We start from the raw sequence: 57,303 nt of genomic DNA, 5'->3' as shown, positions 1-57,303 counted from the left end.
TGAAGCCGGCGATTTCGCCCGCGATGGCTTGCGCCAGCTGGTGGATGTGAAAACCGTCGACGAAGCCGTGGTGGGCTTGCACCGAGAACGGCACCTCCAAGCGGCCATGGGGACCGTCACGGAATTTGCCCCAGGCGAACGAAGGAATGTCCGGCTGCGCCAGCGAGGCGCTGGGATGCTGGATCGAGGTGAAGGCCAGCCAGGGAATGCAGGTGATGAAGACCTGTTCCTTCGCTTCGCGCGGCGACAGCGTCGCATAGCTGGCGTTCAGTTGGGTCATCCGGCTGGCCTGCTCGCGCGCGGCGACGCCGCGGGCGACGAATTCGCGCAGGTCGTCGGCCCAGGCGAACATGGCGAAATTCAGGTCATTGTGCTGGTTGACGACGGTAAAGGACGGGATCAGGCGGTCGATGCGGATCACTTCGCCTTCTAACAGGCGGTAGCGGAAGTTTTCGACCTGTAACGTCGCGCGCAGCACGGCGCACAGCAGCACGTGGAAGGGCGCCAGGCCCTGTTCCTTGCACCAGGGCCGGAAATCCGGCAGCTCGAGCGGGAAACACAGGTTGACCGCGCTACTGTCCATGCTGTTGAACAGGTTGAAGCGGTCGCGCCGCCGTTCGAATTTCTCCAACACCTTGCAGCCCTCGACTTCGTATCCCGGATCAGTTCGTCTTGTTCAGGCGGCTGTGGCGCACGCTGTACAGGAAATAAGTCGCCACCGCCACCCCGATCCAGATGAAGAAGACGCGGAAGGTGGCCGGCGACAGGTCCTTCATGATGTACAGGCAGGCCAGCACCGACAGGCCCGGGATCAGGTAGGGGCCGAACGGCACGCGGAAGGCGCCTGGCTCGCCCGGGCCCTGCTTGGCGCGGATCACCGGCACCGCGATCGAGACCACCATGAAGGCGGTCAGGGTACCCATGCTCACCATGTCCCACAGGAAGGTCGCGTCGACCAGGCCGGCGACGGTGCCGACCACGATGCAGACGATGACGGTATTGCTGACCGGGGCCAGGGTGCGCTTGTTCACCTTCTGGAAGGTCTTCGGGATCAGGCCGTCGCGGCTGATGGCATACAGGATGCGCGTCTGGCCGTAGATCGTCACCAGGGTTACCGAGAACACCGAGACCACGGCGCCGGCCGACAGCACCAGCGCCGGCCAGGTCTGGCCGGTGACGTTTTGCAGGATCACCGACAGGCCGGCTTCCTGTCCTGCGAACATGTGGGCCGGCTGCGCGCCCATCGCGGCAAAGGCCACCATCAGGTAGAACACGGTGACGATCAGGAGCGCGGTCAGGATCCCGATCGGCACGTTGCGGCGCGGGTTGTTGACTTCCTCGCCGGCGGTGGCGATGGTGTCAAGGCCGATGAACGAGAAGAACACGGTGCCGGCGGCCGCGGTCACGCCGGCCATGCCCGCGTAGCCGGTGGTGGTGTCGGTATTGAAGAAGGGCGTGAAGTTGTCGGCGTCGAAACCGGTGAAGGCGATCACCGCGAAGAACACCAGGATCGCCAGCTTGACCAGCACCATGACGGCATTGGCGGTCGCCGATTCCTTGGTGCCGCGCACCAGCAGGATGCAGCACATGGCCACCAGCAGCATCGGCGGCAGGTTGAAGTTGCCCGGGTTGAAGTGGACATTATGGTGGTCCGACACGAACATCGGCGAGCGCAGGTGCGCCGGGATTTCCCAGCCGAAGGCATTCACCAGGAAGTTGTTCAGGTAGTCGGACCAGCCGATCGCCACCGCACTGCCCGCCAGGCCGTATTCCAGCAGCAGGCAGGCGGCCACGATGAAGGCGGCGAACTCGCCGACGGTCGCATAGGCGAACGAATACGAGGAGCCCGCGGCCGGCACCCTGCCCGCCAGCTCGGCGTAGCACAGCGCGGTCAGGCCGGCGGTGAGGGCGGCCAGCAGGAAGGACAGGATCACGGCCGGACCGGCCTTCGGCACCGCCTCGACCATCGTGAAGAAGATGCCGGTGCCGATCGTGGCGCCGACGCCGATCATCGTCAGCGGGAACAGGCCCAGCGAGCGTTGCAGGCCGCCACCGGAAGCTTCGCCATCGTGATGGCGTTCTGCCGTTTTGGTACGGATCAGCTTTTGGCCCAGGGTCAGATTCACGGCATGTCCTTTGGTGACGCGGCCTGTCGCGGCGCGGGGTCTCGAGGGTGGCGGCTTGATAAACCGCTCATCAAAACCTGCGATTATAGGGGTTTTGTGTACGACCAATAAAATTGTTTACTTAAAGATTCATTTGAACAGCATCTTTTGCTAGAATGGTCCGGCCCGCACTGCTTTGCCATGCCAGTCCGGACACTTTTTTGGCGCTAAACATGCATCAATTTTGCATCAATTGATGCATCAACAAGGAAACCATCATGATCTCGACCGCCTCCCGCCCGTATATCGACGCATCCGTTCCCGTGCTGCGCGAGCATGGCCTGGCCATCACCACCACCTTCTACCGCAGCATGCTCGATGCACACCCGGAGTTGAAGAACCTGTTCAACATGGGCAACCAAGCCAGCGGCGCGCAGCAGCAATCGCTGGCCTCGGCGGTGTTCGCGTACGCCGCCAACATCGGCAATGCGGCGGCGCTCGGCCCGGTCGTGAGCCGCATCGTGCACAAGCACGCCTCGGTCGGCATCCGTGCCGACCACTACCCGATCGTCGGCCACCACCTGCTGGCTGCAATCAAGACGGTGTTGGGCGACGCGGCCACCGAGCCGCTGCTCAAGGCCTGGGAAGAGGCCTACACCTCGCTGGCGCGCCTGTTGATCGATGCGGAAGCGAAGATGTACGAGGAAGCCGGCGTGCAGCCGGGCGAAACCCGGGCGATGCGCGTGACGGAGGTGGTGCGCGAGAGCGACAACGTGATCTCGATCCGGCTCATTCCGCTCGATGGCGGCCCGCTGCCGCCGTTCAGGGCCGGCCAGTATGTCAGCGTGGCGCTGGCGTTCGTGGACGGCCGCCGCCAACTTCGCCAGTACAGCCTGTCGGACGCGAACGGCAAAGGCAGCATGCGCATCTCGGTCAAGCGCGAGGACGGCAAGAGCCCGCTGCCGGCAGGCGAGGTGTCGACCTGGCTGCACAACAACGTGAATGTCGACGACATCCTGCAGGTGAGCCACCCGTTCGGCGACTTCCTGCCCGATACCGAGTCGGATGCGCCGGTGGTGCTGCTGTCGGCCGGCATCGGTATCACGCCGATGATTGCGGCGCTGAACCGCATCGCGCAGGTCAACCCGGAGCGCCGCGTGATTTTCGCCCATGCGGCGCGCGATGCGGCGCACTACGCCCACCAGGCCGACATCGCGGCGGCAAAGGCCTGCATGCCGCACCTGCACTTGGTGACCTTTTATGAAAATGGTGACGCGCAGGACGCCCTGCCGGGCAGGATGGACCTGGCGCGCCTGCCGTCGTGGCCGCGCGGCGAGACCGACGTCTACCTGTGCGGACCGCTGCCCTTCATGCAGGCGCAGTGGAACGCCCTGCTCGCAGCGGGCGTGCCGCGCGAGCGCCTGCACCGCGAAGTGTTCGGCCCGGACCTGCTGGACAACCTGCTGTAAGCCCCGCCCACCCTACGAATCAATCCAGCAGATGCACGCCGTTGCCGCTGATGCTGCGCTGGGCCGGGTGCCCATACACCCGGATCCCGCCCGAGCCGCCGCCGTGCGCCACCAGCGACTGCTTCACGGTCGCGCGGATGCCGCCCGAGCCCGTCGAGGCCAGGTCGGCGTCCTGCGTCGACAGGCTGGCCAGGTCGACGCTGCCGGAACCGGCCACGCGGGCATTGAGCGAACGCACCTTGCCTCCCGCCTGCAGCACGCCCGATCCATTCACCTCCACGCGCGCGTAGTCGCCCTGGATCTCGCCGACGTTCATGCGTCCCGAGCCGCTCAGGCTCAGGTCCGCGCTGGCGCTGCGCAGCTCGCCGGCATCGACGATCCCGGAGCCGCTGACGCGGGCGTTCAGGCTGTCGACCTTGCCGGCCAGGCGCACCTGCCCTGAACCGCTCTTGCGCACGTCGAGCGGCGCGCCGTTCAGGCCGTGCACGATGACCTGGCCGGAACCGGAGGCGCGCACTTCGGACAGGCGCGGCACCGTGTAGATGACCCGCATCGGCGTCTTGCTGCGCAGGTGGCGATCGAGGGAAACCTGCAGCGTGTTGCCGCGGCCTTCGGTCCGGACCAGCGGCAGCAGATTGCTGTCGGCTTCGACCACCAGCGACGGCGATTGGCCCACGCGCACCTCGACCAGCATCGAACCGCCCACCTCCAGCGCGTTGTAGGCGGCAACCGTGCGCTGGTCGCGCGCGGCCACGCCGTTGCCGTCCACCGCGCTGTCGCTGAACACCGTGCGCATGCGCACGTCGCCGTCGTTCGGCGACACGATGATGGCGCAGCCGCCGAGGGTGGCGATGGCGGCGAGGGCAAGCAGGGTAACTGGGAGGCGCATGACGGGCATTCCTTTGCATGGTTATTAACTTCTGCCACTCTAACAACCAGCTCGCCCTGCCGCACGCCGCATGCGACAGGTTGCAGAAATCAGGGCCTGAACCGCCTCAACCGGCGCGCATGCTGCCGAACAGCTCCTTGTATTGGCGCGGCTGCGAACGCCAGTACTGCGGCGGCGCGAACACCTGGTCGCCCAGCTCCGCCGCCGCGTGCCAGGGCCAGCGCGGGTCGTACAGCATGGCGCGCGCCAGCCCGATCATGTCGGCCTGGCCCTGCTGCAGGATGGATTCTGCCTGCTTCGCTTCGGTGATCAGGCCCACGCCGATGGTCGGCATGGCGGTCTCGCGTTTGATGCGTTCCGCAAAATCGATCTGGTAGCCCGGCCCCACCGGAATCGTTTGCAGCGGCGACAGGCCGCCGGTGGAAACGTGGATGAAGTCGCACCCGCGTTCTTTCAGTGCATGGGCCAAGCGCACGCTCTGTTCGAGGTCCCAGCCGCCTTCGACCCAGTCGGTGGCCGAGATGCGCATGCCGACCGCCATTTCTTGCGGCACCGAGGCGCGCACGGCCTCGAAAATCTCGAGCGGAAAGCGCATGCGGTTCTCGAGCGAGCCGCCATAATCGTCGTCGCGCGTGTTCGACAGCGGCGACAGGAACTGGTGCATCAGGTAGCCGTGGGCGCCGTGCAGCTCGATGGCGTCCAGCCCGAGCGCATGGGCGCGGCGGGCGGCATCCACGAACCCGCCGCGGATACGCGCCAGTCCTTCGGTATCGAGCGCCAGCGGCGGCGCCTCGCCCTCGGCGTGCGCCAGGGCGGACGGTGCGACGGTCTGCCAGCCGCATGGCTGACCCGGTGCGATCTGGGCCCCGCCGTCCCACGGCACGTCGGTCGAGGCCTTGCGGCCGGCGTGGGCCAGCTGCACGGCGATCTTGATGGGCGAGTAGCGGCGCATGGCGCGGATGACCGGTTGCAGGGCGTCCGCATGGTCGTCGCTCCACAGGCCCAGGTCGGCGTAGGAAATGCGGCCTTCGGGCGTGACCGCCGTGGCCTCGATGATGAGCAGGCCGGCGCCGGACAGGGCCAGGTTGCCGAGGTGAATCGTGTGCCAGTCGGTGGGCAGGCCGTCGACGGCCGAATACTGGCACATCGGGGCGATGGCGATACGGTTGGAGAGTTGCAAGGGTCCCAGTGTGACTGGGGAAAAAAGCATGCTGTTCATGCGGCCTCCGCTTCAAAGCAAAGGCGTCAGTCTAGCTCGGTGAGATTTTTGGTGCTGCGACGTTGCTTGGATGCCTTGGATTCCCGCCTTCGCGGGAATGACGGTCTTAAGCTTGGTGGCAAAGTGTTGACTTTGTCAGTTTGGAACCGTCGCTCCCGCGAAGGCGGGAGCCTCATCTTGCCTGGTCAGCCGATCCGCACAACCATCAAGCCCGCGCGCAAGCCAACCCGCACATCCGGATTCGGAAACACCACCATCTCTTCCTCATGCTCCACGGTATACACCGTGTCGCCATCGGTCGCGATGATGTCGCCCTTCTTCATGGGCGTGAAGTTCCAGGTCTCGCGCCCCACCGACATGGTAAAGGCATCCGACAGCTTGATCACCTGCCTGGCGGTCGCGAACACGTGCGGCGCCGTCCTGGCCGGCACGTCCGGCTGGCCGCGCAGCAGGCGGTCCAGCGCGGCGGAGGCATCGGCGAACTGCGACAGGTCGTTCCGCCCCAGCGTCCCCACCCGCCCCAGCTCCACGGTGCTTCCCGCGGCGCCATGGTGCTCGCTCGAATAGTAGCTGTAGGTGCCGACCGATTTCGGGTTCATGATGACGGCCCCGATGGCCGCCTGTCCCAGCCAGTCGATCAGCTTCCTGCGTGGCTCGTCCGCGATCAGTTCCGGCACGATCGCGAACATCGGGTAGTGGGAGGGACGGATCGCGGTATGCAGGTCCAGGTGCCAGCGCACCGGCCCCGCATCCTTGAAGAAGTCCACCGTGGCGGCGATGAGGGCATCGGCGCGCGCCGCTTCCGCGGTGCCGGCCAGCGCACCGCGCTCTGGACGGAACATGCGGTTCAGATCGGCGTCGATGAAACGCTTGCCCGCCGCAATCGCGTCGATGTTCCCGACGCAGACCATCAAGTCCACCGCCAGCTCGCGCGGCGTGCGCGACAGGGCCTCGATGACCCAGGCCAGCATTTCGATCGGCCCGGTCTCGTCGCCGTGCACGCCCACCGATACCAGCACGGCAGGCCGCGCGGCATCGGCGCCGGCCGACTTCACGGTCAGGATGCCGGGAGCCGGCAGCGCGACGTCGAAGCCGGCGCTCGAAAAGCGCTGCGCGACCGTGCCGAAATCCGCTTCGGCCAGGGCGCGCACCGCTTCCGGCAGCGCAGGATTGACGTTCTCGTCCATCGGGGCTGCGCTCATGCCTTACGCAGCCAGGCGGTCCGGGTTCGAACCTTCCGACAGCGACCAGACGTCCAGCATTGCCTGTTCGAGGTCGGTGGCTTGCGTGAAGCCGCTCAGGCCGCGCTCGCGGGTGACGGCATCGACGGCAGCCAGCGGGTCGCCACCCTGGCCGGCACGCTCGATCACCTGCAGCAGCAGGCGCTGCTGGGTGCGGCGCAATGCCTGCATCGCGTAGTTGCGCAGCTGTTCCTGCGACTTGCTCTGCGCCGGCAGCTTCAGGCCGCGTTCGAGCGTGTCGATGCCGGACTGCTGGCGCAGCGCCATGCCGACCTGCAGGAACTGGGCCAGGCTCATGCCACCCGGACGCTGCACCGAGACCGCCGCGAACAGGAAGGTGGCCAGCGACTCGAGGGTCTCGACCGCCTTCCAGGCCGCGGTGAACGATGCCGGCAGGCCGCTGTGGCCATCCGCTTCCATACGGGCCGGGCTCAAGCCGCGCAGCTGGTCGGCCTGGCCGAACAGCGAGGACAGCTCGGCCATGCCGTCGGCGCCGCTTGGCAGCGACAGCACGCCTTCGATCACGGCGCGCATCAGGCCGCGGGTGCGGGCGTCGACCGCCATCGAGACGTCACGCGGCACCTTCAATGCATCGGCGTCGAGCGCGTCGAACACCGGCGCCAGGTGCAGCGCCGACCAGGCGCGTGCCCATGCCTTGACCACTTCGGTTTCGTCGACGCGGTGTTCGGCAGCCAGGTCGCGCAACATCAGCGGGCCGCAGCGGTTGACCGCTTCATTGGCCAGCACGGTCGCCAGGATGGCATTGGCCAGCGGGTGGTTCAGCGGGTTGCGGGTGGCCACCAGCTGCGCCGGGAAATACGGGCGCAGCAGCGACTCGGCCCACGATTCCTCGACCAGCGGCAATGCCAGCAGGGTGCGCTTGAAACGGTTCTTGACGTTGGCGACGACCACCGCCAGTTCCGGTGCGGTCAAGCCCAGACCCAGCGCCTTGCGGCGGGCCAGCTCGGCATCGGTCGGCAGCTGTTCCAGTTCGCGCGAGACGGCGCCTTCCGACTCCAGGTTCGTGATCAATGCGGCGTAGCCGTCCACGCTAGATGCGGTGGCCTGGGCCTGCGCTTCGCGGGTCAGCAGGTGGGTCTGCTGCATGTTGTCGCGCAGGACCAGCTTCTCGACGTCGCCGGTCATCTCGAACAGGATGCGGTTACGGTCGGCTTCCGACAGCTGGCCGGCGCTGACTTCGGTATCGAGCCAGATCTTGATGTTGACTTCGTGGTCCGAGCAGTCCACGCCGGCCGAGTTGTCGATCGCATCGGTGAAGATGCGGCCGCCATTCAGGGCGAACTCGATACGGCCGGCCTGGGTCGCGCCCAGGTTGCCGCCTTCGGCCACCACCTTGCAGCGCATTTCGTTGCCGTTGACGCGGATGCGGTCGTTGGCGCGATCCTTCACCTGGGCGTGGGTTTCGTTCGACGACTTGATGTAGGTACCGATGCCGCCGTTGTAGAACAGGTCCACCGGCGCCAGCAGGATGCGGTGCATCAGCTCTTCGGGCGCCAGCGAGGTCTCTTCGATGTCCAGCACGGCGCGCACCTGCGGGGTCAGCTCGATCGAGCGCGCGGTACGCGGGTACACGCCGCCGCCGGCCGAGATCAGGTTCTTGTCGTAGTCCTCCCACGACGAGCGCGGCAGCGCGAACATGCGCTGGCGTTCCTTGAACGAGACTTCGACGTCCGGCGCCGGGTCGAGGAAGATGTGGCGGTGGTCGAATGCGGCCACCAGCTTCAGTTGGCGCGACAGCAGCACGCCGTTGCCGAACACGTCACCCGACATGTCGCCCACGCCGACCATGGTCACCGGGGTGGTGTTCATGTCGTGGCCCAGTTCGTAGAAGTGGCGCTTGACGGCCTCGAAGGCGCCCTTGGCGGTGATGCCCATCTTCTTGTGGTCATAGCCGTTCGAGCCGCCCGAGGCGAACGCGTCGCCCAGCCAGAAGCCGCGCTGGACGGCGATGCTGTTGGCGATGTCCGAGAAGGTCGCGGTGCCCTTGTCGGCGGCCACCACCAGGTACGGGTCGTCGTGGTCGTGGCGCACGGTGTTCTCCGGCGGGACGATGGCGCCCTGCACGCGGTTGTCGGTCACTTCCAGCAGGCTGGAGATGAACATGCGGTAGCATGCCTCGCCTTCGGCCGCCATCACGTCACGCGGCGCGTCCTTCGGCATCTGCTTGCACACGAAGCCGCCCTTCGAGCCGGCCGGCACGATGACGGCGTTCTTGACCATCTGCGCCTTCACCAGGCCCAGCACTTCGGTGCGGTAGTCTTCCATGCGGTCCGACCAGCGCAGGCCGCCGCGGGCGACCGGGCCGCCGCGCAGGTGCACGCCTTCGAAGCGGCGCGAGAACACGTAGATCTCGCGGTACGGACGCGGCTCCGGAGCCAGCGCCAGGTTGCTGGTGTCGACCTTGAAGATGATCTTCTCGCCGCTGTTCTGGAAGTAGTTGGTGCGCACGGTGGCCAGGGTCAGGTCCACCAGGGCGGCCATGATCTCTTCGGTGTCGGCGTGGTTCACGCTTGACAAGCCGGCTTTCAGGGCGGCCAGCTTGGCGGTGCCGGCGGCACGCTCGGACTCGCCCAGCTTCGGATCGAAGCGCATCAGGAAGCCGGTGACGAACTCCTTCACCAGGGCCGGCTGGGTGCGCAGGGTTTCGGCCATGTAGCGCACCGAGAACTTGGAGCCGAGCTGGCGCCAGTAGCTGATGTAGGCGCGCACCAGCTGCACTTCGCGCAGCGACAGGCCGCCTTCGATGGTCAGGCCGTTCATGCGGCCGTCTTCGGCTTCGTTGTTGAACAGCGCGGTGAACAGCTCTTCGGCCACCGGGATGATGCCCGGCTTGACCAGCTTGGCGCCGCTCTCGTCGTCCACCGCCAGCGCGGTGACGTTGTGGCGCACGCCGTCGGCGGTCGTGATCGACCAGGTCTGCTCGCGGTCGACCGCGATGCCGGCATTCTGCAGGGCCGGCAGGATGCGCGACAGCGACGGCACGGTCTCGCCCGAGTACAGGCGGATCGAGGCGTCGATGCCGTTGGCATCGTCGCCCGGCTCGACGCGTACGCTGACGTGGCCGGTCTGGCCGTTCTTCAGCACGGCCTGCAGGTCGCGGAAGGCGGTTTCCGGCGCGGTATTGGTGACAAAACCGACCGGCAGGTTCGCGCCCAGCTTGCGCAGGGCGCTGCGCAGGGCGTGGTCCTCGATCGTGTTGGTCGCGGCGGCGAAGCGGTCATGCCAGCCGTCCAGCACCGCCAGCAGCGGCTGCTGGATGTCGGTCTCCAAGTCGAGCGGGTAGCGGGCGGCGTGGGCGATCAGGTACACGCGGGCCAGCGGGCCGTCGGCCACCAGCGTGTGCACGCGCACGTCGCGCGCGCCCGAGCTGTCCTTCAGGGCCGATGCCAGGCTGGCGGCCACGGCGGCGCTGTAGCGCTCGCGCGGCAGGTAGACCAGCACGTTCAGGTGGCGCGCATACACGTCGCGGCGCGCGAAGACCTTCGGGCGCGGCTGCTTGTACAGCGACACGACCGAGCTGCACACCTGGGCCAGCCATTCCGGATCGGCTTCCAGCGCTTCGGTGCGCGGGAGCGACTCCAGGATCTCGACGAACTTCTCGGCGCGGAAGCCTTCCTGGCGCACGCCGGCGATCGACAGCACCTTGGCGACGCGGCCGCGCGCGAACGGCAGGCGCGCCAGCGGGGTCGCGGTGGCGGCGCGGGTGAACAGGCCGACGAAGCAGTGCTCGCCGAGGATCTTGCCTTGGGCATCGGTGTTGCGCACGCCGATGAAGTCGAGCGGCTGGTCGCGGTGCAGGGTGCCCTCGACGTCGGCCTTCACGATCGACAGGGTGTCGGCGCGGCGCGACAGGGTTTCGAAGTCGCCCGGGATGTTGGCCAGGCAGGTGCCGTAGACCGGATGCGCGGTGTCGGCAAGCACGCCGATGCGGCTCGGGATGTCGCGTTCGAGTTCACGCACGCCTTCCTTCACCACGTAATAGGCATAGCCGAAGGGCTCGAAGCCTTCGTTCTTGGCCCAGTCGAGGAAGGCGGCCACTTCCTGGCCTTCGGCGGTGCCGGCGTTCGAAGCGGCTGCCGCGACTTCGGTCATGCGGTCGGCCATCCTGACGGCGTCGCGCTTGACGACGGCGGCGTCGTTGGCGACCATGCGGATGCGCGCGGTCAGCGCGTCGAGTTCGCCGAATTCGAGCTCGTCGCTCATCAGGATGAGCACGATCGATTCCAGCGGGGCGCCGGTTTCGCCGACGGCGGTGGCCAGGCCATTGGCATCACGGCGCACGGCCAGCACGGCGTTCATCACGCCGGAGGCGGTCTGGCGCTCCTTGCGCAGGGCCATGACGAAGGAATCGACCAGGTAAGGCATGTCGTCGTTCAGGATCAGCAGTGCGGTCGCCATGCCGCCGCGGCCGTCGGAATACTTCATCTGCGCGATCTGGCAGCCGGGGCCGGAGCGCTGGACCAGCTGCGAGAAGCCTTCCCACAGCACCGGCGCCAGGCTCTCGGGCGCGGTGCCGGCCAGGTCTTCGTCATCGAGCGATCCGAGCCACGCGCTGATCAGCGCGCCCACCTGGGCGTTGGCGCCGGCGGCGGCGTGGTTTGCGTTGACCAGCGCGAGCGTCTGGTTGCGCAAATCGTGAGGCATGTCTTTCATGTTGCTTCTCCAAAGTTTGTGTGCGGGGCGCGCTGCGGCTTGTGGCTTCGCGCCGCCCTGCTCTTATATGGATGGGGGTGTCCCATCCGAATTCCTTACGCGCGTTTTGCAAAGTGCCGCGGGCGCGTCGATCCGCTATTAGAACATGCCGCACAGGCCCGGTCACGCCGTCGCGTGCGGCCTTGCGGCGCGTGTTTTACGACAGGTCGTACAGCCCGGGCAGGCCGAGGATGCGTTCCAGTTCCTCGAGGCTGGCTGCGCACTCGATCGCCAGCTGCGGGTCGGCCAGGTCCTTCGGCTCGACGCGGTCGCGGTAGTATTTTTCGACCCAGGCGACCAGCTGCGCATACAGGGTTTCGGTCATGATCACGCCCTGGTGCATGTCGCGCGCTTCGTCGTCGGTCAGGGCCACGCGCAGGCGCAGGCAGGCCGGTCCGCCGCCGTTGCGCATGCTCTGGCGCAGGTCGAATTCGATCAGTTCGTCGATCGGGCCGCCGCCTTCGACCAGGCCGGCGAGATAGCGCGACACCGCCTCGTTCTCGCGGCATTCGTGCGGCACCACCAGCGCCATGCGGCCGTCCGGCTTGGTGAGCAGCTGGCTGTTGAACAGGTAGCTGGCCACGGCGTCGCCGACCGGCACCTGCCTGGTATCCACGCGCACCGGCACCAGGTCGGTGTCGGCGTTGCCCAGCGCGCTGCGCAGCGCGCCGAGGGTGGCGGCTTCGTCGAAGAAGGCCTGCTCGTGGTAGAACAGCACGTTACCGTTGCCGACCGCGATCACGTCGTTGTGGAACACGCCCTGGTCGATCACGTCCGGATTCTGCGCGGCGAACACGGTGCGCGCCGGGTCCAGCCCGTGCAGGCGTGCGACCGCCTGCGAGGCTTCCAGGGTCTGGCGCGCCGGGTACTTCTTCGGGCACGGCGCGGATGGGTCGAACTCGACACGGCCGTACACGAAGAACTCCACGCCCGCGGCGCCGTGGGCGCTGGCAAGACGCGTGTGGTTGGCGGCGCCCTCGTCGCCGAAGGCCGGCACCGGCGGCAGCGCGTCATGCACGACGAAGCGGTTGCTGTCCTTGAAGATTGCGCGCAGCGTGCGCGTGGCCTGCACGTGCTCTTCCGAACGGTGCAGCTTGTTGTTCAGGTTGGCGGCCGTGAAGTGCACGCGGCCGTCCTGCGTGTCGCTCGATGGGCTGACGGTGGCGGCGTTGGCGGTCCACATCGGCGCCGCCGAATAGGCGCAGGCCAGGATCACCGGCGCTTCGCGCCAGGCGCGGGCCAGGACGTCGGCGTCGGTGCCGGAAAAGCCGATGCGGCGCAGCAGGCGGAAGTTCGGGCGCGCCTGCGGCGGCATCACGGCCTGGGCGAAGCCGCGCGCGGCCAGCGCGCGCATCTTGGCCAGGCCCTGCAGGGCAGCCTGGCGCGGATTGGAGGCGCTCCGCACGTTGCTGAACGAGGCGACGTTGCCGAACGAGAGGCCGGCATAGTTGTGCGACGGGCCGACCAGGCCGTCGAAGTTGAATTCGCGAGCTGTACGCATAGTTTAAAAAGTCAAGCTAGAAGGAAAGGCCGGGCGACAGCTTGGCCGGCATTTCGAGTTCGGCCGTCTCGATCGAGGCGACCGGGTAGGCGCAGTAGTCCGCCGCGTAGTAGGCGCTCGGGCGGTGGTTGCCCGATTTGCCGACGCCGCCGAACGGGGCCGAGCTGGCCGCGCCGGTGGTCGGGCGGTTCCAGTTCACGATGCCGGCACGGGCGCGCACCGCGAAGCGCTTCCACAGCTCCTCGGACGGCGACAGCAGCGCGGCGGCCAGGCCGAATTCGGTACCGTTGGCAACGCGCAGGGCTTCATCGAAATCCTTGACGCGGATTACCTGCAGCAGCGGGCCGAACCACTCTTCGTCCGGGATGCCTTGCGCATCGGTGGTGTCGACGATGCCGGCGGTGACGAAACCGGCGTCAGGATCGGGCTGGGTCATCTGCAGCAGCACCTTGCCGCCCTTGGCGGCCATGTCGGCCTGCGCCTGCACCAGGCGTGCGGCCACCGCGCTCGATACCACCGGCCCCATGAAGGGCTGCGGCTCGGCGTTCGACGGACCCACCTGCAGGGTCGAGGCGATTTTTACCAGCCGGTCAAGAAATGCCTGGCCTTGCGCGTTGTCCTGGATGATCAGGCGGCGCGCACAGGTGCAGCGCTGGCCGGCCGAAATGAAGGCCGACATCACGGTGTGGTGCACGGCCGCGTCGATGTCCTTCGGATCGTCGCTCAGGTCCCACACCACGAGCGGGTTGTTGCCGCCCATTTCCAGCGCCAGCATCTTGCCCGGCTGGCCGCCGAACTGCCTGTGCAGGGCGGCGCCGGTCTGGCTGCTGCCGGTGAACAGGATGCCGTCGATGTCCGGCTGCTGGCCCAGCGCCACGCCGGTATCGCGGCCGCCGTTGACCAGGTTCAGCACGCCCTTCGGCAGGCCGGCCTGCTCCCACAACTGCACGGTCTTGACCGCGGTGCGCGGCGCGTACTCGCTCGGCTTGAAGACCACGGTGTTGCCCGCGATCAGGGCCGGCACGATGTGACCGTTCGGCAGGTGGCCCGGGAAGTTGTAGGGACCGTAGACGGCGAACACGCCGTGCGGACGGTGGCGCAGCACGGCGTTGCCGTCGGCCACTTTGCTTCCGGTCTCGCCGGTGCGTGCGTTGTAGGCCTGGACCGAGATGTCGATCTTGTTGGCCATCGTTGTCACTTCCGTGCGCGCTTCCCACAGCGGCTTGCCGACTTCCTCGGCGATGATGGAGGCCAGTTCTTCGGCATGCTCCTTGAGCAGGTCGCGAAAACGCGTGCAGATGGCGATGCGCTCGGCGAGCGGCGTGAGCGCCCAGGCTTCGAATTGCGCGCGTGCGGCGCGGACTGCGCGCTGCACATCATCAAGGGTGGAAGCGTTGCTGGTCCAGGTCTGGCGGCCGGTCGACGGGTCGATGGTGACCAGTTCCGGGCCGCTGCCGGCGAGCCACTCGCCGTTGATGTAATTCGAGAGATTAGGCATGCGCGTTCTTCCTTACATTGAGTGGCAGCGTGCGCACCTCGTCGCCGGCCTGCACGTGCAGTTGCGACAGCTCCTGGGCGCTGAGTGCGACGCGGTTGGCGCCGGGGACGGCGCGGGTGAGGATCATGCGGAAATCGGCCAGCCTGGTGTTCGACACCAGCAGGTGATCGGTCTCGCCTTCGGGCACGCTCCCGGACGCACGTTCTTCGGCGACCGCCAGCACGCTGTCGCGCACGGCGCGCAGCTCGGACACGCGGCCCTGCAGCACCGGGCCGGCGTCGAAGATGTCGACGTAGCCTTCGTAGTGCATGCCTTCGTTTTCCAGCAGCTTGCGCGCCGGCAGGGTCGAAGTGTGGACCTTGCCGATGACCTCGCGCGCCGATTCCGGCAGGTAGTCCACGTACAGCGGCTGGCGCGGCATCAGTTCGGCGATGAAGGATTTCTTGCCGATCGCGGTCAGGCCGTCGACGTGGTCGAAGTCCATCTTGAAGAAGTGGCGGCCCAGGCCCTCATAGAAAGGCGAGACGCCGTTCTCGTCCTGGAAGCCGCGCATCTCGGCGATGATCTTCTCGGTGAACAGGTGCTGGAACTGGGCGATGAACAGGAAGCGGCTTTTCGAGAGCCACTTGCCGTTGAAGCCGGCGCGGTACTGCGGCAGCAGGAACAGCGAGCACAGTTCGGACGAGCCGGTGAGGTCGTTCGACAGGTACAGCGTATCCATCCGCGTGAACACGTTCAGTTCGCGGCTGCTGTGCACCAGGGTGCCGATGCGGTAGTTGTAGAAGGGCTCGGTGAGGCCGACCGCGCCCTTGATGGCGCATACGCCGGCGATGCTTCCGTCCTGGGTGTGCTCGAGCACGAACATGTAGTCGCGCTCCTCGGGCGGGATGGTCTCGTTGAACGAGGCGACCGCCGTGGCGACGCGGTCGCCCAGCATCTTGCGGTCCGGCTTGAGGGTGGTCATGCCGCTGCCGGCCTGGCGCGCCATCTCGATCAGGGCGTCCAGGTCGGTGGTTTGTACTGCACGGATAACGAGCATGGAGTCCTCTCTCAGATGCGCACGCAGGTGACGCTGTCACCCGGGGATACGCCCAGCGCCTGCTGGGCCTCGCGCGGCAGGCAGATCACCTGGCTGGCGTCGGCCGGCGGGCAGGCCGCGATCACGGCGCGGAAATTCTGTTCGGCGCTGGCCACCATGTAGTTGACCGGTTCATCTGCGCCCGGGCTGCCGGCGGCGCGGCCGGCGCTCTCCACCTGGCGCACATGTGAGCCGCAGAACGAACGCAGCGAATTCTTGTGCGCCTGCAGGATCGGGCCGCCGTCGAAGATGTCGATGTACTCGTCGGCCTCGAAGCCCTCCTGCGTGAGCAGGTTGAACGCGAGCTGGCCGCTCGGGTGGATCTGGCCGAGGGCGGCCTGGGCGTCGCCCGGCAGGAGCGGCACGTAGACCGGATAGTGCGGCATCAGCTCGACGATCAGGGTGCGGTTGCGGGCGCCGTCGATGACGCGCTCGGCGTCGAGGAAGTCCATCTTGAAGAACTTGCGGCCCAGCGCATTCCAGAACGGCGACTGGCCGTCGCTGTCCGTGACGCCGGCCAGCGGCACGAAGAAGCGGTCGCCGAAGCGGTGCGGCGCCTGCACGGCGTACAGCAGGCGCGCGCGCGACAGCAGCGCGGCCTCGACGCCGGCGCTGTCGCGGTTGCGGATGTAGAAGCCCGACAGGTGCGAATACGCCGTCAGTTCGGAGCACAGCGTCAGCGCGTGCACGCTGTGGCTGATATTCAGGTCGCGCGAGACCTGCTGGATCACGTCGTTGCGAAACGCGAAATAGGTGCCGTTCGAGCCGGCCGACGCGTGGATGGCCGAGGTGCCGACCACCTCGCGCGTGCGCAGGTCTTCCAGCACGAACTGGTACGACTCCTCGCTCGGGATATCGACGTGGGCCGCGAACGAGGCGATGGAGCGCTCCACCGCCGCGACGATGGTTTCGCGCGTGCGCGGCAGCGTGTGCACGCCGGGAATCGTCACCGCGGCCATGGCCTCGAGGGCGCCGATGTCCGCGCGTTCTACCGGACGAACTACATACATGCGAACTCCTGGTAAGAGATCAACTCAAAGTGATCAGCTTCGGCAGCGCGGACAACCGCACCCGCAAAAAGGTGGGCCGTCCGGATGCAAGCCTTGGATCAGCCGGCGATGAAGGCCTCGACGGCGTCGCGCATCAGGCGGTCCGCTTCCGCGATGTGCTCGTCCGACACCACCAGGGCCGGCGCCAGGCGCACCACGTCCGGGCCGGCGATCAGCAGCATCAGGCCCAGCTTCTCGGCGGCCTTGGTGTAGTCCTTGGCGCGGCCCTTGAAGTCGCCCGTCATCGGCAGGCCGATGAGCAGGCCCATGCCGCGCGGCTTGCCGAACACCTGCGGGTAGTCGTCCGACAGCTTCTCGAGGTTGGCGAAAATCCTGGCGCTGGCTTGCTTGACGCGCGCCAGGAAGGCCGGGTCGTTGATGGTCTCGACGACTTTCAGGCCGACGGTGCCGGCCAGCGGGTTGCCGCCGTAGGTGGTGCCGTGCGAGCCGACGCCGAAGTGCTCGGCGATGGCGTGGGTGGTCAGCATGGCGCCGATCGGATAGCCGTTGCCCAGCGCCTTGGCCGAGGTCAGGATGTCCGGGGTCACCCCCATCTGCTCGTAGGCGTAGAAGGTGCCGGTGCGGCCCACGCCCGACTGCACTTCGTCGAACACCAGCAGCGCGCCGGTCTGGTCGCACAGTTCACGCAGCGCGGCGAGGAAGTCCGGGTTGCCCGGGATGACGCCGCCCTCGCCCTGGATAGGTTCGACGATCACGGCGGCGACATCGTCGGTGATCGCGGCGCGCGCGGCCTCGATGTCGTTGTACGGGATGTGGCTCAGTTCCTGCGGCAGCGGCTCGAAGCCTTCGGTGTACTTCGGCTGGCCGCCGACCGACACGGTGAACAGGGTGCGGCCATGGAAGGACGACAGGCAGGACACGATGCGCGACTTGTGCGGGCCGAACTTGGTATGCGCGTATTTACGGGCGAGCTTCAGGGCCGCCTCGTTGGCTTCGGCGCCCGAGTTGCAGAAGAAGGCACGGTCGGCGAAGGTGGCCTCGGTCAGGGCCATGCCCAGGCGCAGCACCGGCTCGTTGGTGTAGCCGTTGCCGAGGTGCCAGAGGGTGTTGATCTGCTGCGTCAGGGCCTCGACCAGGGCCGGGTTGGCGTGGCCGAGGCTCGAGACGGCGATGCCCGAGGTGAAGTCGAGGTAACGCTTGCCTTCCTGGTCCCACACTTCCAGGCCCGCCGCGCGCACCGGCACCATCGCGGCCGGGGCATAGGTCGGGACGAGGACTTCGTCGAAGGTCTGCCGAGTGACAGGCCGCGTGGTGACACCCGAATCAAGCTTTGCGTTCATGGCTTCTTCCTCATCATTCAAAGACGGTTTGCGTACGGACGGATTGCCGCACTGGACCAAGCCATTATAGAAACGCTGTGTGACAAGTTCTTGCAGAACTGCGACAGGGATTTTCGTTTTTAGTCGGAGAAATATTGCGGGAAAGCCAACAACCTCCGCGACGTCGTTCCGGCAAAGACCGGAACCCCATTTTCTGTGCTTACAGGTACTGCTTGCTTCTCACTGTGCGCTGGAATGGGATCCCGGCCTGCGCCGGGATGAGGACTCAACGGTTGGCAGGGAAAGCCCGAGACAGTGGTGTGCCGGCAGAAAATACGACACGGTGGCCGCGCCTCACTGCCCCAGCTTCCTCTGCCTTTCCTCCCGTGGCGTGTTTCCGAACAGTGCCCCGAACGCCGTCGAAAAGTGCGAGCCCGACGAGAACCCGCACATCAGTCCCACCTGCACGATCGAATAATTAGTTTCCAACAACAGTTTGCGGGCGCGCTGCAGGCGCAGTTCGAGGTAGTAGCGCGACGGCAGGCTGCCGAGGTACTGCTTGAACAGGCGCTCGAGCTGGCGGCGCGAGATGCCGGCCAGCTGCGCGATCTCGTCGGTCGAGAGCGGCTCTTCGATATTCGCTTCCATCAGCGCCACCGCCTCGGTCAGTTTCGGCTGCAGGGTGCCGAACCTGGCCTGCAGCGCCACCCGCTGGCGCTCGTCCTTGCCGCGCACCCGGTCCACGCACAGGATTTCCTTGACCTGGGCCTGCACCGCCGCGCCGAACAGCATCTCGACCAGGGTCAGGGCGAAATCGATGCTGGCCGCGCCGCCGCAGCAGGTCAGGCGGTTGCCGTCGACCTCGTACAGGTTGGGCGTGAACAGGGCCTGCTCCGCCAGCGCATTCGTGTCGGGATAAAGCGCCCAGGGCAGCGCCGTGCGCACGCCGTGCAGCGCGCCGGCGTCGGCCAGCCACAGCACCCCGGCGCCGACCCCGCCCCAGAACGGCGCGGCGCGGCAGCGCTCGACCAGGGCGCGGCAGTTGGCGGGCTTCAGGGCCGCTTCGGCCTCGTCGGCCACCAGCAGCACTAGGTGCCAGTGGCGGGCGGCATCGGCTGCGAACTTGTCGGGACTACGCACGTCCACGTGCAGCAATTCGGGGCCCACGAGCTTGGCCGCCAGGCGCAGCGGCTGGGCCAGGCCGGACCAGGTCAGCATGTCCGGTGCGCCCGCGTTCACCAGCAGCACGCGCAGCGGGCGTTCCTGTGCCAGCAGGGACAGGTCAGCAGGCTGCATCGGGAAGGATCGGCAGGATCATCGGGGACGGGCGGGGCGGCCGGTGGTCAACATCGTCCGCTATCATACAAGAGTTCAACAGTAACGGAGCCGATGTGCCGGGACCGCCGCCGGGATCGGGCAAAGTGCCGGCAGCGGCTATAATCTCGCCCCATGGGGGAACGATATTTAAAGAGCGTCCGGCTGCTGGCCGAGTGCATGCAGGGATTCGAGCGTTTTTCCGGCGAATCGGTGCGCCAGCACGGGCTGACGCATGCGCAGTTCGATATCATTGCCACGCTGGGCAATACGTCCGGCATGAGCTACAAGGAACTGGGCGAGCGCACCCTGATCACCAAGGGCACGCTCACCGGCGTCATCGAACGGTTGGAACAGAAGGGCCTCGTGGTGCGCGAACGCAGTAGCGACGACAAACGCTCGTTCTTCGTGCGGCTCACTGCCGCCGGCGAAGGCGTGTTCGAAGATGTGTTCCCGAAGGTCGTGGCGCATGGCAAGCAGCTGTTTGCCGGCTACAGCAACGCCGACTTCGAGGCCCTCGATGGCGCCCTGCGCCTGCTGCGCGACCGCATCGCCGCCGGCGGACTCCCCCCTCACCCTCCACAGACAAAGGAATTGCCTTGAAAACATCCCTGATCGAAGGCAAAAAGCCTGCCCATTTCGACAAGCACATCATCGGTAACCTGCTGCTCGACGTGGCCCCCCTGGCCGAAGTCCAGGAAGAGCCGATGCTGATCGGCGTACGCAACGACGCGGGCGAGATCTACCGCATGATCGGGGCCAGCACGCTCAACAGCTTCATGAACGCCGTCGAGGAACTCTACGACCTGGGCCTGGAAGACGAATTGCAGGACACCGAAGAGCAGAAGGAAGGTTGCGACGCCATCTTCAGCGAACCCTGAGCAGCACCGGCCGGGCGCGTGATCGAATAATACCCTGGAGCAATTCTTACCAGCCCGGCCGGGCAATGGGGGTATAATTTTTCGATGGACCGACTCTCCGCCCTCAAGAGCATCGCCGCCCAGGCCGGCCGCGGCGAACTCAGTTTCCCCACGAACGTCGATGCGACGCTCAAGCTGCAGCGCGCACTGAACGAACCCGACTGCCACACCGACATGGCGGCGCGCCTGGTGCAGGCCGAACCGCTGCTGGCCGCGCGCACGGTGGCGATCGCCAACTCGGTCGCCTACAACCGCGCCGGCCATGACGTCACCAACGTGCGCGCCGCCGTCCAGCGCGTGGGCTTTCGCACGCTCGGCGCCCTGGCCGCGTCCGTGATCGTGCGCCAGCTGGCGAGCGAAATCACCGACCCCGGCCTGCGCGCCAAGGCCGACCAGCTGTGGATCCACTCGGCCCACGTGGCGGCGCTGGCCCAGGTGATCGCGCGCCGTGTCTCTTTCGTCGATCCGGAAACCGCACTGTTCGCCGGCATCGTGCACGAAGTGGGCGGCTTCTACCTGCTGTCGCGCGCCGAGGAATTCCCCGGCCTGGTGGACGACTGCGCCGACGAATGGATCGAGCACGGCGAAGTGGCGATCGGCCGCGGCGTGCTGCTCAAGCTCGGCGTGCCGGTGCCCGTGATGGGGGCGATCGAAGCGCTGTGGAACGGCATGCGCGCGCTGCCGCCGGAAACCCTGGGCGACACCCTGCTGCTGGCCAAGGACCTGGCGCCCTTCCCGTCGCCGCTGCATGCGCGCCCGGGCGCCACCACGCCGGAGAGTGCGGCCACCATCGACTTCACGGTGGGCCAGGGCACGCTGGCGCAGGTCCTCGCCGAATCGGGCGAGGAAGTGAAGAGCCTGACCGCGGCGCTTCTGTAGCAGCCAAAAAAATGCCCGCTCGGGGAGCGGGCAAAGTCCAAAACTAGGGATGTCCTGAAAGAGACGGTTCCACTATAGGTCCCGCACCAGTCCGCTTCCGTGCGCTGATTCACACAGCGCCGCTTTTCCGCGTTGTTGCGCGGCTGCCGCACACTGCCGTGCAACAGGCAAAAAAAACCCGCTTCCGTGGAAGCGGGTAAAGTCCAAAACTAGGGATGTCCTGAAAGAGACGAGTCCACTTTATCGCTCGGAACGCCTGTGCTCGGTGCGTTGATTCACACACAGGAGGAATTTGTACGGTTACCACGGTCGAAGGCAGCGTGGGCCGACCCGTGGATTGGATGATCTGTCGTGAATGTGTATCGCGGCTTCACCAGGCAAACCCGTATTGCTAAGATCGGCCAAATTTCCAAAAGGAATTAGTAACCGATGAACCAGCAGCGCCGCACCTTCCTCGCCCACGCCCTGGCCGGCGCGGGCCTCCTGACCCTTGCCCCGGCCCAGGCCGTATCCGCCCCCGGCGTCCTGATCCCGAATGTGACCGGCCTGTATCCGGTGGAAGTGGCCCGGGTGGTCGCTCCCGTGTCCACCGCGGACGTGGTCCGGGCGGTGCGGGAATGGCCCGGGAAGATCGCGGTTGGCGGCGGGCGCTACAGCATGGGAGGCCAGGTGGCCGTCACGGGCGGCCTGCACCTGGACATGCGCGCCATGAAGGGGCTGGTCCGGCTCGATGCCGGCGCCAGGGTGGCGCGGGTCCAGGCCGGGATGCGCTGGCGCGACCTGCAGGACCTGCTCGACCCGCTCGGGCTGGCCGTGCACACGATGCAGAGCTTTTCCAATTTCACGGTGGGCGGCGCGGTGTCGGTCAACGCGCATGGCCGGTATGTCGGCAACGGCCCCGTGGTCAACTCGGTCCGGGCCCTGCAGCTCGTCCTTGCCGACGGTTCGACCGTGGAAGCGAGCCGCACCCGCCATGCCGACCTGTTCCGCGCTGCCGCGGGCGGCTATGGCGCCATCGGCGTGATCACCGAAGTCGAACTCGCGCTTACGCCCAACACCCGCATCGAGCGGGTGGTCGAAGAAGTGGCGCTCGACGACTACCCGGCCTGGTTCCGGCGGGTCGTGGAAACGGTGGACAAGGACAGCGGCTGCATTTTCCACAATGCCGACCTGCTGCCGCCCTCCTTCGACGCTCCGGTCGCGGTGTCCTGGCGCAGCACCACGAAGCCCCTCACCGAGCCTGCCAGGCTGGTTCCGCGCGGGCAGTCGTACGCGCTGAACCAGAACGTGCTGTTCGCCCTGACCGAGCTGCCCCGCGGCGACCTCCTGCGCAGCAAGCTGATCCACCCTCTCCTGCTGGAGCGCCCAAGCGTCAAGTGGCGCAAGGCCGGCGACTGGACACGCGAGATGATCGACACGGCGCTGCGCTTCGGCGGGCGCTACTACCTTCCGTACCAGCTGCACGCCACGCGGGAACAGTTCGACCGGGCCTATCCGGAAGCGGCGGCGCTGCGCCTGCTGAAACGCCGGGTCGATCCGGCCGGCCGATTTTCCAACGAACTCTGGGCAACGTACCTGTGATGGCTGGACAGCCAGGCGGGCAGTTGCGGGGGCAGCAGGCAAAAAAAAACCCGCTCCGGTTGGGGAGCGGGTGAAGTCCAAAACTAGGGATGTCCTGAAAGAGACAGGTCCACTATAGGGACCGCTCCACTTTGTTTCTGTGCGTTACCGCACACAAGCCCGCAACTTGCCATAAAGGCTTGATTAAATGTAAAAAAGCCGCCACGGCCTGGGGCCGGGCGGCTTTGTCGATACCAACGCGGGTCAGACGACGGCGCCGTCGGTCTCGTCCTTTTCCTTGACCGGCTTGATCAGGTCTTCGCGCTTCACGCCCAGCCACATGGCGATCGCGGCGGCGACGAACACCGACGAGTAGATACCGAAGAGAATACCGATGGTCAGCGCGATCGCGAAGTAGTGCAGCGCCTGGCCGCCGAAGAACAGCATCGACAGCACCATCATCTGCGTCGAACCGTGGGTGATGATGGTACGCGAGATGGTGCTGGTGATCGCGTGGTCGATCACTTCCGGCACGCTCATCTTGCGCTGCTTGCGGAACATCTCGCGGATCCGGTCGAAGATGACGACCGATTCGTTGACCGAGTAGCCCATCACCGCCAGGGTCGCCGCCAGCACCGTGAGCGAGAACTCCCATTGGAAGAAGGCGAAGAAGCCGAGGATGATGACCACGTCGTGCAGGTTCGCGAAGATTGCCGCGACCGCGAATTTCCACTCGAAGCGCACTGCCAGGTAGATGACCACGCCGATTACCACCATGATCAGTGCGCTCAGGCCGTTCTGCGCCAGCTCTTCGCCGACCGCCGGGCCGACGAATTCGACGCGCTGCAGGCTCACCAGTTCCTGGCCGTTTGCGGCCACGCAGTTGGTGTGGTTGACCTGCTCGCCCTTGTCGGTGGTGACCTGGCTCACCTTCGGCGTGCCCTGTTCGGACGCGCAGATGGCATCGAACACCTTCGACGAGGTGCCCGCCGCAGCCTGGCCCTCGATGATCGGCAGGCGCAGCATGATGTCCTGCGCGGTGCCGAAGCTGGCCACCTCAGGCGCTTCGTAGCCGATGCCGCGCAGCGTGGAGCGGATCTTTTCCTGGTCCGCCGCGTGCGGGTAGCGCAGTTCCATCACGGTACCGCCGGTGAACTCCACCGAGTAATGCAGGCCCTTGGTCACCAGGAAGAACACCGCCGCCAGGAAGGTCACGATCGAGATCACATTGAGGATCACGGCGTGGCGCATGAACGGGATATCCCGTTTGATCTTGAAAAATTCCATCGTTATTCCTGAGTAGCGTTTTGCTTGTTAGGCGTGAAACCCTGTTTCCAGACCGTGCCGATCGAGATGTTCGTCAGTTTCTTCTTGCGGCCGTACCAGAGGTTGATGAGGCCACGGGCCACGAACACCGCCGAGAACATCGAGGTCAGGATGCCCAGGCAGTGCACCACGGCGAAACCGCGCACCGGACCGGAACCGAAGATCAGCAGCGCCAGGCCGACGATCAGGGCGGTGGCGTTAGAGTCGAAAATCGTGTCCCAGGCATGCTTGAAGCCGGCGTTGATCGCCACCTGTGGTGCGGCGCCCGCACGCAATTCCTCGCGGATGCGTTCGTTGATCAGCACGTTCGAGTCGATCGCCATGCCGAGCGTCAGCGCGATTGCCGCGATACCCGGCAAGGTCAGGGTGATCTGCATCATCGACAGCAAGGCCAGCAGGAACAGCACGTTCGCCGCCAGCGCCACTGCGCTGACGATGCCGACCACGTGGTAGTAGATGATCATGAAGGCCGCGATGGCCACGAAGCCCCAGATGGTGGACTGCAGGCCGCGCTCGATGTTCTCGGCGCCCAGTTGCGGGCCGATCACGCGTTCCTCGATGAATTCCATCGGCGCCGACAGCGCGCCCGAGCGCAGCAGCAGCGCCAGCTCGTTCGCGTCCTGCGAGGTGCCCATGTTCGTGATCTGGAAGGTCGAGCCGAGTTCGCTCTGGATGGTCGGGGCCGACAGCACGCTGTACTTGCCCTTTTCCTTCAGCAGGATCGCCATGCGCTTGCCGATATTGTCGCGGGTGGCCTGGCGGATGCGGCGGCCGCCGTCGCCGTTCAGGTCGAGCGACACGGCCGGCTGCTGGTTCTGGTCGAAGCTGGCGACGGCGCTCGAGATGTAGTCGCCGGTCAGGATGATGTCCTTCGACACCACCACCGGGGCGCCGCGGCCTTCGGTGAACAGTTCGGAATTGAGCGGAATGGCGGCGGTCAGCTCGGTACCCGGGGTCACGGTCTGGTCGACCATGCGCAGTTCCAGGGTGGCGGTGCGGCCGATGATGTCCTTGGCGCGCGCCACGTCCTGCACGCCCGGCAACTGCACGATGATGCGGTCGGCGCCCTGCTGCTGGATGATCGGCTCGGTAGTGCCCAGCTCGTTGATACGCTTGGACAGGGTGGCAATGTTCTGCTTCACGCCCTCTTCCACGGTACGCTTGAGCGCGTCCTCCTTGAGGGTGAGAACCAGCTTCAGTTCGGTGCCGTCGGCGGTCTCGGCGAAGTTCAGGTCCTGGAACTGCCTGGCGAGCGTATTGCGTGCCGCGGCGCGCGTCTCGACGTCGCGGAAGCGCACTTCGACGGTGTTGCCGACGCGTTCGATGCCGGCATGGCGGATGTTCTGGTCGCGCAACTGGCTGCGCACGCCGGCCTGCACGCCCTTGACCTTGGTGTCGAGGACGGCGTTGGCATCGACCTGCAGCAGGAAGTGCACGCCGCCGCGCAAGTCCAGGCCCAGGTTCATGGGCAGCGCGTTGATCGCCTGCATCCAGGCAGGCGTATTCTTCACCAGGTTGACGGTGACGATGTAATCGGGATCTTCGGGGTCGCGGTTCAGGTCGCGCTCGAGCGCCAGCTTCGCCTTGAACTGGGCGTCGGTGCTGCCGAAGCGGGCCCGCACCGAAGTGCTGTTGCCGGAGCCCTCGAGGGCAATGCCGGTGGCCGGAACACCGTTGCGCTTGAGCGCATCCTCGACCAGGCCCACCGTGGCGCTGGTGATATTGACCGTCGATTTACCGGTGGTGACCTGCAGTGCCGGCGATTCGCCGAAGTAGTTCGGCGCCGTGTACAGCACACCCAACAGGAGCGCAACGGCGATCAGTAGATATTTCCAGACGGGATAGCGATTCATAGTGTTCCAGCATTCAATGTTGGGCACGGCGCGGCCCGCCGGGCCGGCGCCTCGTGCTTACTGAGCTTACAGGGCCTTCAGGGTGCCTTTCGGAAGCAGCGTCGTCACTGCGTTCTTCTGGACCACGATTTCGGTACCGGTCGACACTTCGATCGTCACGGTGGTGTCGGCCACCTTGGTCACGCGGCCGAGGATGCCGCCGGCGGTTGCCACTTCATCGCCCTTGGCGAGCGCGTCCATCATCGCTTTCAGCTCGCGCTGGCGTTTCTGCTGCGGACGGATCATGAGGAAGTACATGACCACGAACATCAGGATCAGCGGCAGGAAAGTGGTCAGGCTGCCCATCAGGCCTGGGTCGGCTGCGGTACCGGTGGCAGTTTGCGCGTACGCGTTGGAAATGAACACAAGAACTCCGATTGTGGTGGGATTAAAAAAATTAAGCGGTGTATTCTAGCACCGGCAATGCGGCCGGAGACAATCTGGAGGTATGTAGGATTGCAATTCCAGATTGCAAGATGTTGCAGGAAATTTAATGTAGCGCAGATGTCGAGCGGGCAGGCGGACGTGAAGTACGCCGCGACCTTGCCAGCTCAACAGTTAGCCCTCGCTTACGCCAGCGCCCGCTCACACCCCGCGCGAGCGGTCCGCCGCGAACTGGATGCGGAACTCGTTGAACCGGTCCGCATCGATCGCATCGCGCATCTCCTGCATGATCTTCAGGTAGAAGTGCAGGTTGTGGATGGTGTTCAGCCGCGCCCCCAGGATCTCGTTCGAGCGGTGCAGGTGGTGCAGGTAGGCGCGCGAGAAATTCTTGCAGCAGTAGCAGTCGCAGCTCTCGTCCAGCGGCGCCGCGTCGTCCTTGTAGCGCGCGTTCTTGATCTTGACGTCGCCGAAGCGCGTGAACAGCCAGCCGTTGCGTGCGTTCCGGGTCGGCATCACGCAGTCGAACATGTCGACGCCGTTGGCCACGCCCTCGACCAGGTCTTCCGGCGTGCCGACGCCCATCAGGTAGTGCGGCTTGTTCTCCGGCAGGCGGGGGCCGACGTGGGCCAGGATGCGCTGCATGTCTTCCTTCGGCTCGCCCACCGACAACCCGCCGATCGCCAGGCCCGGGAAGTCGATGTCTTCCAGACCACTAAGGGACTCGTCGCGCAGGTGCTCGTACATGCCGCCCTGGACAATGCCGAACAGCGCGTTCGGGTTCTCGCCGGCCTTGAACTCGTTCATCGAGCGCTGGGCCCAGCGCAGCGACATGCGCATCGACTTGGCCGCCTCTTCGGCCGTCGCGGGTCTCCCATCTATTTCGTAGGGGGTGCATTCGTCGAACTGCATCACGATGTCCGAATTGAGCGAACGCTGGATCTGCATCGACACCTCGGGCGACAGGAACTGGCGCGAACCGTCGATCGGCGAGGCGAACTTCACGCCCTCTTCCGTGATCTTGCGCATCGCGCCCAGCGAAAACACCTGGAAGCCGCCCGAGTCGGTCAGGATCGGGCCATCCCAGCCCATGAACTTGTGCAAGCCGCCGAACTTGTCCAGCACGGCCGTGCCCGGGCGCAGCCACAGGTGGAAGGTGTTACCCAAGATGATCTGCGAACCCACCTCCTTCAGCTCGACCGGCGACATCGCCTTGACCGAGCCGTAGGTCCCGACCGGCATGAAGATCGGGGTTTCGATGGTGCCATGGTTGAGCTTCAGGCGGCCGCGGCGTGCGTGCGACAGGCCGCTGGTATCCTTTTTGAGTAGCGTAAATTCGAGCATCGGTGTCTTTAGCGTGAGTTTGTCGTCAGCAGCATGGCGTCGCCATAGCTGAAGAAGCGGTATTCGTTGGCGATCGCATGCTGGTAGGCCTTGCGGATCTCGTGGTAACCGGCAAACGCCGACACCAGCATCATGAGCGTCGACTTCGGCAAATGGAAATTGGTGATCAGGCGCGTGACCGTTTTGAACGTGTAGCCCGGCGTGATGAACAGCGCCGTGTCGTTACTGCCTGCCACCAATTGGCCCGACTGCGAGGCCGATTCCAGCGCGCGCAAGGACGTGGTGCCGACGGCGACCACGTCGCGGCCTGCCGCCTTTGCGGCACGCACCGCGTCGACCGTCTCCTGGGCAATCGTGTACCACTCGGAGTGCATCTTGTGCGCCGAGAGGTCCTCGACCCGCACTGGCTGGAAGGTGCCGGCGCCCACGTGCAGCGTGACGAAGGCGAGTTTCACACCCTTCGCCTGCAGCTTGTCGAGGAGCGGCTGGTCGAAGTGCAGGCCGGCGGTGGGCGCGGCCACCGCGCCCGGCTCTTTCGAGTAGACGGTCTGGTAGCGCTGCTCGTCGAATTCGTCGGCGGTGTGCTCGATGTAGGGCGGCAGCGGCAGGCGGCCGTGGGCCTCGATCAGCTCGAACACGTCGCCGCCCTCTTCCGGAAAGTGCAAGGTGAAGAACTCGCCGGCGCGCTCGCCGGTCGTGACGTCGAAGGCGTCGGCCAGGCGGATGCGGTTGCCCGGCTTGGGCGACTTGGAGGCGCGCACCTGCGCCAGCACGGTCCGGTTGTCGAGCACGCGCTCGACCAGCACCTCGACCTGGCCACCGGTTTCCTTGACGCCGAAGAAGCGTGCCTTGAGCACGCGCGTGTTGTTCATGACCAGCAGGTCGCCCGGCTGGAGCTGGTCGACGATGTCGGCAAAATGGCGGTCGGTGATCTGGTCGCCATCGAGCTGCAGCAGGCGCGAGGCGCTGCGGTCCGGCAGCGGCAGCTGCGCGATCCGTTCTGGCGGCAGGTCGAAATCGAAATCGGAAAGCGAGTACATTGTCGTCAATTCTGGGAAAATGAAGGCTGTCAGCCTTACAATAGAGGCTGCAGCGCGTGCGGCGAACCCTCTATTTTACGCCAGCAAAGCCCAAACTGCCGCAATATGCCCGCCACCAAGACCACATCCGCCCCTAAAACCACCGAATCGAAGCTCGCCCGGCTGGGGCTGCGCACCGACATGGACCTGGTGCTGCACCTGCCGATGCGCTACGAGGACGAGACCAAGGTCGTCACGATCCGCGAAGCGAGCATGCGCGGCCTGCAGACCTGGCAGGTCGAAGGCGTGGTGGTCAGGAATGAAATCACGTACAAGCCGCGGCGCCAGCTGCTGGTGCAGATCGCCGACGAGACCGGCGAGCTGCAGCTGCGCTTCATGAATTTCTACGGCAGCCAGGTCAAGCAGCTGTCCGAAGGCGTGCGGGTACGCGCGCGCGGCGAGCTGAAACACGGCTTCTTCGGGGCCGAGATGGTCCACCCCACTTACAAGGTGATCAACGAGGGCGCACCGCTGCCCACGTCGCTCACCCCGGTGTATCCGGCAGGCGAAGGCCTGTCGCAGACGGTGATGCGGCGCGCGATCGCGGATGCCATGAAGCGGGTGGACTGGCGCGACACGCTGCCCAACGCGTTTCTCTCGCGCCTGCAGCTGTGGGACTTCGAACCGTCGGTGCGCCTGCTGCACTACCCGCCGGCGGACGTCGACGAATACGCCCTCACCGAGCGCTCGCACCCGGCCTGGACGCGGATGAAGTTCGACGAGCTGCTGGCGCAGCAGCTGTCGCTCAAGAGAGCGCAGCGCGCGCGCCGCGAAAAAGGCGCCCCGCAACTGCGCGCGGTGGGCGAGCTGTCCGAAGCCTTCCTGGCAACGCTTCCCTTCAAGCTCACCGGCGCGCAGCAGCGCGTGGTGAAGGAAATCCGCGCCGACCTGCGCGAGGGTTACCCGATGCAGCGCCTGCTGCAGGGCGACGTCGGCAGCGGCAAGACCGTGGTGTCGGCGCTGGCCGCCGCCCAGGCCATCGACAGCGGCTACCAGGCCGCCCTGATGGCGCCGACCGAGATCCTGGCCGAGCAGCACTTCCGCAAGATCGCCGCCTGGATGGAACCGCTCGGCGTCAAGGTGGCCTGGCTGACCGGCAGCCTGAAGAAAAAGGAAAAGGACGCGGCCAAGGAACGGATCGAATCGGGCGAAGCGAATCTGGTGATCGGCACCCACGCGCTGATCCAGGACACGGTGCAGTTCGCCAGGCTGGGCCTGGTCATCGTCGACGAGCAGCACCGCTTCGGCGTCGGCCAGCGCCTGACCCTGCGCAACAAGGGCAGCGACGGCCTGGTGCCGCACCAATTGATGATGTCGGCCACGCCGATCCCGCGCACCCTGGCCATGACCTATTACGCCGACCTGGAAGTGTCCGTCATCGACGAACTGCCGCCGGGCCGCAGCCCGATCGTCACCCGCGCCATCGACCAGAACCGGCGCGACGAGGTGATCGAGCGGGTGCACGCGGCGGCGCAGGAAGGCCGCCAGGTGTACTGGGTCTGCCCCTTGATCGAGGAATCCGAGGTGCTGCAGCTGCAGACCGCGACCGAAACCTACGAGACCCTGGCCGAAGCCCTGCCGGACCTGCAGGTTGGGCTGGTGCACGGGCGCCTGAAGCCGGCCGAAAAACAGGTGATCATGGACGCCTTCATCGAAGGCAGCATCCACGTGCTGGTGGCCACCACCGTCATCGAGGTCGGCGTCGACGTGCCGAACGCCTCCCTGATGGTGATCGAGCACGCGGAGCGCTTCGGCCTGTCGCAGCTGCACCAGTTGCGCGGCCGCGTCGGCCGGGGTACGGCCGCAAGCGTGTGCTTACTTCTCTACCAGAGCCCATTGGGCCAGGTGGCCAAGCAGCGCCTGATGACGATGCGCGAGACCACCGACGGCTTCGAGATCGCGCGGCGCGACCTGGAGATCCGCGGCCCCGGCGAATTCCTGGGCGCGCGCCAGTCGGGCGAAGCGATGCTGCGCTTTGCCGACCTGGAAGCGGACCAGTGGATCGTGGAAAAGGCGCGCGATGTGGCGCAATACCTGCTGGACAACGGCGATCGGCCGGAATACATGGCGATCGTGGATGCGCACCTGACGCGCTGGCTCGGCGGGCGCGAGGAATTCCTGAAGGTCTGAAGGGCGGCCTCAGGCCAATGCCAGTTCGTAGGGTGGGCGGCTCCACCCGACAACATGAACGCCAGACGCTGCGGATGCCGCCCACACGCTCAAGCCACCGTGATGCTGCCTGCGCGGCCCTTCATGCACCTGTTGAACGCGTGGGCGGCGCTGGCTTGCTCGCGCTGTCGGTAGAGCCGCCCACCCTACGTGTCCTCGCGTTCTCAAGTGATTGGCGTTGGGCCTCAGGCAGCTTTGCCCCCAGTTTTTTGCGACAAGCGCACGGTCCAGCCTCCATCCTCCTGTCCGACGAGCTTCAATGACGGGTATGCCCTGAGCATGTCGATCAACTTCGGATAGCCGAACTGTTTCGATGAAAATCCTGGTTTTATTTTCTGGAGCTGGCTGCCCAACGGCCCCAGGTGAACCACATCTTCCCCGCTATCGGCGGCCAGCCGCCTGATTGCTTCGATGACGAATGCCGGTTGCCGCTTGGCGATCGGAACGGGATGCGCCGCAACGACATGCAGTGCCGCCGGCGCGCTGTGCGCCTGGTCCTGTTTCGGCTGCGGCTCTGCCGGAATGAATTCGAAGAAGCTGTCGCATGCATTGCGCAGCGCGGCCGGCGTCTTCGCCTCCCCGACGATATGCACTGCCGCGCCCCGCTCGCGCAACTTGCGGCAAAGATAGGCAAAGTCGGAATCGCTCGTCACCAGTACGAAGCTGTCGGCCCGGGCATCCAGGAACGTTTCCAGCGCATCCAATGCAAGTGCGATATCGGACGTGTTCTTGCCGGGCGCGTACTGGAATTGCAGGCAGGGCGTGAACGCCATCTGGACGAGCGCCTCCTGCCAGCGATTGGTGAGCGCGGTGTGATTGCCGAAGCCGCGCTTGATGACAACGCGTCCGCATTCCACGGCGCACTTCAGCGCATAATCCAGGACCAAGGGATTGGCATTGTCGCAGTCGACCAGGATCGCGACGCGTTTATCGGTGACCAAGCTGGCTTCTCCTTGACAGGCTATTGGCGTGCCCTGCTGCGGCAACTCAGGCGCTGATCGCGCTGGTGAACGTCAGCCGGTTCCCGAACGGATCCTTGACCGACATGTCGCGCGAACCCCAGGGGGTATCGTCGACATGGGGACGGGCATACCCATACTGCTTTCCCGCCAGCTCGGTATGGTAAACATCGATGTCGTCGACCTCGATGCGCAGCGCCGCACCGGGGCAGCAGTCGCCGTGGTGCTCGCTCAGGTGCAGCACGCACCCATCGCGCGACACCTGCAGGTACAGGGGCAGGCCCGGTTCGAAACGGTGCTCCCAGTCGACCCGGAAGCCGAGGAAACCGACGTAGAACTCGCGGGCTTTCGCTTCGTCGAAGATGCGCAGGATGGGAATGACGGCGCGCATGAGTGCTCCTTCAGGAACGATCGGGAAGATCACCCCAGTATTCGCCCCCCGGCTGCCACTGTCAACTCAGCCTGCATACGCAAGTCACGCCTTGCGGTCCGCCGCGTAGACCAGCCCGATCTGGCGCCGGATCTCGTCCAGCACGCCCATCAGCGCCAGCGTTTCTTCCAGCCGCATGGCCGGGCTCTCGGTCAATCCGGCGAGGAAGCAACGCTGCGCTTCCATCACCTCGTGCACGTAGCCGTTGCCGAGATACGGGGTGTCGACCGTGCGCGAGGAACCGTCCTCGAGCGCCACCGTCACCGAGCGGGCACGGTGGAACATCGTGTTCATGCGCACCTGTCCACGGGTGCCCGACACCGTCAGCTCGCACGGCGTGCGCGCCTGGAACGAGCAGCTGCACACGGACATGCCGCCGGCTTCGTGCTTGAGCGTGAAGCCCGTTTGCACGTCCACGCCGGTCGCTCCCATCTGCGCCTGCGCCTTGATCTCGGCCACCGGCCCGAGCAGCGCGGTGGCGATCGACAGCGGGTAGATGCCGAGGTCCAGCAGCGCGCCGCCGCCCAGCTCCGGATTGAACACGCGGTGCTCGGGACCGAAGTTCGCCGTGAAGCCGAAATCGGCCACGACCTGGCGCACCTCGCCGATCTCGCCGGAGGCGATGATGCGTTTCACCTCGTCGAAGGCCGGCAGGTAGCGCGTCCACATCGCCTCCATCAGGAACAGGCGGCGCGTGCGCGCCAGCGTGACGACCTGCTCGGCTTCGCGCAGGTTCATCGAGAACGGCTTCTCGACCAGCACGCCCTTCCCGGCGCGCAGCGCCATCAGGGCGTTGTCCGCATGCTGCGGGTGCGGCGTGGCGACATAGACCAGGTCGATGCCGCCGGCGTCGACCAGTTCCTGGTAGTCGCCGTAGGCAGCGGGCGCGCCGAACTCCTGCGCGAAGGCGTGTGCCTTGTCGTGGCTGCGCGACGCGACGGCGGCGAGCACCGCGCCCGGCACGTCCTTGAGTGCGTTGGCAAAGGCACGGGCGATCTTGCCCGTGCCGAGGATTCCCCAGCGTACTGCGTCTGACATCAGGCTTCCTTTCAGTTCGTGCTGTCGTGCTTGCGTTTGGGACGAAACACGGTGGTGTCGAGGTAGAAGTCGCGGTCCTGCCCCGGCCACCAGCCGGGCACGCCGAGCATCGGCAGCGGCGTGAAGCCCGAGGTGTGCAAGGCCTGGTCCGCCAGCTGCGCCGCGACCTGCGCATCGATCCATGCGCGCTGCGCGTCATGGCCGAGCGCAAAATAATCATCGCCGGCGACGATGACGCGCGTATGCGCCGTGATCGCCTTGCGCGGCGCCACCAGCTTTTCCATCAGCGCGTGGCCGAACAGCCAGACTTGCACATCGGGCCCGTACATGGCGCGCTTCTCGAACAGCGCGGCGAGCCAGTCGTGCGCCCGCAATGCGTCCACCAGCGTGCGCCCGGGTTCGCCTGCGCGCACGACCAGCAGCGCGGCGTTCTCATCAAAAATGGTGGCGGCGTCGCGCGCCGCGCCGCGCGACTTGCCGATGCCGGCCTGCGCGATCTGCGCCGCCTGCAGGGCATTCAGCTGGCGCTTGATGAGCGGGAAGGTCTGCCACACCAGCCCGTTGAAGAAGTCGTGCAGGTTGTCCCTGGTCGGGACATTGCCGGTGGCGCCGATGAATTCCTCGTAGGCGGTCCCTTCCGGCAGCGCGGCCTGCGGGACGAAGCGCAGCGGCAGGCCGCGGTGGTTGCGCAGCGCGAGCGCTTCGGCGTTGCGGTTGAAGGCATCGATGAAGGCCTCACCGTCCAGCCCGAGCCGGGCGAATGCCGGCCGCACCGCGTCGTACCAGGGACGCGACCAGTCGATCTGCGACAGCATATGAATGCCGACCCGGTCCGCTTACACCATCTTCCAGTTGATGGTCTCGCCGGCGTTGAGCGGCACCAGTTGGTGTTCGCCGAAGGGCACGGTTTCCGGCAAGGTCCAGGCTTCGCGCTTGAGCGTGATCGTGCCTTCGTTGACCGGCAGGCCGTAAAAGGCCGGACCGTTCAGGCTGGCGAAGGCTTCGAGCTTGTCGAGCGCGCCGGCCTGGGCGAACGCCTCGGTGTACATCTCCATCGCGTGCAGCGCTGTGTAGCAGCCGGCGCAGCCGCAGGCCGCGTACTTGGTATGCACCGCGTGCGGCGCCGAATCGGTGCCGAGGAAGAAGCGCTCGTCGCCGCTGGTGGCCGCGGTCACCAGCGCCAGGCGGTGCTCTTCGCGCTTGAGCACCGGCAGGCAGTAATAGTGCGGGCGGATGCCGCCGCGGAAGATCTCGTTGCGGTTGTACAGCAGGTGGTGCGCGGTGATCGTCGCCGCGATCGGGCCTTCGGCTTCGGCCACGTACTGCGCCGCCTCCTTGGTGGTGATGTGCTCGAACACGACGCTCAAGGCCGGCAGGTCGCGGCGCAGCGGGCGCATCACGCGTTCGATGAACACGGCCTCGCGGTCGAACAGGTCGATGTCGTTGTCGGTCACTTCGCCATGCACCAGCAGCGGCATGCCGACTTCCTGCATGACTTCCAGCGTGCGGTAGCACTTCCTGAGGTCGGTGACGCCGGCATCCGAGTTCGTCGTGGCGCCCGCCGGGTACAGCTTGACCGCGTGGATGAAGCCGGTGTCCATGGCGCGGCGGATCTCGTCCGGATCGGTGTTGTCGGTCAGGTACAGCGTCATCAAGGGCTCGAACTGCATGCCTTCCGGAAGCGCCGCCAGGATGCGGTCGCGGTAGGCGGCGGCGGCGGCGGCCGTGGTGACCGGCGGCTTCAGGTTCGGCATCACGATCGCGCGGGCGAACTGGCGCGCAGTGTGCGGCAGGACGTCGGCCAGCGCCGCGCCGTCGCGCAGGTGCAGGTGCCAGTCGTCGGGGCGGGTGATGGTGATGGTGTCTGGGGTGTCGATAATGGAAGACATGGCGGCTCTCGGATTGCGGATGCCGACATTTTACCCGCAGCGACACGCATGCAGCGCGCCGCCGCCCTCGCGTTGGCTAATGAATAATACGGGTCAGGAATTCGCGCGCCCGTTCCGAGCGCGGCGCACTGAAGAAGGCCTCCGTCGGGCTGTCCTCGACGATGCTGCCGTGGTCCATGAAGACGATGCGGTCGGCCACCTTGCGCGCAAACCCCATCTCGTGGGTCACCACCATCATCGTCATGCCGTCCTGCGCCAGCCCGACCATCACGTCGAGCACTTCGCCGATCATTTCGGGGTCGAGCGCGGAAGTGGGCTCGTCGAACAGCATCGCCACCGGGTCCATCGCCAGCGCGCGCGCGATCGCCACCCGCTGCTGCTGGCCGCCCGACAGCTGGCTGGGGAACTTGTCCTTGTGCGCCAGCAGGCCGACCCGGTCGAGGTAGGCCAGGCCGTGTTCCAGCGCTTGTTCCTTGCTGCGCCCCAGGACCTTGACCTGGGCCAGCGTCAGGTTTTCGCGTACCGACAGGTGCGGGAACAACTCGAAATTCTGGAACACCATGCCGATGCGGGCGCGCAGTTGCGGCAGCCTGGTGTTCGGGTCGCCGACGGAGATGCCGTCGACCTCGACCCTTCCCTGTTGAAAGGGTTCCAGCCCGTTGACGGTCTTGATCAGGGTGGACTTGCCCGAGCCGGAAGGGCCGCAGAGCACCACCACGTCGCCGCGCGCGACCCGGACACTGCAGTCGCGCAGCACCTGGAAGCTGCCGTACCACTTGCTGACGTTCTCGATTTCGATCATGTGATGCCTGTATCTGGAGCGGGTATCGACGCCATCCTGCGACGGCTGCCGCGCACACTGTTGCGTACGGTATAAGCATGCTTGACAGCATTTCTAGCGACAAGGATACTTCGGAACTTGCCTTACCTACCAGAACGATCCAAGCGTTCTCCCCAGCGTACTACCCAATAATTCGCCTTGCGACAGCGTCATCCCCTGCCGCGGGTTTTGCACAGGTCCACGAGACAGGAAGCATTATGGATAAAAAGAACCGCCTGACAACGTACATCCTGATCGGCCTCGTGCTCGGGATCGTCGTCGGCTACGTGGCCAACGTTTACCTGGAAGACGCCCCCGGGTTCGCCGACACGATGTCGCTGATCACGACCATGTTCCTGCGCCTGATCAAGATGATCATCGCACCGCTGGTGTTCTCGACCTTGGTGGTCGGCATCGCCAGGATGGGCGACGCCGCGGAAGTCGGCCGCATCGGCGTCAAGGCGCTGGGCTGGTTCGTCATTGCTTCGGTCATCTCGCTGTCGCTGGGCCTGATCCTGGTGAACCTGTTCCGTCCGGGCGACGCGATGGCCCTGTCGGGCGCCGTGCCGCCGATCGACGCCTCGTCGGGCATCACCACGTCCAGCCTGACCCTGAAGGACTTCATCACCCACCTGATTCCGACCTCGATCTTCGACGGCATGGCCAAGAACGAGATCCTGCAGATCGTCGTGTTCTCGGTCTTCTTCGGCACCGCGGCGGCCGCCGTCGGCGCCCGCGCCACCCCGCTGATCGACGCGGTGGACGGCATCGCCCACATCATGCTGAAGGTCACCGGCTACGTCATGAACTTCGCGCCGATCGCCGTGTTCGCGGCGGTGGCCGGTGTGGTCGCCAAGAGCGGCCTGAGCGTGCTGTCGACCTACGGCATCTTCATGGCCCAGTTCTACTTCGGCATCGTGCTGCTGTGGATCGTGCTGATCCTGATCGGCGGCTTCTTCCTCGGACGCCGCGTGCTGCGCCTGGTCTCCGAGCTGAAGGAACCGACCATCCTGGCCTACACCTGCGCTTCCTCCGAAGCGGCATTCCCGAAGACCCTGGAAGGCCTGGAGCGCTTCGGCGTCAAGAACCGCCTGGCCGCCTTCGTGCTGCCGATCGGCTATTCGTTCAACCTCGACGGCTCGATGATGTACTGCACCTTCGCCGCCGTGTTCATCGCCCAGGCCTACGGCATCGAGCTGGACCTGGCGACCCAGATGACCATGATGCTGGTGCTGATGCTGACCTCGAAAGGCATGGCCGGCGTGCCGCGTGCCTCGCTGGTCGTGATCGCCGCCACCCTGGCCCAGTTCAACATCCCGGAAGCCGGCCTGCTGCTCCTGCTGGGCATCGACCACTTCCTGGACATGGCCCGTTCGGCCACCAACGTGATCGGCAACGGCATCGCCACCGCCGTGGTCGCAAAGTGGGAGGGCGACCTGGCCGAACCGAACAAGGATCCGGCCGTCGCGCCGCTGCGCTGAACACCACGACAGCATTCACCACGAAAGGCCTTCCAGCGATGGAGGGCCTTTTTCACATAACGACAACATGAGGAGCGAGACATGAACAAACTGTATGCGGCAGGTTTGCTGCTGGCCACGACTGGTGCAATGAGCGGTGCCCACGCCGCCACCCAGACGGTCGACTGCGGCCGCCTGCTCGACGTGAAAAGCGGCACCTGGCGCGAGCGCGTCAGCATCGTCGTGGAAAACGGCGCCATCAAGTCGGTCGGCCCGATGACGCAGGCGGCCGGCAATATCGACCTGTCGCGCCAGTCCTGCCTGCCGGGCCTGATCGACATGCACGTGCACCTGACCAGCGAAACCATGCCGGTAATCGATTCCTACCGCGACCGCCTCACCGCCGACCCGGCCGACCTGGCTTACCGCTCGGTGAAGTACGCCGAGCGCACCCTGATGGCCGGTTTCACCACGGTGCGCGACCTCGGCGCCCAGGACGGCCTGAACGTGTCGCTCAAGCGCGCCATCGCCGCCGGCGCGATTCCCGGCCCGCGCATGTTCACCGCCGGGAAGTCGATCGCCACTACCGGCGGGCATGCCGACCCGACCAACAACCTGTCGCACTTCCTGAGCGAGAAGGTCGGCACGCCCGGCCCCGAACAGGGCGTGATCGACAGCCCGGAAGGCGGCCGCCAGGCCGTGCGCCAGCGCTACAAGGAAGGCGCCGACCTGATCAAGATCACCGCCACCGGCGGCGTGCTGAGCCAGGCCGCCAACGGCCAGAACTCGCAGTACACCGAGGACGAGCTGAAGGCCATCGTCAGCACCGCGAAGGATTACGGCTTCCGCGTCGCGGCCCACGCGCACGGCGCCGAAGGCATGAAACGCGCACTGCGCGCCGGCGTCGACTCGATCGAACACGGCACCTTGATGGACGACGAGACCGTCGCCCTGTTCAAGAAAACCGGCAACTGGTACGTGCCCACCATCTCGGCCGGCCGCTACGTGGCCGACAAGGCCAAGGACCCGAATTATTACTCGGCACTGGTACGCCCGAAGGCGGCGGCCATCGGCCCGCAGCTGCAGGCGACGTTTGCGCGTGCCCACAAGGCCGGCGTGAAGATCGCGTTCGGCACCGACGCCGGCGTGTTCCCGCATGGCGAGAACGCCAAGGAATTCGGCTACATGGTGGAGGCGGGCATGACGCCGGTCGAAGCCATCCGCTCGGCGACCGTGCACGCGGCCGCCCTGCTCGACCAGGGCAAGCGCCTCGGCGCCGTCGAGCCGGGCTTCGCGGCCGACATCATCGCGGTCGAAGGCGACCCGCTGCGCGACGTGCAGGTGCTCGAGCAGGTGAAGTTCGTGATGAAGGACGGCGTCGTTTACAAGAAGCCGTAATTCATCTGTCACGGGCGGCCGCGCACAGCGCGGCCGCCTTTTGTTTTTTGAAGGAGATGTACATGTTCCAGAAGTCCCGGCGCGCCGCCGCTGCGCTGTTCGCCATGATGTTCCTGCTCGCCCCGGCGGCGTATGCACAAATCGCGGCGCACAGCGCGAAGCTGCCCAACGTGACCATCCTCGCCACCGGCGGCACCATCGCCGGCACCGGGGCCAGCAGCACCACCACGGTCGGCTATACCGCCGCCACCGTCGGCGTGCAGTCGCTGATCCAGGCCGTGCCCGAGATCGCCAGGGTGGCCAACATCACCGGCGAGCAGGTGTTCCAGATCGCCAGCGAGAACATGGGCAACGAGCACTGGCTGCAACTGGCCAAGCGCGTCAACGTGCTGCTGGGCCAGGCCAATGTGGACGGCATCGTCATCACGCACGGCACCGACACGCTGGAAGAGACGGCCTATTTCCTGAACCTGGTGGTCAAGAGTAAAAAGCCGGTGGTGGTGGTCGGGTCGATGCGGCCGTCCACCGCGCTGTCGGCGGACGGCCCGATCAACCTGTACAACGCGGTCAACCTGGCCGGCTCCCCATCCGCGGCGGGCAAGGGGGTGCTGGTGGCGATGAACGACCAGATCCACGCGGCGCGCGACGTCACCAAGGCGAGCACCACCACCACTGACACCTTCCGTGCGGCGGAGCTGGGCATGGTGGGCTACATCCAGGGCGGCAAGCCCTACTTCTATCGCGAGGTGACGCGCAAGCACACCGTGGATACCGAGTTCGACGTCTCGAAGCTGGACGCGCTGCCGCAGGTGGACGTGGCCTACGCGTATGCGAACGTGGGCGACGTGGCGGTGAAGGCGCTGGTGGCGGCCGGCGCCAAGGGCCTGGTGCATGCGGGGGTGGGCAACGGCAGCCTGCCGGCCAGGACCAGGCCGGCCTTGATCGCGGCGCGCGAAAAGGGCGTGGTGGTCGTGCGGTCGTCGCGCGTCGGCCAGGGCATCGTAGCGAGGAACGGCGAGGCCAACGACGACCAGCTCGACTTCGTGGCGGCGGATACGCTCAGCCCGCAGAAGGCGCGTATCCTGCTGATGCTGGCGCTGACGAAGACCAGCGATACGAAGGACATCCAGCGGATGTTCTATACCTACTAACGTAGTTCGTTTGTTAGCCCGAGATCGTCGTTCCCGCGCAAGCGGGAACCCAAGTTTGCATGCGGTTTGGTACTGCATGCATTCTCATGGCTTTCAGGCTAACAATGGAAGAGTTGTGGCTCATCGCCACTTTTACTTTGCTACCTCCAACGGCGGCGACGCCAACTCCTCGTCCGGCCGCGCCAGCTGCCTTTCCCACATCTGCGCATACAAGCCGCGGGCCGCGAGCAAGGATCCGTGCGTGCCGCGCTCGACGATGCGCCCGTGGTCCAGCACGATGATCTGCTGCGCGTCGGCGATGGTCGACAGCCGGTGCGCGATCACGAGCGTCGTGCGGTCCTTCGCGATCTCCTTCAGCTGCGCCTGGATCGCCTGTTCCGATTTCGAATCGAGCGCCGACGTCGCCTCGTCGAAAATCAGGATCGCCGGGTTCTTGAGCAGCGTGCGCGCGATCGCCACGCGCTGCTTCTCGCCGCCCGACAGTTTCAATCCACGCTCGCCCACCATGCTTGCATAGCCGTCCGGCAGGCTTTCGATGAAATCGTGGATCGAGGCCGCGCGCGCCGCCGCCACGATGTCCTCATGCGAGGCGCCCGGCTTGCCGTAGGCGATGTTGTACTCGATGGTGTCGTTGAACAGCACCGTGTCCTGCGGGACGATGCCGATCGATGCACGCAACGATTGCTGCGTGATGTTGCGCAGGTCCTGCCCGTCGATGCGGATCGCGCCGCCGTTCACGTCATAAAAACGGAACAGCAGGCGTGACAGCGTCGATTTACCCGAGCCGCTGTGCCCCACCACCGCCGTGGTGGTGCCGGCCGGGATCGTGAAGTCCACGTCGAACAGGATCTGGCGCTTGGCCTCGTAGCTGAACTGCACGTGCGAGAACTCCACCTGCGCCCCCTTCGCCGCATCAGTGACGAGCGGCTGCGCACCCGGGCTGTCGGCCACCTCGCGGTTCTGGTCGAGCAGCGAGAACAGGCGTTCCATGTCGGCCAGGCTCTGCTTGATCTCGCGGTAGATCACGCCCAGGAAGTTCAAGGGGATGTACAGCTGGATCATGAACGAGTTCACCAGCACCAGGTCGCCCAGGGTCATGGTGCCCGCGATCACGCCTTCGGTCGCGCGCCACAGGATCAGCGTGACGGCGGTGGCGATGATCAGGGACTGGCCGGTGTTCAGGAACGACAGCGACGTCTGCGAGCGCACGGCGGCATTCTCGAAATTCTGCAGGCCCTGGTCGTAGCGCTTCGCCTCGTATTCCTCGTTGCCGAAGTACTTCACCGTTTCGTAGTTCAGCAGCGAGTCGATCGCCTTGGTATTGGCTTTCGAATCGAGGTCGTTCATGGTGCGGCGAAAGTGCGTGCGCCATTCGGTCACGATCACCGTAAAGGCGATATAGCTCGCCAGCGCCACCGCCGTGATGACGGTGAACCAGATGTCGTAGTTGAACACCAGGTAGCCGAGCACCAGCGTGATCTCCACCAGGGTCGGCAGCACGTTGAACAGCGAATAGGAGATCAGGGAATTCACGCCGCGCGTGCCGCGTTCGATGTCGCGCGTCATGCCGCCGGTCTGGCGGTTCAGGTGAAAGCGCAGCGACAGCGCATGCAGGTGGCGGAACACTTTGAGGGCGATGGTGCGCACCGCGCGCTGCGTCACGCGCGCGAACAGGAATTCGCGCAGCTCGGTGAACAACGTGGTGGACAGGCGCAACAGGCCGTAGGCGACGAGCGCGCCGAGCGGCAGCACCAGCAGCGCGTGGGGGTCCTTGGGGTCGATGGCGAGCTGGTCGATCAGCTGCTTGAGCACCAGCGGCACGCCGACGTTCGCCATCTTGGCGCCGATCAGGGCGGCGAGCGCGGCCAGCACCCGCCATTTATAGACCCAGAGATACGGGAACAGGGTGCGCAGCGTGGCCCAGTCGTTGCGCGGCACGCCCTTCGAATCGGGCGGCAAGGGGACGGATGAGGCTGAGGTTGCTGAATTGCGGCGCATGGCAGGGCTTGGGGATTTATGGTTCAATTCGGGACGATTGTAGCTTTTACCGAGAAAACAAGATGACCACGCCACAAAATGCTCCCGCCACCCCGTCCACGCCCGACGCCGCAGCACCGACCCGCCTGCCGCAAGGGAAGATGCCGGAACTGCGGGTGATGCCCGCCCCGTCCGACGCCAACGTGTACGGCGACGTGTTCGGCGGCTGGATCATGGCCCAGGTCGACGTCGCCGGCTCGCTGCCGGCCACCCGCCGCGCGAATGGCCGCGTGGCGACGATTGCCGTGAATTCCTTCCTGTTCAAGCAGCCCGTGTTCGTGGGCGACCTGCTGTCCTTCTATGCCGAGATCGTCAAGGTCGGGAAAACCTCGATCACCGTGTGCGTCGAGGTCTATGCCGAGCGCAACCGCCTGCAGGCCGATGTCGTGAAGGTGACCGAAGCCCAGCTGACCTATGTGGCCACCGGGCCGGACCGCAAGCCGCGCCAGCTGCCGCCGCTGGACTCGCTGATTACGCACGAGTAAATGGCGCTAGCGCGCCGGCTGTTCCGGCTGGCTAATGGCATCCCGGACATGGAGTGGATAAGCTAGCGGCTACGGTACGAACTTGGGTCCCGGCCTTCGCCGGGACGGCGTTCAAAAGTTGGGGACTGCGGACGCTTCTTTTGTGCGCTAACCTAAAGACCGTCATCCCGGCGAAGGCCGGGATCCAATTTTTGCTTGAGCAGTGTCAGCTCAAGCCGCGGGCGTCTTCTCGTCCCGCAGCTCGCGCCGCAGGATCTTGCCCACGTTCGTCTTCGGCAGCGTCTCGCGGAATTCGATGAACTTCGGACGCTTGTAGCCGGTGAACTGCTCCTTGCAGTAGGCCATCAGCTCATCAACGGTGAGGTTTGCGTCCTTTTTCACGATGTACAGCTTCACCGCCTCGCCCGAGTTCTTGTCCGGCACGCCGACGCAGGCCACTTCCAGCACGCCCGGATGCGCGGCCACGACGCCTTCGATCTCGTTCGGATACACGTTGAAGCCCGAGACCAGGATCATGTCCTTCTTGCGGTCCACGATGCGGGTATAGCCCTGTTCGTCCATGATGCCGACGTCGCCGGTCTTGAAGAAGCCGTCCGGGGTCATGACCTTGGCGGTTTCGTCGTCGCGCTGCCAGTAGCCGGCCATCACCTGCGGGCCGCGCACGGCGATTTCGCCGGCGGTGCCGAACGGGACTTCATTGCCGGCTTCGTCCAGGATGCGGATCTCGGTGGACGGCAGCGGCAGGCCGATGGTGCCTGTGAAGTCGGTGATGTCGCAGCGGTTGGCGGTGACCACCGGCGAGGTCTCGGACAGGCCGTAGCCTTCGACGATCGGGGTGCCGGTGATCGACAGCCACTTGTCCGCCACGGCTTTTTGCACCGCCATGCCGCCGCCCGGGCACACCAAGAGGCCCGAGAAGTCGAGCTGGGCGAATTCCGGGTTGTTCACCAGTCCGTTGTACAGCGTGTTCACGGCCGGGAAGATGTTGATGCGGTAGTTCTTCAGTTCCTTGATGAAGCCCGGGATGTCGCGCGGGTTGGGGATCAGGAGGTTCATGCCGCCTACGCGCAGGCCCAGCAGCGCGCACACGGTCAGCGCATAGATGTGGTACAGCGGCAGCGCGCACACGAACTGCGGCTGCTCGCCGGCCTTGAGCTTGCCGAGGGTCGGGGCGAACCAGGCTTCGTTCTGCAGCACGTTGGCGATCACGTGGCGGTGCAGCAGCACGGCGCCTTTCGACACGCCCGTGGTGCCGCCGGTGTACTGCAGGAAGGCGATGTCGTCATGGCCGATGGTGACCGGCTTCATGCTCAGCCCTGCCCCCTCGGACAGCATGCGCTTGAAACCGATCGCGCCCGGCAGCGAGAACGCCGGCACCATCTTCTTGACCTTGCGGACCACCAGGTTGACCAGGGTCCCCTTCAGGCCGCCCAGCAGGTCGCCCATGGTCGCGACGACCACGTGTTTCACTTGCGTCTTGGCGATCACCTGTTCCAGCGTGTGCGCGAAGTTCTCGAGCACGACGATGGCTTCGGCGCCCGAATCGGCCAGCTGGTGCTGCAACTCGCGCGGGGTGTACAGCGGGTTGACGTTGACGATGACGTAGCCGGCGCGCAGTACGGCGGCCATCGCCACCGGGTACTGCAGCACGTTGGGCAGCATGATGGCCACGCGCGCGCCCGGCTTCAGGCCGCGGCCCTGCAGCCAGGCGGCCATGCGGGCCGAGAGCTGGTCCAGTTCGCCGAAGGTGAGGAACTTGCCCATGCACGCGTAGGCCTTGCGGTCGGCGTACTTGCGGAACGCCTCCTCCAGCAGATGCGTCAGGGAGCGGTACTGCGTCGGATCGATCTCCGCAGGTACCCCCTCCTCGTACGACTTGAGCCAAAACTTGTCCATCCGTGCCTCACCTTCTGTTTGTGTATCCATTAAAACGCAAAGCCGCCCGGGATGCGGGCGGCTTCTGGCAGCCGGCCGAATGCGCCAGCCGCTATGCTGCCGTTGCTACTATTGCGCGGCGGTCTCCGCCTGTTTCTCGTCCCGCAGCGCGCGCCGCAGGATCTTGCCGACGTTGGTCTTCGGCAGCTCGTCGCGGAACTCGATGTACTTCGGTTTCTTGTAGCCGGTGAACTGCTGCTTGCAGTAGTCCATCAGCTGCTCGGCGGTCAGGTTCGGGTCCTTGCGTACCACGAACACCTTCACCGCTTCGCCGGAATGTTCGTCCGGCACGCCGATCACGGCGCACTCCAGCACGCCCGGATGCGCGGCGATCACGCCTTCCAGTTCGTTCGGATAGACGTTGAAGCCCGAGACCAGGATCATGTCCTTCTTGCGGTCGACGATCTTCACGTAGCCGTCCGCGTCCATGATGCCGACGTCGCCCGACTTGAAGAAGCCGTCCGGCGTCATGACCTTGGCCGTCTCGTCCGGGCGGTTCCAGTAGCCGGCCATCACCTGCGGGCCGCGGATGGCGATCTCGCCGATCTGGCCCGGCGCCATCGGCTTGCCCTCGTCGTCCAGGATCGCGATGTCCGTGGACGGCACCGGCAGGCCGATCGTGCCGCTGAACTCCTTGATGTCGGCGCGGTTGCAGGTGGCCACCGGTGCGGTCTCCGACAGGCCGTAGCCTTCGATGATCGACGTTCCCGTGACCTGCTTCCACTTGTCGTTGACGGCCTTTTGCACCGCCATGCCGCCGCCGTTGCACACCTTCAGGCCCGAGAAGTCCAGGTTCGCGAAGTCCGGATGGTTCACCAGGGCGTTGTACAGCGTGTTTACCGCCGGCAGCATGTTGATCCTGTACTTGCCCAGCTCCTTGATGAAACCCGGGATGTCGCGCGGGTTGACGATCAGGATGTTCAGCGCGCCGGTGCGCATGCCCCACATCGCGCACGCGGTCAGCGCGAAGATGTGGTACAGCGGCAGCGCGCAGACGATCACGGTCTGCTCGGCGCCCGGTTCGCCCATCGCCGGCTTCGACCAGGCTTCGGTCTGCAGCACGTTGGCGATCACGTTGCGGTGCGTGAGCGTCGCGCCCTTCGACACGCCGGTGGTGCCGCCAGTGTACTGCAGGAAGGCGACGTCCGAGGACTTCAGCTCGACCGGCGTGAACGGCATCTTCGCGCCCTGCGACAGCGTGTCCTTGAAGCGCACCATGTTCGGCAGCGAGAACTCCGGCACCATCTTCTTGACGTTGCGGACCACGAAGTTGACCAGCATGCCCTTGGCGCCGCCCAGCATCTCGCCCATGCTCGCCACCACCACGTGGCGCAGCGGGGTCTTGCCCATCACCTGCTGCACCGTGTTGGCGAAGTTCTCGAGCACGATGATCGCTTCGCTGCCCGAATCCTTGATCTGGTGCTCGAGCTCGCGCGGCGTGTACAGCGGGTTCACGTTCACCACCGTGTAGCCGGCGCGCAGCACGGCCGCGATCGCGATCGGGTACTGCAGCACGTTCGGCATCATGATCGCCACGCGCGCGCCGCGTTCCATGCCGCGGCTTTGCAGCCACGCGGCCAGCTTCTTCGAGTAGGCATCCAGCTCGCCGTACGTCAGGTACTTGTCCATGCAGACGTAGGCGTTACGGTCGGCGTACTTGCGGAACGACTCGTCCAGCATGTGCACCAGCGACTGGTACTGGTCCGGGTTGATCTCAGCAGGTACGTTCGGGGGGTACGACTTCAGCCAAATTTTTTCCATCGGATGCCTCTGTCTCGAAATAGTTATCGTTGGTGGTCCGAGCGGCCGCGGCGCGCAGCCGGAGTCTTGTGCCCCGTACGTACGCGCGCGCGAAGCTTGCGCCTTTGCTATCGCCTGAATGTGATGCTATCGGGCAGCGTCATTGCGCGCAAGCTCTTTTGAGGCTTTTGGAACGCGCCCTCTATCTTCCCCCTATCGTGTCCTCTCCCATGGTGCGCTGCACCACGAGCGGACTCGTCGCTGCCGGGGCGGCGAGACGCTCCAGCACGCGGTGGCGATCGGCCTTGTCCAGCTTGGCGATCTGCTTGACCGACTTGTAGAACGCGGGCCAGGTCCGTTCCTTGCGCAGCAGGGCGCGGAAGGCCGGCACGAAATCGTTGTAGGTGGCGATCGAGGCCAGGTGCGCGTTCGACAACGGCTCGGCGAAGAAGCGGTCATAGCCGCTGTAGCCGCCCCAGTTCGCCTTGAGCACCTGGTAGTCGTCCTTCAGCGCCATGAACAGGCGCGCCTTGGTCGCGCGCTTCTCGTCCTTGCTCATCTTGCTGGCATAGGTCTTCTCCAGCTCGCCGCGGTAGCGCACCAGCAGCGCCATGAAATCCCGCTTGCGCTCCGTGTAGCGCTCGAAGGACTCGACCATCGCCGGGTTGCCGAAGCGTTCGAGCCAGGCTTCGACACCGGCCAGCTCCACCGCGCTGGCGAAGGACTCGTTGAATTTCGAGTCGCCCTGCACGTACACCACCTGGTGCGCCAGTTCGTGGATGATCAGGCGCGCCAGTTCCGCATCCGGATAGTTGATGAAGGTCGAGATCAGGGGATCGCTGAACCAGCCCAGCGTCGAATAGGCGCTGACCCCACCCACTTCCACGTCGTGGCCCTGGGCGCGCAGCTGCTTCGCGTAAGCCTGGGCCGCCGCCTTGCTGTAGTAGCCGCGGTAGTTCACGCAGCCGGCCACCGGGAAGCACCACTGCATGGGCTTGAGCGACAGCTCCGGCGTGGCCACCACGTTCCACAGCACGTAGGGACGCTTCAGGTTGGTGAAGTGGGTATAACTGCCGTTGTCGGGCAACTTCAGTTCCTGGATCGCGAAGCGCCGGATCTGGCGCGCGCTTTCCAGGCGGTGGCGCAGCTTGGGGTTGGTGGCAGGGTCGGCCAGCCAGGCATCGATCGGACGGGAATCCGTCAGCAGTTCGAGCTGGCCTTGCGCGGCCTGGGTGTAGTAGGAGAGGGATGAGCAGCTTGACAACATCAGGGCCGCGCAAGCGGCGGCCACGATGGGCCGGAAGGACATGGGCCGGAAGGCCCGGGAAAATCTAGTGGTGAATTTCATCTCGCGTGGAGGATGCGGCCTTTTCGACCTGCACCAGGGTGTCGTAGAAAGTAGGCGCCCTGCCCATGTCGGTCAGTCGCTGGCTGGTCACTTCATTGGCGTTCTTGCCGTCGCTGGCGAGTTTCTTCCACCAGATCGACAAACCCACCACCAGCCCTTCGCGCGCCTTGTCGGTGACGCGTGCACGGGCAACGAATGAGCCGCGGTCGTTGAAGATGCGTGCCATGTCACCGTGGTTGATGCCGCGTCGTGCGGCGTCGTTCGGGTGGATGTCGAGGTGCGGCTCGCCCTCAGTTGCACGCAGGCTCTGTACATTGACAAAGGTTGAGTTAAGGAAGTTCCTTGCCGGAGGCGAGATCATCGCCAGCGGGTATTTCCTGGCCAGCTCCGGATTGGAGGCGGCCGATTCATACGGCGGGATATACGCCGGGACCGGGTCGAGCCCGTCGCGTGCCATGCTGCTCGAATAGAACTCGCATTTGCCCGACGGGGTCGGGAAGCCGCCTTCGGCGAACGGCGCCGCGGGCATGGCCAGTTTCTGCCAGCCCTTGCGCTTCAGGGATTCCCAGTCGAAGTGCACGGCGCGCTCGTGGCGCTTGTCGAAGGCCTGCGCCGCCAGGTCGTCGTCGGTCTCGCTGAAGCACGGATCATCGAAGCCCATGCGCGCGGCCAGCAGGCGGAAGATTTCCGTGTTCGGCTTGGCTTCGCCCACGGGTGCGATGGCGGCATTATTGGCCATCATGTACAGGTGGCCATAGGCCAGGTGTGCATCGACGTGCTCGAGCTGAGTGGTGGCCGGCAGCAGGATGTCGGCATAGTCGGCGGAGTCGGTCTGGAAGTGTTCCAGCACCACGGTGAACAGGTCTTCGCGCGCGAAGCCTTGCTGCACCTTGCTTGACTCCGGCGCGATCGCCAGTGGGTTGGCGTTGTAGACGATAACGGCTTCGATCTTCGGGCCGAATGCGGGCGAGGTGTCCTTGAGCAGGTCGTCGCCGATGGTGGTCATGTTGATCGTGCGCGCGGCGCGGCCATCGAGCAGGTCCGGGCGCTGCAGCGCCGCCCGGTTGGCCGGGAACGAGCCCGAGGTCGACAACTGGACGCCGCCGGCATGGTGGCGCCATGCACCGACCAGCGCCGGCAGGCACGCGATGTTGCGCACGGCCATGCCGCCGCCGCGCACGCGCTGCAGGCCGTAGTTCATGCGGATGGCGGCCGCTTCGCCGCGCCTTCCGGTCTGGCCGTACAGGCGTGCCAGCTCCACCACCTCGTCGGCCGTGATACCGCAGGTTTCGGCGGTGCGCTGCGGCGTCCACTCCAGCGCGCGCGCCTTCAGCTCCTCGTAGCCGAGCGTGTACTTCGCCACGTAGTCGTGGTCGACCAGGTCTTCCTGGATCAGCACGTGCATCATGCCCAGCGCCAGCGCGGCGTCCGTCCCCGGCAGCAGCGCGATGTGCTGGTGGCACTTCTCGGCCGTCAGCGAACGGTAGGGATCGATGGCGACCAGCCTGGCGCCGCGGCGCTTGGCTTCCTGCACGCGCATCCAGAAATGCAGGTTCGAGGCGATCGGGTTGCCGCCCCAGATCAGGATCAGCTTGGCGTCCTGGAAGTGTTCGATGTCGGTGCCGATCGAGCCACCGATGGTGTACTTGTAGCCGGTGGCGCCGGCTGTGGCGCAGATGGTACGGTCCAGCAGCGAGGCGCCGAGCTTGTTGAAGAAACGCAAAGACATCGAATCGCCCTGCACCAGTCCCATGGTGCCGGCATAGCTGTACGGCAGGACTGCCTGCGGGTCGCGCGCGGCGATTTCCTTCAGGCGCGCCGCGATCTCGTCGAGCGCCTCGTCCCACGTGATGCGCTCGAATTTTCCCTCTCCCTTGCGGCCCACGCGGCGCATCGGATGCAGCAGGCGGTCCGGGTGATAGGTGCGCTCCACATAGCGCGACACCTTGGTGCACAACACCCCTGCCGTCGTCGGATGCTCCGGATCGCCCTTCACTTCCGTGGCGACGCCGTTGTCGACGGTGACGAGCAGCGCGCAGGTATCGGGGCAATCGTGGGGGCAGGTGGCGCGGACTTGGGTGACTGGCATATGTGGAAACAGAGGTGGGAACAAGCGGAAATACTTCGTGAAACCAATACTTTATCCCATTCCGGCAAGGCTCGTCCCCTCCTCTTTCATTCACTGTTTGAGGCAGGCTACAATGGTTCAAAACGTGCAATGCAAGCATGACAAAACGGAGAGACCGATGAAGCTCGTAGAACCCATTCTCGCTTTTCAACCGGAACTGCAGGAGATCCGGCGCGACCTGCATGCGCATCCGGAGCTGTGCTACGAAGAACAGCGTACCGCCGACGTGGTGGCAGCGCGCCTGACCGAATGGGGCATCCCGGTCGTGCGCGGCCTGGGCGTGACCGGCGTGGTCGGTTCAATCAAGAACGGCACCTCATCCCGTGCGATCGGCCTGCGCGCCGACATGGACGCCCTGCCGATGCAGGAGATTAACGGCTTCGCACATGCTTCGCGCCATCCGGGCAAGATGCATGCGTGCGGCCACGACGGCCACACCGCGATGCTGCTCGGCGCCGCGCACCACCTGGCGCGCCACCGCAATTTCGATGGCACCGTGTACCTGATCTTCCAGCCGGCCGAAGAAGGCGGCGGCGGCGCGCGCCGCATGATGGACGACGGCCTGTTCGAGCAGTTCCCGATGGAGGCGGTGTACGGCATGCACAACTGGCCCGGCATCCCGGAAGGGAACTTCGGTGTCGTGCCGGGCCCCATGATGGCCTCCAGTAACGAGTTCCGTGTGACCGTGCGCGGCAAGGGCTGCCACGCGGCGCAGCCGCACCGCGGCATCGACCCGGTGATGGTGGCGGTGCAGATCGCCCAGGCCTGGCAGACCATCGTCTCGCGCGAGAAGAACCCGCTGGAATCGGCGGTGCTGTCGATCACGCAGATCCATGCCGGCAGCGCCACCAACGTCATCCCCGACCAGGCCGAGCTGGTCGGTACCGTGCGCACCTTCTCGACCGGCGTGCTCGACCTGATCCAGCGCCGCATGGAAGAGATTGCCGGCGGCGTCGCGGCGGCCTTCAATGCCTCCGTCGATTTCAGCTTCAAGCGCAACTACCCGCCGCTCATCAACCATCCGGAGCAGACGGCGTTTGCGGTCGAGGCGATGCGCGCGGTGGTGGGCAGCGACCGGGTCGACACGAACGTCGAGCCGACCATGGGTGCGGAAGACTTCGCCTTCATGCTGCAGGAAAAGCCGGGCTGCTATGTCTTCATCGGCAACGGCGAAGGCACGCACCGCGCCGGCGGACATGGCCTGGGGCCGTGCCAGCTGCATAACACGAGCTATGATTTCAATGACAACCTGCTGCCGATCGGGGCGAGTTACTGGGTCAGGTTGGTGGAGATGAGTTTGCCGGCTGCTTGACGACTTTCGTAGGGTGGACGGCTTCGCCGTCCGCGCGTTCATCCAGCAATAGAACAGCCGAACCGGCAGCATTACCCAGGTTTGAATTCGCGGTAGGCAACGCCTGATCTGGCCTGCTGGACCAGATCACCCCTACGGTAGCTGATCCGGTGCGCTGCCCAACCTGGCTCCCGGATTCATTCGCTCCAGCGCCAGCAGCGCCGCCGCATGGTCCGCCGCCGGCAAGCTTGCTTCGATCGCTTCGTACTGCCGCGTCACCAGTTCGGCCACCGGCAGCGTCAAGCCTGCCGCGCCGGCGGCGGCCAGCACGTTGTGCAAATCCTTCAGCTGCGTTTTTACCTGCCCGCCCGGCATGAAATCCCGGTCCAGCATGCGCTGGCCGTGGACGTCGAGCACGCGGCTGCCCGCGAAACCGCCACGGATCGCCTCGCGCACCGCCGCCGGGTCGGCGCCTGCCGCCTGTGCCAGCAGCAATGCCTCGGCAACCACGTTCAGCGTCGCCCCGACGATCAACTGGTTGCACAACTTGGCCACCTGGCCGCTGCCCACGGGGCCGACGCGCCGGGGCGTGCCCAGGGCGGCCAGGATGTTTACCATTTGGTCAAAATCTCGTGGATCCGCGCCGGCCATGATCGCCAGCGTGCCCGCTTCGGCGCCGCCGACGCCGCCCGATACGGGTGCATCGATGAAGCGGCAGCCGCGCGCGGCCAGGGTGGCGTGAAAGGCCAGGGCCTCGTCCTGACGCGTCGAGCTCATGTCGATCCACTGGGTGCCGGGATCGAGTGACGGCAATGCGGCGGCGATCACCTCGGCGACAACGGGGCCGGCGTCGAGCATGGAAATGACCACCTGCGCGCCCTGCACCGCCTGCGCCAGGTCCGCCACCGGCTCGGGTCCTGCGCCGCGCAGTGCTTCGGCTTTCGCATACGTACGGTTCCAGGCCCGCACAGTGCAGGCGGCCTGCGCCAGCCGGATCGCCATCGGCCTTCCCATCAGGCCAATGCCCAGGAAGGCGATGGTTCCCATCAGAACAGCCCGAGGAACTTCTTCTTGACGGTGTTCTTGCGCCCCGGGACCACGAGGTCGGTGACGCCCTTGTCGTTGAAGCCGTCGAGCAGCACCGGGAAGCCCTTGCGGCGCACGAGGTTCAGTTCCGCTTCATAGAGCGGCACCACGCAGTGGAAATAGATGTCCTTGCCATCGCTGGACAATGCGCCGAACGCCTCAGGCGCCGAGGCCGGCGGCAGCAGGATCGCGCCGGAGAAGTCGACACCCTTGGCATACGGCTTGGCCGGCGCCCCGTTCGGTACCGTGTGGCCGAGGCCGAGCCAGGTCGCATGCTGGTGCGGATAATGTGCCAGGTGGCGCATCAGGGCGACCGGCCAGTACCAGCGCTCGTCCTGCACCGACTGCTCGTCGAGTTTCCAGTCCGCCGGCAACGCCATCATCAATTCGCCGTACGGGGGCGCGCCTTCCGGCACCGTCATCGGGCGGCTGCTCATGCCCGAGGTGACGAGCCGCATGAAGGGGTACTGCGCATTCGCCGGCACCACGTGGATGTCGACCTGGACCGGGTCGGCCACCGTGTCGTGGAACACCATGTCGATCCGCCCCAGGTGGGCGGCAATGTGCTCCGCAACCGGGTCGGGTGGCAAGAGTGCGGGAATGACTTGCTGCTGGGTCGGGGCAGCGAGCGGGTACAGCGGAGTGGTGGTCGGTTCGGTCATGCGCGGTTGAGTAAATGAGGAAACGCGTTCTGCGGGGCGTCTATCATACCGTCGGCGCAGCGCAACGTGGCGTCCGGCGCGAGATTGTTCACGCTAGTATAATGGCGCATCGCACAATATTTCCGCATTTTCAAGAAAGCGAGACATGCTCACGTTCAGAAAGATCGCTGCGGGGCTTGCGGCCACCGCTGCCCTGCTGTTCGCCCAGGCCGGCCATGCCGCCGACGGCATCATCGATTCGGCCTCCTTCGAATTCGGCACCAATCCAAAGCAGCGCATGGCGCGCGTAGCCGTGCAGTCCGACTGGGACCAGCGCTGGTTCGCGACGAACGGCCGCCACCTGTCGGGCTACTGGGAAGGCAGCCTTGCCTGGTGGCGCCTCGACGCCTATCGCAACGTGCCGGGCCAGCGCAAAAATCTCGCCGTCATCGGCTTCACCCCCGTGCTGCGCTACCAGAATGACAGCAAGCTCGGCCTGTATGGCGAAATCGGCATCGGCGTGAACCTGTTCTCCAAGCTGTACAAGAACGAGGACAATGAGCTATCGACCGCCTTCCAGTTCGGCGACCACATCGGCGTGGGTTATACCACCGCCAGGTGGGACTTCGGCCTGAGGTTCCAGCACTACTCGAACGCCAGCATCAAGAAGCCGAACGACGGGGCAAACTGGATCGTGGCCAAGGCGGCCTACCGTTTCTGACCGCGCTTCCGAGCGCGCCGCAGCGGGAGCCGAACGAGGCCCCGCGGTGATTTATGACACAATCGGCATGAGGCAGGCCGCCCGGCCTGCCGGCATCACGAGGCCCGATTGACCGATCCCGACAAGATCAAACGCTACCTGCCGTGGCTCGTCGCGACTGCCCTGTTCATGGAGCATCTCGACGCCACCGTCGTCAACACCGCCATTCCGAGCATCGCGGCCAGCCTGCAGGTCACGCCGCTGAGCTTGAAATCGGTGGTCACCAGTTACATCCTCGGCTTGGCCGTCGGCATTCCGCTCAGCGGCTGGATGGCGGACCGCTTCGGCACCCGCCGCGTGTTCTTCACGGCGATCTCGATCTTCACCCTTGCCTCGGTGCTGTGCGGCCTGGCGCTCGATCCGCACATGCTGACGGCCGCGCGCCTGCTGCAGGGACTGGGCGGCGCGATGATGATGCCGGTCGGCCGGCTGGCGATCGTGCGGACCTTTCCGAAGAACGAGCTGCTGGCAGCGATGAACTTCGTTATCATTCCGGCCCTCATCGGGCCGCTGCTGGGGCCGACCGTGGGCGGGCTGATCGTGCACTGGACCTCCTGGCGCATGATCTTCTTCATCAACGTGCCGGTCGGCCTGGCTGCGCTCTATCTCGTCTGGAAGCACATGCCGGACTACCGCGGCCACGAAAAGCGTCCGCTCGACGTCATCGGCCTGGTCCTGTTCAGCAGCGGCACCGCCATCCTGTCCTGGTTGCTGGAAGTGTTCGGCGAGCACACGCTGGACGCGCTCACCGGCGGCCTTCTGCTTGCCTTGTCGCTGGCGCTGCTGGGCACCTATGCCTGGCATGCCTGCCGCGTCAAGCATCCGCTGCTGAGGCTGACGCTGTTCAAGGTGCGCACCTTCCGCATCTCCGTCATCGGCGGGTTCGTCACGCGGCTCGGCGTCGGCGGCCTGCCCTTCCTGTTGCCGCTGCTCTACCAGCTGGGCCTGGGGTTGCCGGCATGGCAGTCGGGCCTGTTGATGATGCCGTCCGCTGCCGCGGCGATGGGGATGAAACTGTTCGCCCCGAAGCTGCTCGCGCGCTTCGGCTACCGGCAGGTGCTGACTGTGAACACGGTCTGCATCGGCCTGACGATCGCCCTGTTCACCCTGGTTGGACCCGGCACGCCTTTCTACGTCATCGTCGCCATCAGCCTGGCGCAGGGATTTTTTAACTCGCTGCAGTTCTCCAGCATGAACACCCTGGCCTACGCCGACATCGACGCGAACGATTCGAGCATGGCCAGCACGATCTCGAGCTCGTTCCAGCAGTTGTCGATGAGTTTCGGCCTGGCGGCGGGATCGATCGTGACGGCCTGGTTCCTGGGGCCGGTGGCCCAGGACAACCGGGCTCTCGTGGCCCAAGCCTTGCACTACGGCTTCGCCACGCTGGCGATCCTGACGCTGCTCTCGTCCGCCGTGTTCTGGCGCCTGCGCCGCAACGACGGGGACAGCATCAGCCGCGGGCAAGTGAAGGCGAAGGAAGCCGAGCCCGTCGCTCAGTAGTGGCGCCCGCTGGTCAGGCGCAGACCGGCTGGCTGAGCCTGCCGAGCACCTTCTCCCGGTTGTTCATCACAAAGTCGACGAACACCGGTTCCTTCACCGCCAGCCGGACCAGCCCGGGCAACAAGGGATAACAGAAGCTCGCCACCTTGCGCACGCACTCATCGTCGCGCAGGACGGCCTGGGCAGTCTGGCCCGGGCCTCCCTGCAACAGGGGGACCAGGTCGGCCCGGCGCTTGTCGATAATGCTCATCATTGGTCCCATCAGCTTGTCGCCCAAGCCTGCGCGTTCACCCGTTTCATCCATGATGTTCTCCAGTTGGTTGGCACTGGAGCATGTTGCCGCAAAGCAGCTCAGCCGATCCTGATGCCGGGCAAGCGACCGGACCCGATCGCGCTTCAGTCAATAATCTGTGGAATCACCTCTACCGAGCCGCGTTTCAGGATCCGCGGGCTTGCGATTGGGGAGAAATAGATCTGCTTCTGGCTCGTGGCGATATAGATGCGGTGCCGGTGCAGGAAGTCGGCGCCGAGCACCAGCAGTTCACCCGAATGGGGCAGGTCGATCACACGCAGGTCGAGCTCCTTGACTTCCAGGGCGCCGATGGACATGGCAGGAACCGGAACCTTCCACACCGGCTTGTCCGCGTCGTGTCCCGGTACAGGGGCTTCGCGGGTGGCGCCTGGCGAGCCTGGCGTCAGTCCCAACCGTTCAGCCGTGGCCCTGGGGAGATAGGAATACGGGGTTGCAGTCGACAACAGGGCGCGCAAATCCTTGCCGGCGATGCGCACGCTGAACACGAACCGGGGTTCGCGTTTCCACGGATCGTGCCAGGCCAGGACCGATACCGCTTGCGGGTCCCAATAGGCCAGATGCGCCCGGAAGCAGCCGTTGGGCTTGAAGGGTTTGATATAGCCTGCGTCCAGGGCGATTTCCAGGTCCGTTTGCAGGAGGGTGCCGGCGCCGATCCTCGCGCCGAATGTGTCGTCCATGAAGTCCTCGACCATGTACGTGGCATTGTTGACCTTTGCCGCACCGAACGAAAACTCCTGGAGCAAGGCATGCGATATGTCGCGCACGATATCGACGCCCAGCGGATTACGCTCGCCATCGTCGGCAGACATTTTGCTCGTCGAGGTGCGTACCGCGATGCCGAGACGATCCAGCGTCTTCCTGTTGAGGACCAGCGATTCCGCCGCGCCGGTACTCAGCATGACGGGAACGGCAGCGCCGTTGATCGTAGCGTGTCCCACCGGACGCAAGTCGTCGGTGAAGGTGAGGGGCAAGCTCGGCTGTTCACCCAGGTCGCAGCCTGCAGGCAGCGGGTTGGCGAAGGCTCCCTGGGAGAACAAGAGGCCGGTACAGACGACATACCGTAGCAAGGAGGACGGGGAAACCAGACGGGTCGGCATTATCGTATCGGCATATGGTTGCGGAAGAGCCAGTATAAGTAGAAATACAAGCCTTGGACCGGCCGCGCCGACATTACCCTCCCAACATACGAATTGGCAAAACTAAGCTTCCAGACAGGCCCCGGTCTTGCCGCCATCGAGAGGAATCGGCGCCCCTGGTTTCTCGACGTGATAGTACAGCGACACGATCTTCCAGCCAGTTTCATCCCGGTAGAGCTGGATACTGTTGACGCCCGCATAATCGGCTTTTGCGGCCGTGGGGTCGCGACGCGTCTCCACGACACTGTAGACGGTCGCGAAACGATCGTATTGCCTGACTTCGCGCACCACTTCGCATTCGTAGAAACCGTATGGCCGCGCCTGGCGCTGAGCGGCAATGAACTCGTTTGCCGTTATGGATTTGAACACCGGCCGACCGTCCTGATACCGGCCTCCCACGACAAGCGCATCGCTGCGAAACAGCTGCTGCAGGCGATCAGCATCGGCTGGGACGCCAGGTGCATGGCTGGACGCCTTCCAGAACGCGGCAACGATGGCAGCCGGGGTCGTGGATGCGGTGGCAAACAAGGGATTACAGGCAAGCACTGCAAGAAGCAAACGACGCATGAACGGTCCTCGAGTAGGTCAAACCCAGCAGTATAAGGACCGTTTCAGCATCTGGAAGTAGGCCGAAAGTTCAGGGCATTGAGCTGCGGGACGCAGTGCGTGGCGCTCTCGAAGGCTCCCGAGTCGATTCATGTTGAACCGACAAGCGAATCCTGCGGGAGCGAGAACCGGCGTGGTGGAGTCGGGCGCCGGTTCGTGCGCCCAAAGCAAAAAACCCCGCAGAGATCACTCTGCGGGGTTTTTCATATAACTAGCCTGACGATAACCTACTTTCACACTGGT

46 protein-coding genes (1 of these 46 only partly in view) are annotated in these 57,303 nt (G+C 65.5%); 13 read left to right on the top strand and 33 right to left on the bottom strand.

The window, feature by feature from the left end; all coding sequences use genetic code 11:
• A protein-coding gene (locus ACFFJK_RS19730; RefSeq protein ID WP_379681393.1) for a CatA-like O-acetyltransferase crosses the window boundary here: on the bottom strand, positions 1-634 show its 5' portion. The gene continues 41 nt to the left of window position 1, outside the view; the window shows 634 of its 675 coding nt (coding positions 1-634); it begins with the start codon at positions 632-634; its stop codon lies beyond the left edge, outside the window.
• A 28-nt stretch (positions 635-662) separates the two neighbouring features.
• The gene (locus tag ACFFJK_RS19725) at positions 663-2,126 is read right to left on the bottom strand and encodes an APC family permease (protein WP_379681392.1); all 1,464 of its coding nucleotides are present in this window, start codon (positions 2,124-2,126) and stop codon (positions 663-665) included.
• Between the two features lie 257 nt (positions 2,127-2,383).
• Here ACFFJK_RS19725 and ACFFJK_RS19720 point away from each other — a divergent pair, with 257 nt between their 5' ends.
• The gene (locus tag ACFFJK_RS19720) at positions 2,384-3,574 is read left to right on the top strand and encodes a globin domain-containing protein (RefSeq protein WP_379681391.1); all 1,191 of its coding nucleotides are present in this window, start codon (positions 2,384-2,386) and stop codon (positions 3,572-3,574) included.
• A 19-nt stretch (positions 3,575-3,593) separates the two neighbouring features.
• On the opposite strand, the gene ACFFJK_RS19715 is transcribed toward ACFFJK_RS19720, so the two are convergent.
• The 10 genes from ACFFJK_RS19715 to ACFFJK_RS19670 form a co-directional block, all read right to left on the bottom strand.
• Entirely contained in the window at positions 3,594-4,463 is an 870-nt protein-coding gene (locus ACFFJK_RS19715) for a head GIN domain-containing protein (protein ID WP_379681390.1), read from the bottom strand.
• A gap of 106 nt (positions 4,464-4,569) precedes the next feature.
• The gene (locus ACFFJK_RS19710) at positions 4,570-5,682 is read right to left on the bottom strand and encodes an NADH:flavin oxidoreductase/NADH oxidase (RefSeq protein ID WP_379681389.1); all 1,113 of its coding nucleotides are present in this window, start codon (positions 5,680-5,682) and stop codon (positions 4,570-4,572) included.
• Positions 5,683-5,867: 185 nt separating this feature from the next.
• Positions 5,868-6,884: a succinylglutamate desuccinylase gene (locus ACFFJK_RS19705; protein ID WP_379681388.1), complete on the bottom strand. Its 1,017-nt coding sequence runs from the start codon at positions 6,882-6,884 to the stop codon at positions 5,868-5,870.
• Between the two features lie 3 nt (positions 6,885-6,887).
• On the bottom strand, positions 6,888-11,597 hold the full coding sequence (locus tag ACFFJK_RS19700) for an NAD-glutamate dehydrogenase domain-containing protein (RefSeq protein ID WP_379681387.1): 4,710 nt from the start codon (positions 11,595-11,597) through the stop codon (positions 6,888-6,890).
• Between the two features lie 196 nt (positions 11,598-11,793).
• Positions 11,794-13,137, bottom strand: a complete 1,344-nt coding sequence (gene astB / locus ACFFJK_RS19695; RefSeq protein ID WP_379681386.1) for an N-succinylarginine dihydrolase — start codon at positions 13,135-13,137, stop codon at positions 11,794-11,796.
• Between the two features lie 16 nt (positions 13,138-13,153).
• Positions 13,154-14,635 (bottom strand): succinylglutamate-semialdehyde dehydrogenase, encoded by a 1,482-nt coding sequence (gene astD / locus ACFFJK_RS19690; RefSeq protein WP_379681385.1) that lies wholly within the window; start codon positions 14,633-14,635, stop codon positions 13,154-13,156.
• Positions 14,628-15,674: an arginine N-succinyltransferase gene (gene astA / locus ACFFJK_RS19685; protein ID WP_379681384.1), complete on the bottom strand. Its 1,047-nt coding sequence runs from the start codon at positions 15,672-15,674 to the stop codon at positions 14,628-14,630. Before astA (ACFFJK_RS19685) ends, astD begins: the two co-directional genes overlap by 8 nt.
• An 11-nt stretch (positions 15,675-15,685) precedes the next feature.
• Positions 15,686-16,723: an arginine N-succinyltransferase gene (gene astA, locus ACFFJK_RS19680; RefSeq protein WP_379681383.1), complete on the bottom strand. Its 1,038-nt coding sequence runs from the start codon at positions 16,721-16,723 to the stop codon at positions 15,686-15,688.
• A gap of 98 nt (positions 16,724-16,821) precedes the next feature.
• Positions 16,822-18,063: an acetylornithine/succinyldiaminopimelate transaminase gene (locus ACFFJK_RS19675; RefSeq protein WP_379681381.1), complete on the bottom strand. Its 1,242-nt coding sequence runs from the start codon at positions 18,061-18,063 to the stop codon at positions 16,822-16,824.
• A gap of 333 nt (positions 18,064-18,396) precedes the next feature.
• Complete coding sequence (locus ACFFJK_RS19670; protein ID WP_379681380.1) at positions 18,397-19,338, bottom strand: GlxA family transcriptional regulator; 942 nt, start codon at positions 19,336-19,338, stop codon at positions 18,397-18,399.
• A 198-nt stretch (positions 19,339-19,536) separates the two neighbouring features.
• Here ACFFJK_RS19670 and ACFFJK_RS19665 point away from each other — a divergent pair, with 198 nt between their 5' ends.
• The 4 genes from ACFFJK_RS19665 to ACFFJK_RS19650 all read left to right on the top strand — a co-directional run bounded on the left by ACFFJK_RS19665 (position 19,537) and on the right by ACFFJK_RS19650 (position 22,736).
• Positions 19,537-19,959, top strand: coding sequence for a MarR family winged helix-turn-helix transcriptional regulator (locus ACFFJK_RS19665; protein ID WP_379681379.1), 423 nt, complete (start codon positions 19,537-19,539; stop codon positions 19,957-19,959).
• Positions 19,956-20,237, top strand: coding sequence for a hypothetical protein (locus ACFFJK_RS19660; RefSeq protein ID WP_379681378.1), 282 nt, complete (start codon positions 19,956-19,958; stop codon positions 20,235-20,237). The genes ACFFJK_RS19665 and ACFFJK_RS19660 overlap by 4 nt, the downstream gene beginning before the upstream one ends.
• A gap of 84 nt (positions 20,238-20,321) precedes the next feature.
• A complete protein-coding gene (locus ACFFJK_RS19655; RefSeq protein ID WP_379681377.1) occupies positions 20,322-21,155 on the top strand; it encodes an HDOD domain-containing protein in 834 nt (277 codons plus the stop codon).
• A gap of 429 nt (positions 21,156-21,584) precedes the next feature.
• Positions 21,585-22,736, top strand: coding sequence for an FAD-binding oxidoreductase (locus tag ACFFJK_RS19650; protein WP_379681375.1), 1,152 nt, complete (start codon positions 21,585-21,587; stop codon positions 22,734-22,736).
• A 243-nt stretch (positions 22,737-22,979) separates the two neighbouring features.
• On the opposite strand, the gene secF is transcribed toward ACFFJK_RS19650, so the two are convergent.
• From secF to queA, 5 genes are all read right to left on the bottom strand, one after another.
• Positions 22,980-24,002 (bottom strand): protein translocase subunit SecF, encoded by a 1,023-nt coding sequence (secF, locus tag ACFFJK_RS19645; RefSeq protein ID WP_379681374.1) that lies wholly within the window; start codon positions 24,000-24,002, stop codon positions 22,980-22,982.
• Between the two features lie 2 nt (positions 24,003-24,004).
• Complete coding sequence (gene secD / locus ACFFJK_RS19640) at positions 24,005-25,894, bottom strand: protein translocase subunit SecD (protein WP_379681373.1); 1,890 nt, start codon at positions 25,892-25,894, stop codon at positions 24,005-24,007.
• 66 nt (positions 25,895-25,960) lie between these two features.
• Positions 25,961-26,299, bottom strand: coding sequence for a preprotein translocase subunit YajC (gene yajC / locus ACFFJK_RS19635; protein WP_379681371.1), 339 nt, complete (start codon positions 26,297-26,299; stop codon positions 25,961-25,963).
• Between the two features lie 219 nt (positions 26,300-26,518).
• Positions 26,519-27,658: a tRNA guanosine(34) transglycosylase Tgt gene (gene tgt / locus ACFFJK_RS19630; RefSeq protein WP_379681370.1), complete on the bottom strand. Its 1,140-nt coding sequence runs from the start codon at positions 27,656-27,658 to the stop codon at positions 26,519-26,521.
• An 8-nt stretch (positions 27,659-27,666) separates the two neighbouring features.
• Complete coding sequence (gene queA, locus ACFFJK_RS19625; protein ID WP_379681369.1) at positions 27,667-28,698, bottom strand: tRNA preQ1(34) S-adenosylmethionine ribosyltransferase-isomerase QueA; 1,032 nt, start codon at positions 28,696-28,698, stop codon at positions 27,667-27,669.
• A 105-nt stretch (positions 28,699-28,803) separates the two neighbouring features.
• Between queA and recG the strand changes: the two genes are divergently transcribed.
• Complete coding sequence (gene recG, locus ACFFJK_RS19620; RefSeq protein WP_379681368.1) at positions 28,804-30,867, top strand: ATP-dependent DNA helicase RecG; 2,064 nt, start codon at positions 28,804-28,806, stop codon at positions 30,865-30,867.
• Positions 30,868-31,091: 224 nt separating this feature from the next.
• On the opposite strand, the gene ACFFJK_RS19615 is transcribed toward recG, so the two are convergent.
• The 6 genes from ACFFJK_RS19615 to ACFFJK_RS19590 all read right to left on the bottom strand — a co-directional run bounded on the left by ACFFJK_RS19615 (position 31,092) and on the right by ACFFJK_RS19590 (position 36,024).
• Positions 31,092-31,847, bottom strand: a complete 756-nt coding sequence (locus tag ACFFJK_RS19615) for an NYN domain-containing protein (RefSeq protein WP_379681367.1) — start codon at positions 31,845-31,847, stop codon at positions 31,092-31,094.
• Positions 31,848-31,893: 46 nt separating this feature from the next.
• The gene (locus ACFFJK_RS19610; RefSeq protein ID WP_379681366.1) at positions 31,894-32,256 is read right to left on the bottom strand and encodes a glyoxalase superfamily protein; all 363 of its coding nucleotides are present in this window, start codon (positions 32,254-32,256) and stop codon (positions 31,894-31,896) included.
• Between the two features lie 84 nt (positions 32,257-32,340).
• The gene (locus ACFFJK_RS19605; RefSeq protein ID WP_379681365.1) at positions 32,341-33,333 is read right to left on the bottom strand and encodes a Gfo/Idh/MocA family protein; all 993 of its coding nucleotides are present in this window, start codon (positions 33,331-33,333) and stop codon (positions 32,341-32,343) included.
• Positions 33,334-33,344: 11 nt separating this feature from the next.
• Positions 33,345-34,148 (bottom strand): DUF3025 domain-containing protein, encoded by an 804-nt coding sequence (locus ACFFJK_RS19600; RefSeq protein WP_379681364.1) that lies wholly within the window; start codon positions 34,146-34,148, stop codon positions 33,345-33,347.
• A gap of 21 nt (positions 34,149-34,169) precedes the next feature.
• Positions 34,170-35,222: a dihydroorotase gene (gene pyrC, locus ACFFJK_RS19595; RefSeq protein ID WP_379681363.1), complete on the bottom strand. Its 1,053-nt coding sequence runs from the start codon at positions 35,220-35,222 to the stop codon at positions 34,170-34,172.
• Positions 35,223-35,298: 76 nt separating this feature from the next.
• Positions 35,299-36,024: an amino acid ABC transporter ATP-binding protein gene (locus tag ACFFJK_RS19590; protein WP_379681362.1), complete on the bottom strand. Its 726-nt coding sequence runs from the start codon at positions 36,022-36,024 to the stop codon at positions 35,299-35,301.
• Between the two features lie 236 nt (positions 36,025-36,260).
• Between ACFFJK_RS19590 and ACFFJK_RS19585 the strand changes: the two genes are divergently transcribed.
• The 3 genes from ACFFJK_RS19585 (at position 36,261) to ACFFJK_RS19575 (ending at position 40,051) form a co-directional block, all read left to right on the top strand.
• On the top strand, positions 36,261-37,523 hold the full coding sequence (locus ACFFJK_RS19585) for a dicarboxylate/amino acid:cation symporter (RefSeq protein WP_379681361.1): 1,263 nt from the start codon (positions 36,261-36,263) through the stop codon (positions 37,521-37,523).
• 81 nt (positions 37,524-37,604) lie between these two features.
• The gene (locus tag ACFFJK_RS19580; protein ID WP_379681360.1) at positions 37,605-38,900 is read left to right on the top strand and encodes a metal-dependent hydrolase family protein; all 1,296 of its coding nucleotides are present in this window, start codon (positions 37,605-37,607) and stop codon (positions 38,898-38,900) included.
• Between the two features lie 62 nt (positions 38,901-38,962).
• The gene (locus ACFFJK_RS19575; RefSeq protein ID WP_379681358.1) at positions 38,963-40,051 is read left to right on the top strand and encodes a type II asparaginase; all 1,089 of its coding nucleotides are present in this window, start codon (positions 38,963-38,965) and stop codon (positions 40,049-40,051) included.
• A 132-nt stretch (positions 40,052-40,183) separates the two neighbouring features.
• Here ACFFJK_RS19575 and ACFFJK_RS19570 read toward each other — a convergent pair whose 3' ends face one another.
• Entirely contained in the window at positions 40,184-42,049 is a 1,866-nt protein-coding gene (locus ACFFJK_RS19570) for an ABCB family ABC transporter ATP-binding protein/permease (protein ID WP_379681357.1), read from the bottom strand.
• Positions 42,050-42,111: 62 nt separating this feature from the next.
• Here ACFFJK_RS19570 and ACFFJK_RS19565 point away from each other — a divergent pair, with 62 nt between their 5' ends.
• Positions 42,112-42,573 carry an acyl-CoA thioesterase gene (locus ACFFJK_RS19565; protein ID WP_379681356.1) on the top strand — a complete coding sequence of 154 codons (462 nt, stop codon included), beginning with the start codon at positions 42,112-42,114 and terminating at the stop codon, positions 42,571-42,573.
• A 210-nt stretch (positions 42,574-42,783) separates the two neighbouring features.
• On the opposite strand, the gene ACFFJK_RS19560 is transcribed toward ACFFJK_RS19565, so the two are convergent.
• The 4 genes from ACFFJK_RS19560 to ACFFJK_RS19545 form a co-directional block, all read right to left on the bottom strand.
• Positions 42,784-44,469, bottom strand: coding sequence for a long-chain-fatty-acid--CoA ligase (locus ACFFJK_RS19560; protein WP_379681354.1), 1,686 nt, complete (start codon positions 44,467-44,469; stop codon positions 42,784-42,786).
• Positions 44,470-44,577: 108 nt separating this feature from the next.
• Positions 44,578-46,269, bottom strand: a complete 1,692-nt coding sequence (locus tag ACFFJK_RS19555) for a long-chain-fatty-acid--CoA ligase (RefSeq protein WP_379681353.1) — start codon at positions 46,267-46,269, stop codon at positions 44,578-44,580.
• Between the two features lie 181 nt (positions 46,270-46,450).
• Positions 46,451-47,557 carry an aminopeptidase gene (locus ACFFJK_RS19550; RefSeq protein ID WP_379681351.1) on the bottom strand — a complete coding sequence of 369 codons (1,107 nt, stop codon included), beginning with the start codon at positions 47,555-47,557 and terminating at the stop codon, positions 46,451-46,453.
• A 22-nt stretch (positions 47,558-47,579) separates the two neighbouring features.
• Entirely contained in the window at positions 47,580-49,685 is a 2,106-nt protein-coding gene (locus ACFFJK_RS19545) for a molybdopterin-containing oxidoreductase family protein (RefSeq protein WP_379681350.1), read from the bottom strand.
• A 157-nt stretch (positions 49,686-49,842) separates the two neighbouring features.
• Between ACFFJK_RS19545 and ACFFJK_RS19540 the strand changes: the two genes are divergently transcribed.
• Positions 49,843-51,036, top strand: coding sequence for a M20 aminoacylase family protein (locus ACFFJK_RS19540; protein ID WP_379681349.1), 1,194 nt, complete (start codon positions 49,843-49,845; stop codon positions 51,034-51,036).
• A 132-nt stretch (positions 51,037-51,168) separates the two neighbouring features.
• Here the strand turns inward: ACFFJK_RS19540 and ACFFJK_RS19535 are convergent, their stop codons facing one another.
• Both ACFFJK_RS19535 and ACFFJK_RS19530 read right to left on the bottom strand, forming a co-directional pair.
• Positions 51,169-52,062 carry an NAD(P)-dependent oxidoreductase gene (locus ACFFJK_RS19535; protein WP_379681348.1) on the bottom strand — a complete coding sequence of 298 codons (894 nt, stop codon included), beginning with the start codon at positions 52,060-52,062 and terminating at the stop codon, positions 51,169-51,171.
• A complete protein-coding gene (locus ACFFJK_RS19530) occupies positions 52,062-52,763 on the bottom strand; it encodes a suppressor of fused domain protein (protein ID WP_379681346.1) in 702 nt (233 codons plus the stop codon). Before ACFFJK_RS19530 ends, ACFFJK_RS19535 begins: the two co-directional genes overlap by 1 nt.
• 145 nt (positions 52,764-52,908) lie before the next feature.
• Here ACFFJK_RS19530 and ACFFJK_RS19525 point away from each other — a divergent pair, with 145 nt between their 5' ends.
• Complete coding sequence (locus tag ACFFJK_RS19525) at positions 52,909-53,463, top strand: acyloxyacyl hydrolase (RefSeq protein WP_379681345.1); 555 nt, start codon at positions 52,909-52,911, stop codon at positions 53,461-53,463.
• A gap of 108 nt (positions 53,464-53,571) precedes the next feature.
• Entirely contained in the window at positions 53,572-55,005 is a 1,434-nt protein-coding gene (locus ACFFJK_RS19520; protein WP_379681343.1) for a DHA2 family efflux MFS transporter permease subunit, read from the top strand.
• A 13-nt stretch (positions 55,006-55,018) separates the two neighbouring features.
• Here ACFFJK_RS19520 and ACFFJK_RS19515 read toward each other — a convergent pair whose 3' ends face one another.
• From ACFFJK_RS19515 to ACFFJK_RS19505, 3 genes are all read right to left on the bottom strand, one after another.
• Positions 55,019-55,309: a hypothetical protein gene (locus tag ACFFJK_RS19515; RefSeq protein WP_379681341.1), complete on the bottom strand. Its 291-nt coding sequence runs from the start codon at positions 55,307-55,309 to the stop codon at positions 55,019-55,021.
• Between the two features lie 92 nt (positions 55,310-55,401).
• Positions 55,402-56,355, bottom strand: coding sequence for an aspartyl protease family protein (locus ACFFJK_RS19510; protein WP_379681340.1), 954 nt, complete (start codon positions 56,353-56,355; stop codon positions 55,402-55,404).
• Positions 56,356-56,517: 162 nt separating this feature from the next.
• Complete coding sequence (locus tag ACFFJK_RS19505; protein ID WP_379681338.1) at positions 56,518-57,021, bottom strand: hypothetical protein; 504 nt, start codon at positions 57,019-57,021, stop codon at positions 56,518-56,520.
• Positions 57,022-57,303 lie beyond the last annotated feature (282 nt).

It is taken from the genome of Massilia consociata, from assembly GCF_042432755.1.
GTDB classification, from domain to species: domain Bacteria; phylum Pseudomonadota; class Gammaproteobacteria; order Burkholderiales; family Burkholderiaceae_D; genus Telluria; species Telluria consociata.
The sequence above is the reverse complement of the archived record's forward strand: the minus strand, read 5'-3'. Positions and strand labels throughout refer to the sequence as shown.

What these genes read in the sequence shown, in the direction of transcription:
- pyrC (WP_379681363.1), bottom strand. Translation starts at nt 35,222, where the DNA reads ATGTCTTCCATTATCGACACCCCAGACACCATCACCATCACCCGCCCC.
- ACFFJK_RS19525 (WP_379681345.1), top strand. Translation starts at nt 52,909, where the DNA reads ATGCTCACGTTCAGAAAGATCGCTGCGGGGCTTGCGGCCACCGCTGCC.
- ACFFJK_RS19515 (WP_379681341.1), bottom strand. Translation starts at nt 55,309, where the DNA reads ATGGATGAAACGGGTGAACGCGCAGGCTTGGGCGACAAGCTGATGGGA.
- ACFFJK_RS19575 (WP_379681358.1), top strand. Translation starts at nt 38,963, where the DNA reads ATGTTCCAGAAGTCCCGGCGCGCCGCCGCTGCGCTGTTCGCCATGATG.
- ACFFJK_RS19705 (WP_379681388.1), bottom strand. Translation starts at nt 6,884, where the DNA reads ATGAGCGCAGCCCCGATGGACGAGAACGTCAATCCTGCGCTGCCGGAA.
- astD (WP_379681385.1), bottom strand. Translation starts at nt 14,635, where the DNA reads ATGCCTAATCTCTCGAATTACATCAACGGCGAGTGGCTCGCCGGCAGC.
- ACFFJK_RS19600 (WP_379681364.1), bottom strand. Translation starts at nt 34,148, where the DNA reads ATGCTGTCGCAGATCGACTGGTCGCGTCCCTGGTACGACGCGGTGCGG.
- recG (WP_379681368.1), top strand. Translation starts at nt 28,804, where the DNA reads ATGCCCGCCACCAAGACCACATCCGCCCCTAAAACCACCGAATCGAAG.
- astA (WP_379681384.1), bottom strand. Translation starts at nt 15,674, where the DNA reads ATGCTCGTTATCCGTGCAGTACAAACCACCGACCTGGACGCCCTGATC.
- ACFFJK_RS19565 (WP_379681356.1), top strand. Translation starts at nt 42,112, where the DNA reads ATGACCACGCCACAAAATGCTCCCGCCACCCCGTCCACGCCCGACGCC.
- astA (WP_379681383.1), bottom strand. Translation starts at nt 16,723, where the DNA reads ATGTATGTAGTTCGTCCGGTAGAACGCGCGGACATCGGCGCCCTCGAG.
- astB (WP_379681386.1), bottom strand. Translation starts at nt 13,137, where the DNA reads ATGCGTACAGCTCGCGAATTCAACTTCGACGGCCTGGTCGGCCCGTCG.
- secF (WP_379681374.1), bottom strand. Translation starts at nt 24,002, where the DNA reads ATGGAATTTTTCAAGATCAAACGGGATATCCCGTTCATGCGCCACGCC.
- ACFFJK_RS19560 (WP_379681354.1), bottom strand. Translation starts at nt 44,469, where the DNA reads ATGGACAAGTTTTGGCTCAAGTCGTACGAGGAGGGGGTACCTGCGGAG.
- ACFFJK_RS19540 (WP_379681349.1), top strand. Translation starts at nt 49,843, where the DNA reads ATGAAGCTCGTAGAACCCATTCTCGCTTTTCAACCGGAACTGCAGGAG.
- ACFFJK_RS19550 (WP_379681351.1), bottom strand. Translation starts at nt 47,557, where the DNA reads ATGTCCTTCCGGCCCATCGTGGCCGCCGCTTGCGCGGCCCTGATGTTG.
- ACFFJK_RS19605 (WP_379681365.1), bottom strand. Translation starts at nt 33,333, where the DNA reads ATGTCAGACGCAGTACGCTGGGGAATCCTCGGCACGGGCAAGATCGCC.
- ACFFJK_RS19555 (WP_379681353.1), bottom strand. Translation starts at nt 46,269, where the DNA reads ATGGAAAAAATTTGGCTGAAGTCGTACCCCCCGAACGTACCTGCTGAG.
- ACFFJK_RS19720 (WP_379681391.1), top strand. Translation starts at nt 2,384, where the DNA reads ATGATCTCGACCGCCTCCCGCCCGTATATCGACGCATCCGTTCCCGTG.
- ACFFJK_RS19675 (WP_379681381.1), bottom strand. Translation starts at nt 18,063, where the DNA reads ATGAACGCAAAGCTTGATTCGGGTGTCACCACGCGGCCTGTCACTCGG.
- ACFFJK_RS19545 (WP_379681350.1), bottom strand. Translation starts at nt 49,685, where the DNA reads ATGCCAGTCACCCAAGTCCGCGCCACCTGCCCCCACGATTGCCCCGAT.
- ACFFJK_RS19610 (WP_379681366.1), bottom strand. Translation starts at nt 32,256, where the DNA reads ATGCGCGCCGTCATTCCCATCCTGCGCATCTTCGACGAAGCGAAAGCC.
- ACFFJK_RS19505 (WP_379681338.1), bottom strand. Translation starts at nt 57,021, where the DNA reads ATGCGTCGTTTGCTTCTTGCAGTGCTTGCCTGTAATCCCTTGTTTGCC.
- ACFFJK_RS19715 (WP_379681390.1), bottom strand. Translation starts at nt 4,463, where the DNA reads ATGCGCCTCCCAGTTACCCTGCTTGCCCTCGCCGCCATCGCCACCCTC.
- ACFFJK_RS19570 (WP_379681357.1), bottom strand. Translation starts at nt 42,049, where the DNA reads ATGCGCCGCAATTCAGCAACCTCAGCCTCATCCGTCCCCTTGCCGCCC.
- ACFFJK_RS19585 (WP_379681361.1), top strand. Translation starts at nt 36,261, where the DNA reads ATGGATAAAAAGAACCGCCTGACAACGTACATCCTGATCGGCCTCGTG.
- ACFFJK_RS19590 (WP_379681362.1), bottom strand. Translation starts at nt 36,024, where the DNA reads ATGATCGAAATCGAGAACGTCAGCAAGTGGTACGGCAGCTTCCAGGTG.
- ACFFJK_RS19710 (WP_379681389.1), bottom strand. Translation starts at nt 5,682, where the DNA reads ATGAACAGCATGCTTTTTTCCCCAGTCACACTGGGACCCTTGCAACTC.
- ACFFJK_RS19530 (WP_379681346.1), bottom strand. Translation starts at nt 52,763, where the DNA reads ATGACCGAACCGACCACCACTCCGCTGTACCCGCTCGCTGCCCCGACC.
- ACFFJK_RS19700 (WP_379681387.1), bottom strand. Translation starts at nt 11,597, where the DNA reads ATGAAAGACATGCCTCACGATTTGCGCAACCAGACGCTCGCGCTGGTC.
- queA (WP_379681369.1), bottom strand. Translation starts at nt 28,698, where the DNA reads ATGTACTCGCTTTCCGATTTCGATTTCGACCTGCCGCCAGAACGGATC.
- ACFFJK_RS19670 (WP_379681380.1), bottom strand. Translation starts at nt 19,338, where the DNA reads ATGCAGCCTGCTGACCTGTCCCTGCTGGCACAGGAACGCCCGCTGCGC.
- ACFFJK_RS19650 (WP_379681375.1), top strand. Translation starts at nt 21,585, where the DNA reads ATGAACCAGCAGCGCCGCACCTTCCTCGCCCACGCCCTGGCCGGCGCG.
- tgt (WP_379681370.1), bottom strand. Translation starts at nt 27,658, where the DNA reads ATGCTCGAATTTACGCTACTCAAAAAGGATACCAGCGGCCTGTCGCAC.
- ACFFJK_RS19665 (WP_379681379.1), top strand. Translation starts at nt 19,537, where the DNA reads ATGCAGGGATTCGAGCGTTTTTCCGGCGAATCGGTGCGCCAGCACGGG.
- secD (WP_379681373.1), bottom strand. Translation starts at nt 25,894, where the DNA reads ATGAATCGCTATCCCGTCTGGAAATATCTACTGATCGCCGTTGCGCTC.
- ACFFJK_RS19655 (WP_379681377.1), top strand. Translation starts at nt 20,322, where the DNA reads ATGGACCGACTCTCCGCCCTCAAGAGCATCGCCGCCCAGGCCGGCCGC.
- ACFFJK_RS19535 (WP_379681348.1), bottom strand. Translation starts at nt 52,062, where the DNA reads ATGGGAACCATCGCCTTCCTGGGCATTGGCCTGATGGGAAGGCCGATG.
- ACFFJK_RS19580 (WP_379681360.1), top strand. Translation starts at nt 37,605, where the DNA reads ATGAACAAACTGTATGCGGCAGGTTTGCTGCTGGCCACGACTGGTGCA.